The following is a 57,671-nucleotide window of genomic DNA, read 5'->3' on the forward strand; positions in this document are numbered from 1 at the left end:
ATGATTACAGTGGTTATAAAGCACGCTTTAAATCAGGCCAGGTCATTGAGGTGGGCTGCATGGCCCATGCACGTCGTAAATTCCATGAACTGCATGTAACTGGGAAAAGTCAGGTCGCTGAACAGGCCTTAGTGCTGATTCAGAAACTGTATGCGATAGAAGCAGAACTCAGGAAAAAGACCGATGGTACAGCAGAACATCGCCGCGAATACCGACAACAGCATAGTCAACCAGTGATGCAACAACTATATGAATGGCTCAACCAACATCATCTGACAGTGCCATCGAGTTCTCCCACCGCCAAGGCCATCAATTACACTCTGAAGCGTTGGCCAGCTTTAATCCGCTATTTGGATGATGGCAATCTACCGATTTGCAATAATTGGGTAGAGAATCAAATGCGACCTTGGGCCTTAGGGCGCAAGAACTGGCTGTTTGCTGGCTCGCTGCGCAGCGGCCAGCGAGCGGCGAATATCATGACTTTAATCCAGTCAGCAAAGCTGAATGGCTTGGATCCGTATGCCTATTTAAGTGATGTGCTGAAAAGGCTGCCGACGCATAAAGCGACCCAAATAGAAGAATTACGCCACATCGCTGGAAATCCAACTCAAATTAAAAAATAGGCATGGGGTTCAGCGGACGCTTACTGTACAACTCAGCCAATTAATGTTGCAACAGCCTCAAGTAGAGCAAGAAAAAGTACGTGCGAGCTTAAGGCAAGCAGAGCAGAGTATTTTGCGCTACGAAACGTTGTTGGAGCAGCTTTTATTACTGAGTCAAACTGAAAATCAGCAGCCGAATAAAACTGTTGTAGCAATCCCCGTTGCACCGACCTTAAAAACCGTTGTTGAGGAACTTTCACTAGGCTATCCAAACTTGGCGGTGCGGCTTGATATTGATTGGGCGCATTTGGGGCAGTTGGCTTTGCCACATGCGACTTTAGCCATTATTTTAAAAAATCTAATCGAAAATGCTTATGTTCATGCTCAAACTGAGCAACCGATACACATTTATTATCAGGATAATGCACTATGGATTTGTGATGAAGGGCAGGGGCTGGGTAATGATGACCTTGCTTTATTGACTCAGCGTTTTTGGCGTAAGTCGGCGCAGCAGCAAGGTCATGGTTTGGGCTTATCTTTGGTTAAGTTATTGCTCGAAAAGTATGGTTATCAATTAAGTTTTAGCCAGCGTTTGCCGCATGGATTACAAGTCAAAATTTACGCTTGATCTGTATCTTGCTCAACATCATCCATTAACAATAATGTAAAAGGACGCGTGCTTTCAAATTCAGCAAAAATAATCACAAATACCGAGGTTAAAGGTACAGCAAGAATAGCGCCTGAAATCCCCCATAGCGATGACCAAAGTGAGAGTGAAATCAACACCACAAAAGGAGAAAGGTTGATTTCTTTACCAATCATTTTGGGTTCGAGTACGTTGCCAACATACATTTGCGCCATGGTTAAAAGAACTGCAACGGCTAAAGTCATTTGAATCGAGCCAAATTGTACCAAGGTTAAAGTCACAGGAAAGACTACGCCTAACAAAGACCCGACATAAGGAATATAGTTAAGAATTCCAATGATCAGCGCCCAGAAGATGGCATGCTCGACTCCAAATAACCATAAAATAATGACAGAAATAGTTGCAAGAATAATATTAATGAGTGTCTTTACCGCAAGATAGTCACCAATCTTTTTATTAATATTCATAATTAAATATTTGGTGCGCTCTGCACCTTGGCTGGGGAATGCTAGACTGAGCCGAGATGAAAAGCGCCCTTTTTCTGCGATGAGAAACATTGCATAGACAATGATGAGTACTACAATACTGGTAAAGGAGCTCACTGCGCCAATCATATAACTAATAAAACTTTGCACGCTGATACGTTCAAAAATAAGCTCGCGAAGTACGCTTAAATCAAGACCTTGCGCCCAACTAAATCGCGAAGAAAAAGATTGCAGCATTTTTTCCAAATTGGCTTGATAATTGGGTGCAGAAATCAAAATTTGCTCGCCAGTAATAATTAAAATATGGCTAAATGCAAACATCGAGATAATGAATCCAATCAGCACCATTAAGCGGCGCATCCATTCAGGACTATGTTTGAGTACTGGAAGGTTCCCAAGCCAATCGGTTAAAGTTGCCAAGATATAAACCGAAATAATGGACATCAGTACAGGGAGCAAAAAACTTTGTGCAACTTTAAGTAGCCAACCAAAAAGAATAATAAATAACAGTAAATACACCGCAATGCGCAATGTGTTTTGCCAAGCCTGCTCTTGATTCATAATGGGAAGCTCCTATCAGTTTGGCAAAGAGTAAATAGTATCGAATAAAGTTTTAGTTCAATATGTGTTTAGACATTAAACAGTGACCCAATCCAGCTTGTCACGAGCATTGCTGCAATGCCCCAAAGCATAATTCGTAGGGTACTTTTATACATTGCAGCGCCAGATAAATAACCAGAAATTGCACCTAATACGCCCAAAGCTAAAACACCTACGACAACGATACCCCAATTCAGCGCATGTGTAGGAAGAAGCCAAATTGATAACATAGGCAACATCGCACCTAAAGAAAAGGCAACGGCAGATGCAAGGGCTGCTTGAATAGGTTGTGCGGCAGTTTGTTCATTAATGCCAATTTCATCGCGTGCATGTGCTTCGAGGGCATCGTGTGCGGTCAATTGTTCGGCGACCTGCGCTGCTAACTGAGGTTCTAAGCCACGATGTATATAAATGCGTGTGAGCTCTTTGAGTTCAAGTTCAGGGTTATGTTTTAATTCGTGTTTTTCCATGGCTAAGTCGGCGTGCTCAATGTCCTCTTGAGATTTGACCGATACATATTCACCTGCTGCCATTGAAATCGCACCAGAAATCCAACCCGCCAAACAAGTAATCCATAAGGTTTCGGTACTTGCACCACTTGCTGCCATTCCTGCGACCAAACTGGTCACAGAAATGATCCCATCGTTCGCACCCAATACTGCAGCACGTAACCATCCAGACCGTTCAATATAGTGTTTTTCGAGGTGGTAAGAATGTGGCATAGATCAAACTCTCTTGTTATTCAATTTTCGTTTATTGATGTGTGATATAGCATAAATCATTCTAAAAAATTTATCGTTTAAAAATGAGAGGTATTTCACAAAATAGATGAAGTCGTAATGTGGTTTTTGAGTTTGAGCTTGGAGTTTTTTATAAAATTTCCTTAAATTTCAACCTTTAAATGCCTTAAAAAATGATCAATAGCTTGTAAGATGATAAAAGAGATTGATTCAATCAGGCTTGCAAGTAAATAGGAAATATCGTGATGTCTTTTCAGAATATTGTCGTACCTGTAGTGAGCGAAGTCAGTCTAAAAACCATTCATCGGTTGGGTGCAGGGTAAAGTATGCCTAAATTATCTCGTGACTTAGTATCGCCAGACGTATTTGACTTAAAGTCATTTATTTCTCCTCGCATTAGGGGTAGATGTCGCACTTGCAGAAGTCATACGTGGACACGGTACAATTTATGATGCAGAAGTCTGTGATGCTGCGGTTCGTTTAATTAATGAAAAAGGGTATGAATTACCGCGTTAAAATATGCGTAATGAATAGTGCTAAAACTTGATTGTTGTGCAGTTTATTGGAGAGATTCTTAAAAAGTGTTAAATTTATCTCGTAAATTATATAGAATGCTCACTAATTCAAATTGTTTTTATATATAATACGCTCCCATAAAGTAACAGATATTCAAAGTTTCCCCCCACACTTCCCCAAAGTGTGATTTTTTTTATGCTATGTATTAAAAAAGATAGGGATGTAGATTTCCTAAGTCAAATTTAAGCTGACAGATACAACAATGGTTTCTAACAAGTGGATAACTGTCAGGTCTTGTTTGAATGGGGGGAGGCTTAATTCCAAATCACTTCCCCAACTCAATATCCTTCAAAATCACACAATCTGCCTGCTCATCCCCAGAGCAATGATCTGCAGAGCTTTGTAGCCAGTTCGCCATTTCCTGTAATTGCGCAATCTTCTGTTTTAAGGTTTCAATATGTTTAAGTGTGAGCTGCTTTACTTCTGCACTTTGTCGGTCAGCATTTTTCCATAAACCTAGCAATTCTTTCATTTGCTCAGAAGAGAAACCCAAATCCCGTGCATGCTTAATAAAAGACAAAGTTTTTAAATCTTGCTCAGAATAAATCCGATAACCCGAAGCAGAGCGTTTGGCGCTATCCAGCAAACCAATTTGCTCATAATAACGAATCATTTTGCTGGAAATACCCGATAGCTTAGAGGCTTGACCAATATTCATGTGACTTCTCTCATAAAAAGGGCGTAGAACAATCTTCTAAACCCTTTGTGTGTTGCATTTAAACCTGTGCTGCTTGGAAATATTTTAAGCGGAGCGCATTACCCAATACAAACACTGAAGATAATGCCATCGCGCCTGCAGCAAAAATAGGCGAGAGCAAAATACCTGCAAACGGGTATAGCACGCCTGCAGCAATTGGAATCAAGGCAATATTATAAATAAATGCCCAAAATAGATTTTGACGAATATTGCGGATGGTGGCTTTACTCAAAGCAATTGCATTGGGCACACCTTGTAAATTGCCCGACATCAATACAACTTCGGCTGCTTCAATCGCAACATCTGTACCTGTCCCAATCGCAATTCCAACATCGGCTTGTGCCAAAGCAGGGGCATCATTAATACCATCACCCACAAAAGCCACACGTCCAAATTGCTGTTGTAATTCACGTACAACATCGACCTTGCCTTCAGGTAAAACCTCGGCCACCACATGATCAATCTGTAAACGTGCAGCAATTGCCTGAGCCGTATGTCGGTTATCTCCCGTAATCATCGCCACTTTTAAACCCAGTTGATGCAACGCCGCAATAGCAGCAAAAGTCGTGTCTTTAATTGGGTCTGCAACGGCAACAATGGCTGCCAGTTGTTGATCAATCGCCATATAAATGGGTGTTTTGCCTTCTTGTCCTAAACGTGCAGCTTCTGCATTAAAAGCGCTAACATCTAGCCCAATTTGTTGCATATAACGGTCTGCACCAATCTGAATACGTTGACCATTCACCAGTGCTTCAATACCTGAACCTGTGATGCTGTCAAACTCGGTCACAGGCAGTAAACTGACTTGCTTTTCTGTTGCAGCTTGCACAATCGCCAGTGCAATGGGATGCTCAGATTTCGCTTCTACCGATGCCAAAAGTGCAAAGACCTGATCTGCATCAAAACCCGATTGCACATGAAAATCGGTTAATGTTGGTTTGCCTTCGGTGAGCGTTCCTGTTTTATCCACCGCGACCACTTTAACATCTTGCAAAAGCTGCAAAGCTTCGCCTTTACGAAACAGCACGCCCATTTCTGCGCCACGACCTGTTCCCACCATAATTGAAGTCGGTGTGGCTAAACCCATCGCACATGGGCAGGCAATAATTAGAACAGCGACTGCATTGACTAAACCAAAGGTTAGGGTAGGTTCTGGACCAAAAATAAACCACACAATAAAAGTAAGTGCAGCCAATAACATCACGGCAGGTACAAACCACATGGTCACTTTATCCACCAAGGCTTGAATAGGTAATTTAGAGCCTTGCGCTTGTTCGACCATACGAATAATTTGCGCCAACACCGAAGCTTCACCAATGGCAGTAGCACGAATATTTAGTGTGCCATTTTGGTTGATGGTACCGCCTACAACTTGATTGCCCACTTGTTTTGCCACAGGAACAGGTTCACCTGTAATCATCGATTCATCTATATAACTATGACCTTCGACTACTTCACCATCTACAGGAATACGTTCACCCGGGCGGATTTCGACAATGGTATTGGAACTGACTTCTGCCACAGGTACTTCAATGATTTGACCATCTCGATGAATACGCGCAGTTTTGGCTTGCATACCAATTAAATGCTGAATGGCTTGTGAAGTGCGACCTTTGGCTTTGGCTTCGAAATAGCGCCCTAGCAAAATTAAACTGACAATCACTGCCGCAGCTTCATAATAAACATGCACTGTGCCTTCTGGTAAAAGCTGTGGCATAAATGTCGCTACCAATGAAAAACTGTATGCAGCCAAAGTTCCCACAGCCACCAAAGAGTTCATATCAGGCGCAAAACGTAACAGCGCTGGAATCCCTTTTTGATAAAAACGACGTCCTGGTAACAGCAGCACCAATGTGGTTAAAGCAAATTGAATCAACCAACTTTGTTGTTGCCCAATATTGTGCATCACCCACATGTGAAAGGCGGGAATCATGTGTGAGCCCATTTCCAGAATAAATACAGGCAAGGCTAAAATCAGTGAAATTACTAAATCACGTTTCAGTTGTTGCTGTTCCAGATTCTTTTTATCGTGTTGTTCGTTAGAGTCGTGTTGCAGCAGTTTGGCGTCATAACCTGCTTTTTGAATCGCTCGAATCAGGTCTTGGCTAGAAACTGTGGCATTCGGTTGAATCCATGCGCGTTCAGTCGCCAAATTGACATTGGCTTGTTCTACACCAGACACTTTCTTTAAGGCTTTTTCGACACGTGCTACACACGAGGCACAGGTCATGCCATCAATAGACAGTTCTATTGGTTGAATGGCAGCTACATCAAAACCTGCACGTTGCACTGCCTTAATGAGCAGTGCACGGTCTAAAGGTTGCGATGCGTGAATCAGTGCTTTTTCTGTTGCAAGATTCACTTCAGCTTTTTCTACACCATCGACTTTTTTTAAGGCTTTTTCGACACGCCCGACACATGAGGCACAGGTCATGCCTTCTATAGACAAAGTTTCCTGATAGGGAGAGGCATTTGGGTGTTTTGCGTCCATGGTCGTCTCTATAATTTGGAGGATGTGTTTAGCATATAGATTGACACGATGGTAAGGTCAAGTAAATTTTAGCCCAAAATAGGCTTGACCTTGCCAGCATGGTAAGCTTTAAACTACAGTTCAACAAAGGCAGAAGTGTGGAGTTCGCAATGAAACTATTGATTGAAAATATGACTTGTGGCGGTTGTGCACGTGGTGTCACGGCAACCATTCAAGATGTTGATCCTGCTGCAAAAGTTGAAGTCGATTTAGCGACTAAAATTGTGACCGTGGAAAGCACTGCAACTGTAGATCAAATTACGGCTGCATTGGCAGAAGATGATTTTCCTGCACAAGTTCAATAAAACTGCATCATCTAAGAAGCTCCAATGTGTGAGCTTATCGTAAGGTCAATTGGTCAACTGACGAATTGACCTATTTTTTTGCCTGCCGATTTTTTCTCGTTGTTTTTTGATGTGACCAACTGAATACATTTTGATCACGAAGATGCTAAACCAAGCCAATCAGAAGCTGAGATTTTCTAACTTCAAGCTGAGTTTCATTCATTCAGGGCTGAAATCTACTGAATGAACTATGTGCTGTCCTCTAAAATATACTCTTCAATATTTATCGGAATAAAAATATTTTTTGGTTTTAACTTGTTGTTATTGAAATATTTATTTTAATTTTTAAATTTAAGGGATAACAGAAAAACCATCATTTTTAGATGTTTTGCTGCATATTTTAAATTAAGGTGAATAAAATTCACTTTGGACTGAGGTTAAATCATTTTTATTCACTTTGTCGTTCCAGTATAAATACCCTCATTCAGAAATTTTAACTTTTTAAATTTGGGTAGTAGATCATCATGACAAAGCCATTCACCTGTTCAATTAAACGTATTCGTTTTGACGAAAACTATGAACCTGCTAACAACACGCGTTTAACCACCAATTTTGCAAATTTGGCGCGTGGTGAAAGCCGTCAGGAAAATTTACGCAGAACTTTAGCGATGATCAATAATCGTTTTAACTCGCTGGCATCTTGCGATAACCCAAAAGGTGATCGTTATTCGCTTGAAATCGACATTATTTCTGCAGAAATTGATATTGAAGGAAATGGCAAAACTTTTCCATTCATTGAAATGCTAAAAAGTACGATCACAGATCATCAAACAAATGAACGTATTGAAGGCATGATTGGCAACAGTTTTTCATCGTATGTTCGTGATTATGATTTTAGTGTGGTCTTGCCAGCATTAGGCTGCAAAGTAAATGAAAAGCCTGAAAGTTTTGGTGATTTACATGGCAAGCTTTATCAGCATTTGGTCAGTTCAGCAGTGTTCCAAGCTGAGTTTCAAAAACAACCTGTGATTTGCCTGAGCGTATCAACCACAAAAACTTATTATCGTACGACCAATGTGCATCCTGTCTTAGGTACAGAATATAAAAATGATGAATATTCAAGAACCGATGACTATTTTGAAAAAATGGGTTTAACCGTGCGTTACTTCAAACCTGAAAATAGCAATGCACCGCTTGCGTTCTATTTTTCTGGCGATTTACTGCATGATTACACAGATTTTGAGTTGATCAGTGCCATCAGTACTATGGAAAGTTTCCAGAAAATTTATCGTCCTGAAATTTATAACACCAACTCACCTGCAGGCGAGGTCTATCAGCCAAGTTTGAATTATCAGGATTATTCATTAACCCAAGTTGTATATGACCGTGTTGAGCGAGGTCAGTTGGCAGTCAAGCAGGGCAAATGGACTGAAGAAAACTTTATCAAGCCTTATCAAGATATTCTTGAACAATGGGCTGCCAAGTTCGTGCCGCTACATGCTGCCAATCAAGAACGTGTTGCTTAACTTAAAATACAGATAGAAGATTCAAAATGGCTATTTTATTACCGACCTCAACGGCTGGCAGTTTACCTAAACCTTCGTGGCTCGCAGAACCTGAAAAGCTTTGGTCAGCTTGGAAATTAACAGGGCAAGAATTACTGGACGCAAAACAAGATGCGCTACGTCTATCACTGCATGAACAACAGCAAGCAGAGATTGATATTGTGAGTGATGGGGAGCAAACCCGTCAGCATTTTGTCACCACCTTTATTGAACACCTTGAAGGTGTCGATTTTGAAAAACGTGAAACAGTCAAAATTCGTGATCGTTATGATGCCAGTGTCCCTTCTGTGGTGGGTGCAGTTTCTAGGCAAAAACCAGTCTTTGTTGAAGATGCCAAATTCCTGCGTTCACTGACAGATCAACCCATCAAATGGGCGTTGCCTGGTCCTATGACCATGATTGATACTTTATACGATGCGCACTACAAGAGCCGTGAAAAACTGGCGTGGGAATTTGCCAAAATCCTGAATCAGGAAGCGCGTGAACTTGAAGCAGCAGGCGTGGATATCATCCAGTTTGATGAACCTGCGTTTAATGTGTTTTTTGATGAGGTGAATGACTGGGGCGTGGCAACATTAGAGCGCGCGTTAGAAGGTTTGAAATGTGAAACAGCCGTGCATATTTGCTATGGCTATGGCATTAAAGCCAATACCGATTGGAAAAAAACACTCGGCTCAGAATGGCGTCAATACGAAGCAGTTTTCCCAAAACTACAGCAGTCTAATTTGGATATTATCTCACTGGAATGTCACAACTCACGTGTTCCGATGGATTTGCTTGAACTTATCCGTGGTAAAAAGGTGATGGTGGGTGCGATTGATGTCGCAACGAATACGATTGAAACAGCCGATGAAGTTGCAGATACATTGCGCAAAGCATTGCAATTTGTCGATGCTAACAAGTTGTACCCATCGACTAACTGTGGAATGGCACCATTGAGTCGTCAGGTTGCACGAGGCAAGTTACAGGCTTTGGCTGCTGGTACGAAGATTATTCGCCAAGAATTATCTAGTTAAGCGTTCGATCAGGCGAAGTGAATTCAAGCCAAGTGAATTTAAGTTAAGTGAATCAGGGATGCTTTTTCAGGCAAAAAGCATCCTTTGAACTTTCTAAAAAAGTTGAGTGTTGGAATACGGTGATGGTTAAAGCAACAGACTTCAAAAATGCAATGTCTTTCTTATCAAGTGCAGTCAATGTAGTGACGACAATGGGAGATGCAGGACGTCATGGTTTTACTGCATCTGCGGTATGTAGCGTGACAGATACACCGCCAACATTATTGGTGTGTATGAACAAATCATCGCGTTCTCATCTCAGTTTTTTAGAGAATAAAGTGCTGTGTGTGAATGTGCTAAATGCAGAACAAGAACATCTTTCTAATGCATTTGCCTCATCAAAATTGAGTTCCGATGAGCGTTTTAAGCAGGCTGAATGGGCAGCTTTGGAAACAGGTGCTCCTATATTAAAAAATGCATTGGTCAGTTTTGATTGTGAAATTTCACAAATTCAAGAAGTGGGGACGCATACTATTTTTATTTGCCCAATTGTTGCTATTCAAAAAAATCAACAAGATCAGGCGTTGGTTTATTTTAATCGTCACTATCATCAAGTTGGTGAAACTGAGTTTGTTTAATTCGCTATAAAATATTGCAATATGCGATAATCAGTTTATACTTGATTTATAGCAAAATGCGATAAAATATTATGCATGTGATCACCCACGCTAGAATTATAGAGGCAATGCACAAGTGGCCACAGGCTGAAACAGCACTCGATGGTTGGTATCGAATTATTAAGGCAAATGATCCGAAAGACTTTGCCGAAATGAAGCAGTTATTTCCAGCAGTTGATAAAGTTGGAAAGTTTCATGTATTCGATATTGGTGGGAATAAGATTCGACTTATTGCTGTTGTGATGTATCAGGCAAAGCGTGTGTATATTCGTCATGTGTTATCCCATAAAGAATATGACAAAGGTCATTGGAAGGAGGATTAGTATGAACGCAATGATTAAACAGGCTGTAGATCACTGGCACTACGTTGCTCCTTTGCTGAGTAAACCAGAAAATGAAAAAGATTTTCATGCACTTGTCGAGGCTTTAGATGAGCTTTTAGATATTGTTGGTGATGATGAAACGCATCCTTTAATGGGGCTGATTCATCAACTCGGTGACTTGGTTTCTGTTTATGAAAATGAACACCTGCCTATTCCTCATGGAGATGGTCGTGCTGCTTTAGCTTTTTTGATGGCGCAACATGGATTAGGTCAATCTGACTTGGCAGAGGTTGCAACTCAATCTGTGATTTCGGAGATTTTAAGCGGCAAACGCCAGTTGAATATTCGTCATATTAAAGCGCTGTCTGAGCGGTTTAAGGTTTCTGCTGATACATTTTTCTAAACGATTTTATATTTTTTAGACATTTTATTTTTAGATATTTAAAAATAAATAGCTCCGAAGATGCCGCTGCATGTCGTTACCCTGAACCCGAAAAAGTTCAAGGCGGACGCGACGCATACTTGCTGGGTTTCCCATACGAGATGGGCATACGCTCTAAATATGCAGAACACAATCCTAAGATTAAAGTATCGGCAGGGATATAGACTCGCTGGCGAACACCTCAGAGTTAGAATTAGTATAACCCATCTCAGTTGCTTGGCAACTCATGTTCACGAATTAACTATAAAGATAGAGCTTGTTTGCATAGCCTTTATGCAAACTTAAGTCAAAAAAACACCACTTAAGTAAGGGCTTCAACTTCTTGCAAAATGGTGCTGAGTAAACGCTCACAATGCTCATAATGCTGCAAAGATTTATTCATAGAAAGAACCTCTTGCATCAACTCTAAAGCCACCACAATAATCAGTTTGCTCGGTTCCATATTGGGCGCTTTACGACGAAACTCATCATAGCGTTCATTCAATAATTGTGCCGCACGCTCTAAATCTTCTCTTTTTTCTTCAGTTGTGGCTAAACGGAAACTATGTCCTAAAACACGTAAATCAATTGGAATTTGAACTGACATATTAACCTTCCTCACTCACTTCGGCAGGGTGGGCAAGTTGTTGAATTTCTTGCGCATGATGATCTTGAGCTGTACCTAAAATTGCAAGACGCTGAATAATGGCTTCCACTTTGGCTTTTGCATGCTCATTTTTTTGTAACAATCTTTCACGTTCTTGTTTGAGTGTCTGAATTTCGTGCTGATTTAAACGCTGATCATTCAGCATTTTTTCTTTTAAAATGCGTAATTCATTGCGCTCAGCCAAAATTTCCTGAAAGCGGTTTTTCAAATCAGTACAGCTTTTTTCCAAACGACTGTAACGGTCTGCCAGTGCTGTCGCATCTTGATTTAACTGCTGTAATTGCGCTTGCGTGCTGCTTAATTGCTCAGTCAGATTCTCAATTTCATCTTGCTTGGCAGTAATGATGCCGTTTCTTTGAACAATTTGAGCATGATGCTGTTCCTCAGCAGTTTGCTTGGCTGTGCTGAGGGCGGCATTTTCACTTTCATAATGATTAATTCGTGTTTTTAAAACACCAATATACGCTTGTAGACGCTGTAATTCTTCTAACATATCGTGGTCGCACAGTATTGCAAACAAAGGTAATATATACGAAGTATAGAGATTGGATAAACGAATGCAAGACGATATTTCAGGTTGGTCGGAATGGTTCCGCAATTTTTCTAACATTGAAGAAATTTCAAGCCCAAGTGAGTTACATGGCTTGCTGACAGGTATAGTTTGTGTGACAAATGCACCAACCGAAACCGAATGGCAGCAGATTTTAGAAACTTTAAATGTGCCAGAATTAGAGCCAGCCGCACTCTCACTTTTAACCGATGAATCAGAAGATGTCGCACATGCCTTGTCTGAAGATGAGTTGGATCATTTGCCGTTGTTGCCAGATGATGAACATCTTTTACAAGAACGTGTGCAAGCTTTGGCGGATTGGTGTGCAGGCGTCGTGCTTGGGTTTGGTTTAGCTTCTGGGCATATTCGTTCAGATGAAATCGAACTGATTGAGCATTTACAAGATGTCGCTGCGGTTGAATTTGAAGATTCAGACAATGATGAAGAAGGCGAAGAAAGCTATCAGGAATTGTATGAATTTGTACGTTTGATTCCTGTGAGTTTATCTGTAGGACGTAAAAAAGTGCCTGTAGAAGAAAGCTCTTTATTGCAAAACTTACATGCTAAGTCGCGTCAACAAACCGTACAAACAACACAAAACGCAAGTGCTGTTGTTGAAATGTTTACGCCACACCGTCCGAGTTAATCGGGCGTTGTGTGCCTAAGTTAAGTCGGTGTAAGGTGCTTTAAGTCATTACAACAATCATATTTTCATCATTTTATATATGTAGACCGTATTTATGAAAAAACTGACTCAAGTCGAATTTAAAGAACGTCGTGATCAACTTGCAGAACTGATGGGACCCAATAGTGTCGCAATTATTGCAACCAGTCCTGTGGCAATGCGTAATCGTGATGCAGATTATAAATATCGTGCCGACAGCAGTTTTTTCTATTTAACAGGTTTTGCTGAACCTGAAGCAGTTGCGGTGATTGAAACCTATGAATCAATTGATGAAGGTTATACCTACACGTTGTTCTGCCGTGAACGTAACCGTGAAATGGAAATCTGGAATGGTTATCGCGCAGGTTTAGAAGGTGCAATTGAGCTGTTTGAGGCAGATGAGTCTTTTGCAATTGCGCAATTAGATGCAGAAATCATCGCCAAAATTGTCAATAAAGACACGTTGTACTATCGCTTGGGGCATCAGACTGAATTTGATGTACGTGTTGCGGCATGGAACCAACAAGCTGATGCACAACATCGTCAAGGCAATACTGCACCTGCCAAAATTGTTCAGTTAGATCGTTTGCTGGATGAAATGCGTTTGCATAAAACTGAGTCTGAATTGGAACTGATGCAAATTGCTTCAAATATTAGTGCAGAAGCACATACTCGTGCCATGCAAACAGTAAAAGCAGGCATGATGGAATATGAGCTAGAAGCTGAACTGAATTATATTTTTGGTAAAAATGGCTGCGTACCTGCCTATAACAGTATTGTCGGTGGTGGTGAAAATGCCTGCATTTTGCATTATGTCGAAAATGACAAAGTGCTTAAAGATGGCGATTTAGTCCTGATTGATGCAGCCTGTGAATATCAGTGCTATGCCTCAGATATTACCCGTACTTTTCCCGTGAATGGTCAATTCAGTCCAGAACAAAAAGCACTGTATAACATTGTATTGGATGCGCAAATTGCAGCAATTGAAGCTGTACAAATTGGTAACTCCTATAAAGAACCACACCATGTTGCGGTGCGTATTTTGGTGCAAGGTTTGCTTGATCTAGGCATTATGCAGGGCAATTTAGAAGAAATTATTGCTTCGGAAAGTTATCGCCAGTTTTATATGCACGGTACAGGGCATTGGTTGGGCATGGATGTGCATGATGTCGGCAGCTATAAACACGGTGAAGACTGGCGTGTTTATGAAGAAGGTATGGTGGTGACCGTTGAACCGGGTCTATACATTGCACCCGATGATGAAACGGTAGATGCTAAATGGCGTGGTATAGGTATCCGTATTGAAGATGATATTGTTGCGACTGCGAACGGGCCATTGAATCTGACTTCAAAAGTGGTGAAAACCGTAGAAGAGATTGAAGCATTGATGGCAAAAGCTAAATCTGCTTAATTGGGTCTAATCAAAGCTGGTCAAGTGATCAGCTTTTTTATTAGAAAGCGCGTGTAAATTTTGAGTATGTAAATAATTTTTAGTCTTTGATCCGCTTTTTTGCTTCATCATAAACAATGTTATCAGCACGCTTTCCAACGGTAATGAGCAAAATAACGACCTGATCATCTTTGACCTGATAAATAAGTCGGACACCCGCTTTTAATAATTTGATTTTATAGCAGCCAGCAAGATCACCTTTAAGCATGTTCTTTGGAATATGTGGCTGCTCAATGACTTTGGCTAATTTTTTCTTGAATTGGTCGCGGATAGCACTCGGAAGCTTTTCCCATTCTGCAGTGAAGTCCTTATGACGTAAAAGATTATAAGTCATCTAATGTGACTTCCTCGAACATCTCTTTAGGATCATTCATGCGTTTACGGACAAGTGCCAATAGTTCAGCATCTTCTTCTGAAAGCAACGCTTTCTGTACTGGAAGCTTTCCAGTCGTTGCCACATATTCAAGAATATTGGTAAAGAAATCGGTAGGTGAGATACCTTGTTCTTTAAGGATTGAATAAGATTTTTCTTTAAGGGCTTCATCGACCCTGAAATTAACAGTAGCCATCACTTCTCTCAGTTATTGAATGTATGGAAATATTGTAATGCAATATGCATTACAAAGATAGTTTGTATAATAACCATTATGTGAGATCATTTTTATCGTTGAGCTTATTCTAAAATCAATCATCAGCCATCAATAATACTAAGTATTGAATTTATCTTCTCTTGTGTCATACATGGCTCGGAGCAAGAAGATGAGGGACTAATAATTATAGTTTGAATTGGACATTTGCAAGAAGTCTAATCATCTTCCATAGCTTCAACACTAATTCATTATAAAAATAAATGACTTTGCGGTAAGATAAAATCCATTACAGATTATACGTATTTCGATTGAATCTTTTGAAGTCGAATACCTCATAAAAAGGATCAAGGCATGCAACAAGAAGTGATCATTGTAGGCGGTGGTATGGTCGGGCTAAGCTTAGCCTTGATGTTGGCTAAGTCAAACATTGCAGTGAAGTTGCTAGAAGCGATTCAATACCCCAATTATGACGATGCCAGCCTTGCGCCGTATCATTCCAGTTTTGATGCACGTAACAGTGCCTTGTCGCGTCGCAGCGTACAAATTTACCAAGAGCTAGGTTTATGGGATGCCTTGCAAGAACATGCTACGCCTATTTTAGAAGTTCAAATTACCGAACAAGATAGTTTTGGCAAGGCACGTTTATTGGCCGAACAAGAAAAAGTCGAAAGCTTTGGTCAGGTGATTGAAAATGCATGGTTAGGTCGAGTGTTGTTGACCGAAGTACGTAAACAACCTTTGATTGAATTGATTGATGGTGTGCAGGTCACCAGTCTTAAACAAGATGCAGATTTTGCCTATATTGAAGCGGTACGTGGTCAGGAACAATTACAGCTTGCTGCCAAACTACTGATTGCTGCCGATGGTCGTGATTCTTTCTGCCGTAAAGCCTTGGGCATTGGTGCATCGGAACATGATTATGACCAAGTAGCGATTGTGACCACAGTGCAAACCTCCAAGCCGCATGCGCATGTGGGTTTTGAGCGTTTTAGTCACTTAGGGCCTTTGGCGTTGCTGCCCCTGCCAGGTGAATATCGCCGTTCTGTGGTGTGGCCTGTGCCAAAAGGTACAGAACATGAATGGATTGGCGATGAAAATGATCAACACTTTTTAAATGCCTTGCAACAAGCCTATGGTGATCGTGCAGGGAAGTTTGAAAAAACAGGACGTCGTTTTAGTTTTCCATTGTCACAAGTTCTGGCAGAAAAACAGGCGGTTGGTCGCGTTGTACTGATGGGTAATGCAGCGCATACCATTCACCCAGTCGCAGGGCAGGGCTTTAACTTGTGTATGCGAGATGCTTACGTATTATTGCGTTATCTCACCGAACAGGCGGCACAGTCAGCAGATTTAGGCGATGCTGCAATGCTGCGTGACTATGAACAATCGCGTTTGAAAGATCAACAGCGAGTCATTAAATTCTGTGACAGCGTGGTACGTGGATTTAGCAATCAAAACCCAATCCTGAAATTTATGCGTAATACAGGCTTAGTCGCGTTTGATACCATTCCAGGCATTAAACCTTTGGTCGCCAATTATGCCATGGGGTTAAAAGCATGATCACAGCAAATCAACAAACGCAAGTGTTAGATGTCGTCATTATTGGTGGCGGCTTGGTGGGAGGCTTAACTGCACTTTTATTGGCACAAGGGGGTGTGCAGGCTACAGTTTTAGATGCCGCACCTATTTTAGATGCAGAGAAAACCCTTGCAGTTGCCAATCCGCGTGTATTGGCTTTAAGTCAGGCCACCATCCACCTGTTAAAAACAGTCAATGTCTGGTCTAAACTGGCGCGACATATGCCGTATAGCGGCATGCAGGTTTGGAATAAAAATGGCTATGGCGAAATTAACTTTGGGGCAAGTAACGAACGTACACCCGCTATTGAGCAGGCTCTGGGTTCAATGGTCGAGCCAAGCATTTTAAATCTAGCGATTCAGCAGCAAATGTTGCAACAAGTGCAAGATTATCGAACGCAAGTCAAAGTGACCCGTTTAGAGCGTGGTGTTGGCGTTTGGCACATTTATTTGGCCGATGGTACACAATTACAGACTAAGCTAGTCATTGGCGCAGATGGTGCTAACTCCTTTGTGCGCGAACAAGCCTTTATTGATTTTGATGTGTTGGATTATCGTCAGGCAGGTCTAACCTGTGCAATTCGTACTGCGCAGCCGCATCAGCATGTTGCACGTCAAATTTTCTTAGAAACTGGTCCTTTGGCCTATTTACCGATGGCAAGTTTACACGCCGAGCAGGAAGGGCATTGGCAGTCGATTGTTTGGACTTTGCCTGATGACTATGCCGAAGAATATGCCAAACTGAATGATGACGACTTTACCCAACTTTTGACTCGTGAAAGTCATCACATGCTTGGGGAAGTCTTAGAGGCAACCCCACGTGCTATTTTCCCACTGAAAGCACGTGCAGCGCAGCGTTATGTGCAAGATGGTTTGGCACTTATTGGTGATGCCGCGCATGTAATTCATCCGCTTGCAGGGCAGGGCGTGAATATTGGTTGTCTGGATGCAGCCGTACTGTGCGATGTGTTGTTGCATGATTTCAAACGTGGTGTTTGGGCGCATGAGCAAACTTTAAAGCGTTACGAGCATCGTCGTAAAGGACAAAATGATGCCATGATGCATAGTATGTCTGCGATTGGCTGGATGGAAACCACCACTTTATTCCCTGTGGTGTGGGCACGTAACTTTGGTTTAAAACAGGTGGAGCAGCTGCCTGCGTTAAAAGATGCCTTTATGTCACAAGCCAGTGGATTAAGCCTGCTTAAAGACACACGCTACGCGGTTTAAAGCAAAACAGTCGTTTTTTGTACGGTCATACATACCTGATTACGAATTTGGTTAAAAAAGATACGTTTTTTTTAATCTAGACTCTATGCGAAAGGCCAAGAGATTGCTAAATTTCATCGTAATTCATAACCAGTTTTCACTTGGACTAAATTGAAGTCATTTGTGGGGAGATTAAGATGACGGACATGAACGATTACGATGATGTAGAAGATTCAACTGTAGACGAAGATGAAGCGAAAGCGGCTGAAAAAGGTGCAGCAGAATCAGAAGAAGGTGCTGTAGATGGTGATCTTGCAGAAGCAGAAACTCTCACTGTAACTGCCAAACTAAAACAGCGTCAGGCATTGGAAGATGAAGTGGCTGCATTCTTGGCGCGTGGCGGAAAAATTACCGAAGTGCCACCAGATGAGTCTGCGCGCGACTAATCTGTTGAACGTGCTTGCTGAACTTGTTGATTGAATTTATTCGTTGAACTGTTGAGTGAGTTAGGGCGGGATGCTTACTATGCAGGCTGCTCTAATGCTTATACCTTCAACATAAAAAAGCATCACCTTGTATAAAGGGTGATGCTTTTTTTTATGCGCGATGATCGTCATCACTGTTATTGCTCAATCGGCTTATTCAGCTGCTTGGCTTAATTCCAACGCACGTTGATAGGCAATTTTCTTTTTAATCCCTGTTAGATCAGCCGCCAATTGTGATGCTGCTTTTACCGATAAATCTTGCAACAAACGCTGCAATAATTGATCTAATTTTTCTTGTTCCATGTCTTTTTCTTCGCTCGCTCCCCCCACCACCAATACAATTTCACCTTTTTGTTGATGATGATCTGCTGCGATAAATTCAGCCAATTCACCTAAAGTCATTTTTTTAATGGTTTCAAAGGTTTTGGTGATTTCACGGGCAAAGCCAACAGGGCGATCTGCACCAAACACGGCAGCCATATCTTTGACTGAATCTAAAATTCGATGTGGTGCTTCATAAAAAATCAGGGTTTGGGTTTCATCTTTTAGCTTTTCAAGTTGTTGTAATCGCTGTGACTGTTTAGAAGCGAGAAATCCCTGAAAACTAAAGCGATCACTTGGTAAGCCAACCGCACTGAGCGCTGCAATGGCTGCACATGCACCCGGCACAGGAATCACACGAATACCATTGGCTTGTGCTGCACGAACCAGTTTAAAACCTGGGTCGCTAATCAGTGGTGTACCTGCATCGCTAATGAGCGCAATATCTTCGCCATTGAGTAATTTTTGGACTAAAATATCAATCTTGTTGCTTTCGTTGTGTTCATGGCAGGCTGTAAGCGGAGTTGAAATATTAAAATGTTTCATTAATTGTGCAGAGGTGCGGGTATCTTCAGCGGCAATTAGGCTGACCGATTTGAGCACATCAATTGAACGGTAGCTCATATCATCTAAGTGACCAATTGGGGTAGCAACAACAAATAACTGGGCACTCATTGAGTTTTCTCCGTGGGAAATAGCAAACTAAAATAAAAATGATGGAACACGAAACAACAGCAGTATTGGCTTGCGTCTGATACAAGTTACAGACCAAGCGCTTATTCTACCTGAATTGCAGTCTGGCGTGTGAAACTCGCGTCATCGCACTTCAGCGAATACTACGATTGCGCACCATAACAAAATAAAAAAAATCGGATATAGCATGAATCAAAAAACACTGCAGCAAAGCATTGGCACATGGGCAGAGCAGACGGCTTGGCAATATTTACATCAACACGGTTGGCGTATGCTGGAGCAGAATTATCACAGTGTTTTTGGTGAAATAGATGGTATTTTTATTCAAGCAGAACAACTGATTTTTGTAGAAGTTAAAGCGCGTTCGCAAACTGGCTATGGCAAAGCCTACGAAGTGGTGTCTGCATCTAAGCAGCGTAAAATTATGAAAACCGCCATGCAGTTTTTAACAGAATATCCACACTATTCAGAATATTATTGTCGTTTTGATGTGATTTGCTTTGATTTTTCTCAGCAATTTGCAAAAACAGTACAGCAAGACTTTTCCAAATTCCCGTATGATTTGCAATGGATTGAAAATGCTTTTACTTTTGATGCAGACTTGATTAATCTTTGAGTGAAATTTAAAGCAAAAGCATCAGTCGGTGTATTGTTGATCGTGCAAATCTAAGGATGAAATGCACAGCACAAGCCAGAATTGAAAGAAAATAATAGGAGTCTTGCTGAGTGTTCAAGCGTATTGCAGTGACCTTGCTGTGTGTAGCAAGTTTATCGGGTTGTGCAAGTTTTATTTCAAGTGGCACAGGCACTGCGCCAGTGGGTACAGAAAGTGGTGCACGCTCACTTGGGCAAGTGTTTATAGATAACTCTATTGAACGTACTGCAAAAATTAATTTATATAAACTGGATTCACGTTTTAAACAATCACGTGTCAATATAGAAAGTTTTCATGGCAATGTGTTGTTGACAGGGCAAGTGCCTGACGCGCATTTAAAACAGTTGGCAGAAGACAATGTGCGTGCCATGAGTGATGTAAAAACCATCCACAATTATATTACAGTGGGTAATCAAATCAGCTATAGCACCATTATGCAGGACACCACGGTTACTGCAAATACCCGTGGTTTGATTATGAAAGCACCTGTGGTGTCAGACAGCAAAGTGCGTATTCATACCGAAGATGGTGTGTTGTATGTGATGGGACGTTTAAACAATGCAGAATTGCAGGATTTAAACCAAGTGCTACAACAAGTGGGCAATGTCACTAAAATTATTACCCTGATTGATAATATTGAGCTACAACCGAGCAACAATGCGAACTTTGTCAGCCCAATGGTTGCTCCAGAAACACAAACGCCAGTCGCGATTGACCCAGATCAGGTTGAACCGACACATGTTCAATAATGTGGAACACTGGTTTAAACAACTGAATAAAACTTTAGAACAGGCGAAACGTATTTATGAAGAATTTCGCCTGTATGATTTGGGCAGCTATGCGCTGAACCGTTTAACGCCACGTCAGGGTTATACCGTTCAAAGCAATATTGCTTATGGTTTACGCGCACGGCATCGTTTGGATTTGTACCGCACCATAACACCACGCCCGCAGCGTCCACTCATGGTGTTTGTGCATGGTGGGGCATGGTCACGTGGCGATAAGCAGGATTATCGTTTTGTGGGCGAAGCTTTTGCAAAAGAAGGCTTTGATGTTGCGGTGATGAACTATCAACTCGCGCCACAGCATATTTTTCCCACCTATATTGATGATTTAACCCTTGCACTGAATTACTTGACTCAGCAGCAACACAAACTGGGTATTTCTACGGCACAGGTGGTGTTGATGGGGCATTCAGCAGGGGCGTTTAATGTGATGTCCTTGTTGTACCATCCGCAGCCGTATGCTTTAAGCTGTAAAGATCACATCCGTGCCATTATTGGCTTAGCAGGGCCTTATCATTTTGATTATAAGGATGATCCGCTATGTGCCGATGCCTTTGATCAAGAGGTGCCGTATCAGGATGTGATGCCGTATTATTTTGTGGAGCCGAATTCAGTCAAACACTATTTATTGGTGGCAGAAAAAGATCAAATTGTGGGGGCAAGTAATGCCACAGACTTCGACCACGTATTAAAGAAATATGGCAATCATAGTGAAATTATTGTCATTCCAAAAACAGGGCATGTCAGTGTTATGGCATCGGTGTCGAGTTTGTTTAGTCGTTTCTTTGCGACCAAACGCCAAATTATGCGTGCTTTAGATCAGGCACTTAAAGATGCGTGATGTTGATTGATCTTCTGTGGAAAATGGTAATTAAAAAAACCGTTGCAGCTTATGGGGTGCAACGGTTTTTTAAATGCAAGATTGCGAATTAGACTTATAGCCAAGCTTTGGTGTCATCTGCCACAGGCGTGCCTTGGGTCACATGCATAATCATGGCATGGGCGATACTGCCTTTAAATGGAATATCAGGCAGTTGATCAAACTTAAAGAACTGTGCATCACGAATTTCTTCTTCCTGTAACTGAATTTCACCGCCTGCATATTCAGCTTTAAAGGCGATCATTAAGTTACTTGGAAAAGGCCACGGCTGGCTGGCAAGATACTGAATATTTTTAAGTTGTACGCCAACTTCTTCAAAAGTTTCACGACGTACTGCTTCTTCGAGTGTTTCACCCACTTCAACAAAGCCTGCGATTAAACCGTAAATGGGCAGTTTATTGCGTGCATTACGCGCCAATAAGACTTCATCTTCACCACGAGTAATCACGGTAATGACACATGGATTTACGCGCGGATATTGGTGATAGCCACAAGCAGGGCAGACCATGGCATATTGAGTCGCATGGACTTCGGTTTTATGACCGCAATGGCTGCAGAATTTATGATTGCGACGCCATTCGAGTAACTGAATGGCACGGCTAGCTTGTTCAAACTGTTGGGTGTTCCAGACTTGTAAAAGTTGTCGGATTGGAACCAGTTGAAAGCCTTCAGGGATAGATTCATCTTCAAGTAGATCTCGGGCAATCACATGATCACCCGAGCTAAAACTTAAATCACTTGCCAACTTTTCCACACGTGGTAATTGGAAGTTTTCATCGACCAAAAGTTGTTGTTGCTGAAAAATATATGCAAGTGAGAGTTCAGTCATTAGGCTACAGTTTTCAATTTTTCACTACTGTCCAATGCTACCTTAAACATGCTTTGCAGAACAGGTTGTTTGTTCTTTAAATTGTCAATCAGCATATCTGCACTGGCAAGCGTATCTAAGATATTGTTGACCTGTTCAGCTGTTAAGTTTTGCCCTGCTTCAACTTGTGCATGCACAAAATCTGCAGATACTTTCAGTGCTTTTTGACCACTTTCAGCATTCAAGAACAACATTGCCCCTGCAACTTCACGAATTTGCGCTGAAGTATGCTCTAAATCTGCAACACTTTGAGTTTGTAGGTGCTGTGTCAGTGTTTGCGTGATTAAGTCAATCAGTAACTTGGTTTCAGTCAGCAAGGCTTCGTGTGCTTCATCTAAACGATCTAGCGAAATGTTCATGTTATTCACACGTAACTGCAAACGGCTAGAGGTGTGGTGACGTTCAAGCACACCGATTGAGTTCATGGCCGATAAAATCACGTTCATTAATTGCTGGGCAAAGTTTTCATCTTTGAGTAATTCAGGACGGCTTAATGATTCAGCTTGGCGTTGTAAGTCCAAATGCGCTTCATTTAAGTTCAAGACTTTAAACAAGTTTGCTAACTCTGTTAATTTGCCTTGTAATTCCAGCGTTTTTTCAGGACTCATGTTTTGATAGTTGTATTCAATATCATTGCGAATTTGTGTCATTTCTGTGGTGACCAAATCGCTAATGGTATGCATGGTGTCAAAATCTGGACCATATAAATGACGGCTGAATACTTGGAGCTGCATGTCGGTGAGTAAGTCTTCACCAATATTCATTTGACTGCGAATATGTTGAGAAATTTCATCTTCTTGACTAATACACAGGCTCAACACATTCGCAAGATCAGACAAGCTGGCGGTAAAGCTTTCTGGCGTAGCAAAGTATTGACGCATATTGTGCTCAATACTAATAAAAGTACGCAAACGTGGCTCATTCAACAACAAGTTATCAATATGGTTAAAGGCAACGTGTACTAAGCCCCAATATTGCTGACTCGGATGTTGTTCTGCCAAACCTGCCAAATACGTTCCTACCAGTTTAATCGCTTGAAGATCCATGGCAGATTCTTCTTGCTTGAGCAGCTTATGTAATGACAGTTTATATAAGCGATGCACATAAGCCGACTTTTCTAAAGAAGGCACTTGCGGCAATTGGAAACTTGGAGTGATGCAGTCCAATAAAGTTTCAATATGCTGACCTTCCTGAGTCAATGGTTTACCCAATGCCAATTCTAAACGGTTTAAAGTGTCGAGTAGGAATTGTGGAATTTTAACTTCACGTAGGCAAATAAACTCAATATAACGCTTGAGCATGGTGGTGCCTTCGCTAAGTGCAATGACTTCCAGCGTGTTGATATTGCTTGGATTCCCCATAATTTTACGCATCAGCTCTGCTGAGTATTGCGCAATTTTTGCCAAGCTTTCCATATCAATCAAGGCTAAAACCTGAGCACACTGTTCAAACTGATTCAGTGCATCATCAATCCCAAAAGGCAAAGTTTGATCTTCTGCTAAGGTGCTTACTGCGGATTCAACCAGTTTGATAGAATTATCAACCTCATTTTTTATTATCAGTAAGGCAGTTGGATCAAAATGTATAGAGGTTTGGTAAGACATGGATCTGCACCTTTCCTAGTGTTTTATCTGTTTGTTGGTTCTTTGCAAAATACACAAAGTCCTATTTGCTTTAACTATAACTGAACTGGCAAATCTTTAAATACATAAAATTACAAAACTCGTAGATTTTATTTGGCAAAAAAGCAAGGTTTACCGTGTTTTTCTTCAAATTGTTTGACCCAATTCTCATGTGCAGCCAATTCTTCTTCTGATGGCAGAATCACAGCAAGATCAATATCAATGCTTAAACGATCACTTTGACGTTGCTGTTCTTCGCTTGCAGACAGAGCATCCATATCAAAGGCGACTTGTCCGCCAGTCATTGCCAAGTAAACATCGGCTAGAATTTCAGCATCTAGTAATGCGCCGTGGAACGTACGGTCACGCGCAGGAATTTCATAGCGTCTGACGAGCGCATCGAGTGAGTTTTTTTGCCCAGGATGCTTACTTTTTGCCATGAGCAGTGAGTCGGTCACTTCGCATACTTCGGACAAATTGCCCAACCCCGCACGACTGAACTCCATATCTAAGAAGTTCATATCGAAGGTGGCGTTGTGCGCAATAATTTCTGCACCTTTAAGATATTGATACAGCACATCGGCAATTTCGGCAAACTTGGGTTTGTCTTTTAAGAACTCATCTGAAATACCGTGAATGTTTTCTGATTCACCGACCAGTTTCTCAGGCTGAATATAAATGTGGATGGAACTGCCCGTGAGTTTACGGTTAATCATTTCCAGCGCACCGACTTCAATAATTCGGTCACCATCTTGATAGTAAAAACCTGTGGTTTCGGTATCCAGAATCAGTTGGCGCGGGCCGTGTAGCTCCATTGTGGCAGGGGTGACCACAATATGCGGATGCAATTGAGTTGTGTTCACTGCGTCAACGCGAGCTGATGGATTGGTTTTTTCTGTTTCAGTTTCATCTGTAATGGTTGATTCAGTTGCAGGCACGTTGGTTTCTGCTTCAATGACATGAACAGATGCGCTGATTTCGAGTTCCGTGTCGGTTGCCTGATGAGCTTCCTGAAGCGTATTTTGCATATCTTCTGTTTCAACCTCGGCATCATCGCCCATTAAATCAAAACCAAACGGGTCATCGAGCAACCAGTCAGATTCCGCTTTTTTTTTATCATGTTCTGCTATGTCTACTGCCGATGTGATTAAGGTTGCATTGAGGGTTGGGTTTGAGTCTGCGGTTTTTAACATTTTGCTGACTTGATCTGCACCCACATTGGCGAGTTGATCTGCCATTTCATTGCCTACATGTCCTGCGTGACCTTTAATCCAGTGCCATTCAATTTCACGACCTTGACAGGTGGCATCTAATTTTTGCCAAAGGTCAGGGTTTTTTACATCTTTCCAGTTTTTCTTTTTCCAGCCGTGAATCCACTCGGTAATGCCTTGTTTGACGTAATTGGAGTCAGTCCAAATAATCAGCTTGGCATCCATTGGGCAAAATAAAATGCCTTCAATCGCTGCAGTCAATTCCATACGGTTATTGGTGGTTTGAGCTTCGCCACCATATAATTTATGTTCTTCTTGTTCAGTAACAATATACGCACCCCAGCCACCCAAGCCAGGATTACCACGACAAGCACCATCAACATATAAAGTGATTGTTTGAGACATAAATCAGATCCGCAGGTTGTGCAAAATAAATCAAAATGAAAAGCTATTGTATATCGCAAATTCGGTTTAGACGTGTAAATCCTGTCTATTTTTTAATTTCTTGTAACATTTATAGACGAAACGCGCTAAATTAATGCCTTGTGTCGTTGTCTAGCTCTACTACAATGGCAAGTCTAAAAAATAATTTATATACGAGTTGTTTGGATTTTTTTATGTATAAACCAACCACGCGCATGTGGCAGCCGACTTTACCTTCATTTTTAAAAATTACAGTTTTAGGTTCAGCATTGGCTGCCCTTGGCTTGATGACGGGCTGTAGCTCGACGCAGGGTGCGAGCAAGCCACTCACTTCAAGTCAGGTCGGTTCGGGTTATTTAGATGCCAGTACTTTAGATGGTCTGGAAGATTTACTCTCTGCAACCGATATGCGCGCGGTAGAAGGTGACCGTTTATTAATTTTAAAACACGGTGATGTCTGGAAGCGTATGACCGTTGGTTTCAAAATGGATTTAAACCATTGGAACCCACGTATTGAAGCGCAGCGAGGCTGGTTTATTTCACGTCAACCGTATTTGGATCGTTTAAGTGCGCGTGCGTCACGTTATTTGTATCACACGGTTAAAGAAGCTGAACGTCGTGGTATGCCAACTGAATTGGCGTTGTTACCTGTGATTGAAAGTTCCTATGACCCTGCAGCAACCAGTAGCGCAGCTGCCGCAGGTTTATGGCAGTTCATTCCAAGTACAGGGCGTATTTACGGCTTAAAACAAACTTCGATGTACGATGGTCGCCGAGATGTCGTGGAGTCGACTCGTGCTGCCTATGAGTTTTTGGGCAGTTTGTATAATCAGTTTGGTTCTTGGGAATTGGCATTGGCGGCTTATAACGCAGGCCCGGGTCGTATTCAACAAGCCATTAACCGCAATAAAGCTGCAGGTTTACCAACCGATTATTGGTCTTTAAAACTGCCGCAAGAAACCATGAACTATGTGCCGCGTTTCTTGGCGGTAGCACAAATTATTAAAAGCCCGCATGCTTATGGCGTGTCTTTACCCCCAATTGCCAACCGTCCACACTTCCGTGAAATTAATGTGGGCGCGGTGAATTTAAATGATGTGGCCAATATTACCGGTCTCAGCCGTGCCGAACTGTATTCGCTTAACCCTGGACATCGTGGGGATCGGATTGACACCCAAAGTCCAATGCGTATTTTGATTCCTGCAGATTTAAGCCCAACAGTCGATGCACGATTGAAAAAACTACAAGGTGGTGGCGGTTTATGGGCAAGCAATAGCAGCAACACACCATCGTTTTCATCTTCTGGTGTGACCATTACACCATCTAAATCTGAGCCACCTGCGTTAACGACCAGTACAACAACCAGAACGACTACAGGCAAGCCTGCTGCCTCTACGGCAGTCACAACTACCACTACACCAAGCACAGCATCGACTACAGCCAGTGTTTCAAAACCAGCAACGACTACGCCTACACGTTTGTCACGTACGCCACAAGGTTCGGACGCTTTGGCAGCATTTGCTGCGGGTAGCGATATTCCAAGTGCGCCGCGTATTCCTGTTGCTGTTACACCTGCTGCCAATATTCAGCCTGTGCGGATTGAACCACCAATTTCCAATACTGAGCGTGAGCAAATTCTTGCAGCAGTGCAGGCAGAAGGTAGCAATAAAACTGTAGAAGAAGTGTTGCAGCCTGTGGCTTCTAAAGCAGAACAAGAACAACTTGTGGCTGAGTTAAAACAAATTGCGCCTCAAGGCACTGAAATTGTTGATCCATACGATGGAAAAATTAAGCTGACCGCTATTCAGACCAGTCTGTCTGTTGCAGAGCAGCAAGGTAAAGAATTAACCAAAGGTTTTGCTTACCCGAAAAGTGTGGCAGAAAATACGCGCCTAGATTCAGAAGAAGCAAAGCGTAACCAAGGTAAGAATTATGTGCGTACGGAGTCTGAAGTGGTGGTCGTACCACCAAAAGGCAAACGTACCACGTACACCGTGTTAGCGGGGGACACCTTGGCCAGTATTGCCATGAAAAATGGCTTGAACTGGCGTGATATTGCCAAGTGGAACCAAATTGCTCCAGATGCAACTTTGTATGTGGGCACCAGTATTTATTTATACGACGCCAAGCCACAAGTACAGGCAGAGCCTGCTAAGCCAAAAACCATGCCTGAGCAATACGTGGTGCAAGCCAATGATACCTTAACAGGTGTCGCCAGTCAGTTTGGTTTAACTGTAAAACAACTGGCAGATTTTAATAACTTAAGCACCACCAGTGGCTTATTTGTAGGGCAGCGTCTAAGTTTAAAAGAAACGGCTGCATCTAAAGCCAAAGCAGAAGCCGACAAAAAAGCCGCAGAACAGGCTGCAAAAATCGCAACCAAAACTTACGTAGTGAAGCGTGGCGAATACTTAAAACTGATTGCAGACCGTTATGCCTTGTCAAATCAGGAATTGGCTGATTTAACTCCAGGTTTAAACGCGAACAGTAGCTTATTGGTTGGGCAACGCATTAATGTGCCTGTAAATGAAGTGACTGCACAAAAAACGGAAGCGAGCAAAGCTGAAGCCAGTAAGTCAGAAACAAAAGCAGCAGAGCCAAACTATCCGACTGAAAACTACCAAGTACAGCGTGGTGATACTTTATCGAGCATTGCCAACCAAGCCAAAATTTCTTTGGCAGAGCTCGCCAGTTTAAATAATATAAGCACGCAAAGCGGTGTGCGCATTGGTCAAACCCTCAAAGTGCCTGCAGGTGTCAATGTGCCTGAGCGTTATACGGTACAACGTGGCGATACCTTATCGGCGATTTCGACAAAATATAATCTCAGCCAAGACTATATTGCAGACTTAAACAATCTAAGCCGTAACAGTGGTTTAAGAGCAGGACAAATTCTTAAACTCACGGGTGATGTTCCTGAGAAAAAAGCCCAAGTTGAAGCGGTGGCTGAAACCACCAATGATATTCACGTGGTCAAAGCAGGGGAAACTTTAAGCAGTATTGCGCGCCAATATAAATTGCAATTGAATTATTTGGCAGAGCTGAATGACCTTTCACGTACTGCCAATGTCCGCATTGGACAACGCTTAAAAGTCGATGCCAGCGCTGCAAAAAATGAAGTAAAAACAGAGGTCGTAAGTGCTGCGAAAAGCAGCAGTAGTAAAGCCACCGAAACTTATACGGTTAAAAGTGGTGAGTCTTTAAATTCGATTGCCAGCCGTGTGGGTGTGTCGGTTGCAGAATTGGCGAGTTTAAATAACTTAACGCCACGTTCAGGTTTACGCATTGGACAAAATATTCAAGTTCCCAAAACCGTAACTGAATATAAAGTGAAACGTGGGGATACGCTGATTGGCTTATCCAGTCGTTATGGCATCGACACCAAAGCATTGGCAGATTTAAATGATATGCAGCCAAATACTCAATTGCGTATTGGCGATGTGATTAAAGTCCCGAATCTGTAAAGTTTAATCCTGAGGATGTCATGTTTTGACGGCATCCTCAGGAATACTGCACAAGGAGCTGTGTGCATGTCATTTGCCATAAAAAAGACACATCAATATCTGGGCTGTATTTTAGGTTGTGTGGTCTTGCCGCAGTTTGGATGGGCTGCGTTACAAACCACGCCCTATATTGCCGTACATAGCCAGCCTCAGTATGTGGGGCGCTCGGCTATGCCTTATGCCAACCCGCAAGCGCCCAAAGGTGGCGATTTAATTCGTGCCAGTAATGGCACTTTTGATAATTTAAATGACATGAATGGCAAGGGCAGCTCAACCGATGGGGTGAGTTTTATATTCGATTCACTCATGAGCAGTTCTTTAGATGAGCCGGGGGTGATGTATCCCTTATTGGCAGAAAAAGTCAGCTATGACCCCAAGCAAACTGCATTTGTCATTTTTCATTTAAATCCTAAAGCTAAATTTAGTGATGGCAGCCCAGTTACAGCAGATGATGTGAAATTCAGTTTTGATGCTTTTCAGACCAAGTCTAATCCAGGTTTGCAAATGTATTTATCCGATTTAGATAAAACCACGGTCTTGTCTAAGCATCAGGTTAAAGTCAGTTTTAAATCCACTAACAATGCAGAAATGCCGCTGATTTTGTCGCAAATGCCAATCTATTCTAAAAAAGACTGGCAAAAGCGTGACTTTACCCGCATCACACTAGAACCGATTTTAGGTTCAGGGCCGTATCTTATTGAGCGGATTGATGCAGGGCGCAGCATTACTTATAAGCGTAATCCAAATTATTGGGGCAAAGATTTACCCGTAAATAAAGGGCGCTATAATTTTGACCGCCTGAAGTATGTTTATTATCGCAATCTGGATATTGCCTTCGAAGGGTTTAAGTCGGGGCAATACACGTTGCATGAAGAATATACCGCACGAAAATGGGTCACTGAATATCGTTTTCCTGCTGTGAATGCGGGCATGGTGGTCAAGCATAAATTTCAGCACCAAAACCCAATTCCGACCCAAAGTTTTGTTTTTAATACCCGCAGACATGCGTTTCAGGATATTCGTTTTAGGCAGGCTTTAACCTACGCTTATGATTTTGAATGGCAAAACAAAGCCTTGTTTTATGGGCAATATCGCCGTTTGCAAAGTTATTTTTCTAACAGTGAATTAGAAGCCAAAGGCACACCTTCAGCCGCAGAATTGTCTGTTTTAAAACCCTATTTGGCCAAGCTGCATCCTATTCAACGCCAAGGCGTATTGCAAAATTGGCAGTATCCTGTGACTGATGCCAGTGGCTTTAACCGTAACGGCTTGCTTAAAGCCCGTGAATTGCTTTTGAAAGCGGGTTATCGTTTTCAGCAAGGTAAATTGGTCGATGCCAAAGGCAAAGCCATTCAAATTGAATTTTTAATTCATCAGGATGGTTTGCAACGCACATTAGTGCCTTTTGTGCGCAATATGAAACGTCTGGGCGTTACGGTAAATATTCGGCATGTCGATGTGCCGCAATATATTGAACGCATGCGCCGTGCCGATTTTGATATGACCACCAGTGTCATGCCGCAATCTTTAAGTCCAGGCAATGAGCAAGCACAGCTTTGGAGTAGTGCTGCCGCAGATCAACCAGGAAACTATAATTACGCAGGCATTAAAAACCCAGTAATTGATGAAGTGGTACAACAGTTGATTCGTGCGCCTAATCGTGAACAATTGATTGTGCGTACCAAAGTTTTGGATCGTTTATTGCGTGCGGGGTATTATCAAATTCCAACCTATGGCAAAGGTGAAAACTGGTATGCCTATTGGAATATGTATCGTCAGCCCGCCATCAAACCTAAACTATCGGCAGGAATTGATTATTGGTGGAGTGATGCTGCCCAAGCCAAGAAAGTTGCACATTATTTACGTCAACAATAACGATTTTAAAACTCAAGCATGACAGTGTTTGCGATAAACCAGAACATTGCCAAAAGGTAAGTACATGGGCACATACATACTCAAAAGATTGCTCCTGATTATTCCAACCTTGTTTTTCATTTTATTGATTAACTTTGTGGTGATTCAAATTGCACCGGGCGGTCCAGTCGAACAGGCGATTCAGCAAGCCGAAGCCTTTCAGGGCATGGGGGCGACAGGCGGTGAAACTGCTGCAACCTCCAATAGCAGCAATTATCAAGGTGCTAAAGGTTTAAGTGATGAAATGGTTGCAAAAATCGAAGCGCAATATGGATTCGATAAACCTGCACATGAACGCTTTTGGCAAATGCTCACCAGCTATGTGCAGTTCGATTTTGGCACCAGCTTTTTTAAAGATAAACCTGTGACCCAATTGTTATGGGAAAAATTACCTGTATCGCTATCTTTAGGTTTATGGAGCACCTTGCTGATTTATTTAATTTCTATTCCTTTAGGCATTAAAAAAGCCCGTCAGCATGGCTTGTTGTTTGATAAAGCCACTTCTATTTTGTTGGCAGTCGGTTATGCCATTCCTGCGTTTGCCTTTGCTATTTTGCTGATTGTATTTTTTGCGGGTGGTTCATATTTTCAGTGGTTCCCCTTACAGGGTTTGGTGTCTGAGAACTTTGCACAATTAAGTCTGTGGGGAAAAATTACCGATTATTTTTGGCACATAACTTTGCCTTTATTGGCGATGGTGATTGGTGGTTTTGCAGGGCTGACTTATCTCACCAAATACTCGTTTATGGAAGAATTAAACAAGCAGTATGTGTTGGCGGCACGTTCTAAAGGTCTAACCGAATCGCGTGTGTTATATGGGCATGTGTTTCGTAATGCCATGCTAATTGTAATTGCAGGTTTGCCCGAAGCGTTGGTGGGTATTTTCTTTGTCGGGAACTTGTTCATCGAAATTATTTTTAATTTGGATGGATTAGGCCTGCTTGGTTTTGAGGCGATTGTACAGCGTGATTATCCTGTAATTTTTGGCACTTTGTTTATTTTTACCTTATTGGGCTTAATTCTACGCTTAATCAGCGATGTGTTATATCAGGTGATTGACCCACGTATTAGTTTTGAATCGCGAGGGGCAAAATAATGTCACCGATCATGCAGGCGCGTGTGCAGCGTTTTAAACAGAATAAATTGGGTTTGGGTTGTTTCATTGTCTTTATCATTATTTTTGTGTTGTCTTTGGCGGCAGAACTGATTGCCAATGATAAACCGTTATTGGTCAAATATGAGCAATCTTTATATCTGCCAGTGTTCAAGGCTTATCCTGAAACGACCTTTGGCGGTGTATTTGAAACCGAAGCAGATTATAAAGACCCAGTGGTGCAACAACTGATTGCAGACCGAGGATGGGCAGTTTGGCCGCTCATTGAGTTTTCTTACCAGACCCCGAATTTAGATTTGGCCGTTCCTGTACCTTCTGCACCAACTGCACAAAATTGGCTAGGTACAGATGACCAAGGGCGCGATGTGTTGGCGCGAATTTTATATGGCTTGCGTGTATCGTTGTTATTTGGCTTTGCATTGACTTTTGCATCGGCAGCTTTGGGCATTTTGGTCGGGGCAATTCAGGGCTACTATGGCGGCTGGGTCGATTTAATTGGTCAGCGCGTTTTAGAGGTGTGGGGCGGTTTACCGATGCTGTTCATGGTGATGATTTTGGTCAGCATGTTTACCCCAAGTGTGTATTGGCTATTTGTGATTATGCTGTTATTTGGCTGGACGACACTGGTCGGCTTGGTTCGAGCAGAATTTTTACGCGCCCGAAATTTTGACTATGTCCGTGCAGCGCGAAGTTTAGGCGTAACCGATCGTACCATTATGTTTCGGCATATTTTACCCAATGCCATGAGTTCGAGTTTGTCGCAGTTGCCATTTATGCTAACCGCCAATATTACAGCTTTAACCGCACTGGATTTTTTAGGTTACGGCTTATCGCCCGATGCAGCATCTTTAGGGGAGTTGTTGTTACAAGGTAAAAATAATTTAAATGCACCGTGGTTGGCATTGTCAGGCTTTTTTACCTTAGCAATTGTGCTGTCCTTGTTAATTTATATTGGGGAGGCGACCCGTGATGCATTCGATCCAAGACGTTAATTCTTCAACTGCATCACAGCCTGCAGTATTGCTAACAGTCAGTCATCTGCGTATTCAGCAGCAACAGGTTTTATTGCACGATTTAAACTTTGAGCTGCATGCAGGCGAAACCATTGCTTTGGTTGGTGAAAGTGGTTCTGGAAAATCTATTAGTAGTTTGGCATTGCTGGGTTTATTGCCCGAACATTTACAGGTGCAAGGTCAGGCAGTCTTTGCAGAACAAGATTTACTTCGCCTTAAACCGCAACAATTGCGACAAGTTCGTGGTCAAAAAATTGCCATGATTTTTCAGGAACCAATGACGGCTTTAAATCCGTTGCATCGAGTGGAAAAAATTATTGGTGAAAGTTTATTACTCCAAGGTTGGAGCAAAGAAAAAACGCGTGCCCGGGTGCTGCAATTACTTGCAGATGTCGGCATTCCACAGCCTGAAGAAAAACTAAAGCGTTATCCACATGAATTATCTGGGGGGCAACGTCAGCGAGTGATGATCGCAATGGCGTTGGCACTCGATCCCGATATTTTAATTGCTGATGAACCAACTACGGCTTTAGATGTGACTTTGCAGGCGCAGATTTTGGATTTATTAAAAAGCCTGCAAGTGCGTCGTAATATGGCCATGATTTTGATCAGCCACGATTTGAATTTAGTCAAACACTATGCAGATCGGGTAATTGTAATGAATCAGGGGCGGGTCGAAGAACAGGGCAGTGTGGCAGATATTTTTAATAGACCGCAGCAAGCCTATACCCAAAACTTGTTGAATCATGATTTTGGTGAAGCTTTGCAGGTTGATGAGTTGCCGACCATTTTGGAGTTGGAGCAGGTTGCTGTGAAATTCCCGATTAAACAAGGCTTGCTGAATCGGGTTAAAGATTATGTGGTTGCGGTTGAGCCGTTAAGCTTGCAACTTCCGCAAGGTCAATCTATTGGTATTGTCGGTGAAAGTGGTTCGGGTAAAAGTTCATTGGCACTTGCAATTGCACGATTGATTGAAAGTGAGGGAAAAATTGAACTACTTGGGCAAGATCTGAATCAACTGAATGAACGCCAATTGCGTCCCTTACGTCAGCAGTTTCAAATTGTATTTCAAGACCCGTTTAGCAGCTTAAATCCACGTTTAAATGTGGAGCAAACCATTGGTGAGGGTTTGGCATTGCAACAATTGTCCAAGCCTGAAATCATCCAGCGCATTGATGAAGCTCTAAGCAAAGTGGAATTGCCTGTGAGTTTTAAACAACGCTATCCGCATGAATTGTCGGGTGGGCAACGTCAACGGATTGCATTAGCACGCGCGTTGGTGCTGCGTCCTAAACTGTTAATTATGGATGAGCCGACTTCTGCCTTAGACCGTACCACGCAACGTGCTGTCGTGCAGCTGTTACGCCGTTTGCAGCAGCAAGAACAGATGAGCTATTTGTTTATTAGCCACGATTTGCAAGTGGTGAAAGCACTGTGTCAAAAAGTGTTGGTGCTGCATCAAGCGAAAGTCATGGAATTTCAAGATACTGTACAGTTATTTAGCCATCCGCAAACAGAATATACCCGTCAATTGATTGCTGCCAGTGAGTATTAAACCTTCAATATTTTTAAACAGCTATTTCGGCTGGCTGACTTGTTTTACCATTTTGACAATAAGATTTGTCAAAATGGCATTGACCTGTTCCGAAAAATCTTTAGAGTAAAAAAGACCAATAAAACACAATACGGAACAGTGTATGAGCCATCTTGCCGAAACAATTCAGATTCGTAATACCATGTTTAAAAATCGCATCATTAAAGGCGCGATGAGTGAGGCGCTTGCCAACACGGCAGGGCAGCCGAATAGCCTGCATTTAGGTCTATATGAAGCATGGGCAAAAGGTGGTTTGGGCTGTGCCATCACTGGCAACGTAATGGTCGATTTACGTGCCAAAAATGAACCGGGTGTTGTGGGAATTGAATCAGACCGAGATATAGAAAAGCTCAAACAGTGGGCAGAAGTTGGTAAACGTTATGGCATGGTGCAATTGGTACAGTTGTCACATCCTGGGCGGCAATGTCCGAAAGGTTTGAATAAAGAAACGGTTGCACCTTCGGCTGTGCCTTTTAGTCCAAGTTTAGCTTTGAGTTTTGGTACACCACGTGAACTACATGAAGATGAAATCCTCGATATTATTCAGCGTTTTGCCAAAGCTGCACAGATTTGTGAGCAAGCGGGCTTTGAAGGGATTCAACTGCATGGTGCGCATGGCTATTTGATCAGCCAGTTTTTATCGCCACTGACCAATAAACGCCAAGACCAATGGGGCGGCAATATTGAAAACCGTATGCGCTTTTTGATGCAAATTTATCAAGCGGTACGTGCAGCGACCTCAGACAATTTTATTGTATCAGTCAAACTAAACTCTGCAGATTTTCAACGTGGCGGCATCACTGAAGAAGAAGTGATTAGCGTGTTTAAAGCCATGGATGAAGCAGGTATAGATATGATTGAAATTTCAGGTGGTACTTATGAAGCACCCGCGATGGCAGGCTCTAAAGCTGATAAACGTAAACCAAGTACCATTGCCCGTGAAGCCTATTTTTTATCTTTTGCGGAATTGATTCGCAGTCAGGTGAAATGCCACTTAATGGTGACAGGTGGTTTTAGAACGGTAGTTGCCATGAATGCTGCTTTGGACAGTGGTGCATGTGACTTTATTGGGATCGCCCGACCATTTGCGGTAGAAACCGATTTAGCCAACCGTTTGTTGGCGGGTCAAGATGTACGTTACGGGGTCGATAAAATTAAAACTGGTATCCCGATGATTGATAAAATGGCAATTATGGAAATTATTTGGTATGCCGCGCAGTTCAAAGCAATTGCACAAGGCAAGCGTCCAAACCCGAAACTCTCGCCTTTAAAAGTCTTTTTCAAATATTTAAAAGGCAATTTAACTGCGGTGATTAAAGGACAGGTCAACTCACGTAAATCAGCTTGATTCGTATTTTTCAAACCTCAGTGGACGGATTCAAAGCTTAAACTATGGTTTTTGAATCAGTCCGCACAGATTGAAATATAAAACTAATGCGTTAGATAGCAAAAAGCCCAAGTCATATTGATTGGGCTTTTTGTTGAGATGTAAACATCTCGAATATGGCGTCCCTACGGGGATTCGAACCCCGGTTACCGCCGTGAAAGGGCGATGTCCTAGGCCTCTAGACGATAGGGACAAATAGAAGTTTATATTTTTAAACCATGTAACAACCAATGCAGTTGTTGAGAATATTGGCGTCCCTACGGGGATTCGAACCCCGGTTACCGCCGTGAAAGGGCGATGTCCTAGGCCTCTAGACGATAGGGACTTAAAAAAATATCTACTTCTGAAATTGGCGTCCCTACGGGGATTCGAACCCCGGTTACCGCCGTGAAAGGGCGATGTCCTAGGCCTCTAGACGATAGGGACGTTTCAGAGGTGGGCGTATAATAGGGCGTATAAGGGGGGGTGTCAAACGCTTTTCTGCAATAATTCTGAAAAAAATGTTCAACTGAATAAAATTAAAACTATTCTGCTGTCGTGATACGTTTGAAGCGGTAAAAATCATGCTTTTCAAGTTATTTTTAAATGGACACATTTATTAGAGCAGCATGATTTTCTTTGTATTTTGCAGTATTCATTGCTAATCAACACAACTCAAAAAACAAGGCAATCCGAAGATCGCCCCTATTGTTTTACATCATCGCTAAAAAAGCATTATGATTTTTTGTGATAAATCATGTAATAACTGAGATAGCACAACACAATAAAAATCATACAGCCAATAAAACCTGCCAGCATTTCAGGGTCAAACACCATACTTAAGCAAGTAATAAAACAGAACACAAAACCTAAAATAGGCACTATTGGAAATAGCGGTGCAGCAAAACCTAAGTCCTGCACGGTTTTACCTTGTTTATACCATTGGCGACGGAAGTTAAACTGGCTTAAACAAATGCTCATCCAGACCACGACCATGGTAAATGCAGCCACACCCAAGAGGTTTTTAAAGATGGTTTCAGGCGCAAATTGTTCAGACAATAAACCTGGCATTGCACCGAGCATGGTGACCATGACTGCAATATAAGGAATACCACGCGCATTCACCTTAGAAAAAATCTGTGGTAATTGCTTTTGGTGTGAGAGCGACCACATCATTCGTGAAGCTGCAAATAAACCTGAGTTCGCTGCAGAGAGTAACGCTGTGATAATCACAAAACGAATAATATCTTCCGCATAAGGAATACCAATCTGATTAAACACCGTTACAAAAGGACTGCTGCTTACACCTTCTGCAGCCAAACCTGCAGCCTGATGTGGTAGCAAGGCACTAATCACCACAATGGTACCTACAAAGAAAATCAACAGACGGAAAATTGCGGTATTGATTGCTTTAGGCACGTTTTTGGCAGGGTCTTTGGTTTCACCTGCGGCAACACCAATCAACTCTGTACCTGAAAAGGCGAAATTAACAATTAACATGGTTGCAAAAATAGGGAATAGCCCTTCAGGAAACCAACCTTGTGCGGTTAAATTGCTAAATAAAGGTGCAGAGGTATAACCTTGATAAGACACAGCACCTAAAATTGCCATTAAACCCAAAACGATAAAGGCAATGACAGTCACGACTTTGACCAAAGATAGCCAAAACTCAGATTCTGCAAACAAGCGCGTGGAAATCATATTCAAACCAAATACAACGCCACCAAAAATCAGTGTCCAAATCCACATGGAAATATGCGGGAACCATTCCTGCATTAGCAACGCAGCGGCGGTAAATTCTGTGCCTAAAGTGACCGACCACGTGAGCCAATATAACCAAGTGATGGTATAGCCCGTGCCAGGTCCAATATATTGTTTGGCGTATGCCCCAAATGAACCTGAAACAGGCATGTGTACGGCAAGCTCGCCCAAACACAGCATCACCATATAGGCAATTAAACCACCAAAAATATAAGCGATGATGGCGCCAACGGGGCCTGTTTGTGCAATGACTTCACCTGAGCCTAAAAATAGACCTGTGCCAATAGCACCGCCCAGTGAAATCATAACCAAATGTCGAGTGCTCATCGCACGTTTTAAAGGCATAGTATTGCCTTGATGCACAGCATCATTTTGATGATTCGATGACGGCATAAGTGATAGGAGAAAAAATGAAATGAAGCGAAGTATTGTAGAGAAAAACTACAAATCTGCAATCTTGAAATAATAAATTTGGATTAGAAATGATCGTATAGCACGATAAATGGCGTCCCTACGGGGATTCGAACCCCGGTTACCGCCGTGAAAGGGCGATGTCCTAGGCCTCTAGACGATAGGGACGTTGCGAGGTGATGCGTATATTATGAATTTTTAGCGACAGTGTCAAACCTGAATCTAAAAAAACTGCCGCACTATTTGTTATTTGCTTAAAAAATAATACATCTTTAAAAATAAATCAGTGCATGTAAATTTGAATACGGTGCATCATTTTAATGATCAGGGGTTTGATATTGCTTTTCAGTGGTTGTTGTTTGTGTGGCTGCGGGTTGAGTGCTTGGTTTAGGTTGAGCAGGCTCACGATTCACAATATAAAGATACAACGCAGAAGGCGCGAGAATGACCAAAACCAAGACAATTTTTTTCAACATGGCAGAATCAATAACACAAATTGGAATATTGCCATTATAACCAAAGCCAGCTCAAAAGACTGCATGCATAAAAGCTGATTCGCAGTAAAAATCATTTTGATGCTCAGTCTTGTGGTTGAAAAGCACGAATCAAAACCACAACACTAAAAAGAAAACAGGACGACAAACGCAGTCTGTCATCCTGTAAACATCTCAATGTTCGAGTACAAATCGTATTATTGATCTGTGTTGAGTAAGTTCTCTACCATGTGCGGCGCAAGTTTATTTAGAATAAAACAAAACAGCTCTGCAGTTTTTTGCGTATCGTATAAAGCTGAATGAGCTTCTTTGCCATCAAACTCAATACCTGCCTGAATGCATGATTTTGCCAGCACCGTTTGACCAAACATCACCGCACTTAAAGTCACTGTATCAAACACTGAAAAGCTGTGGAATGGGTTTTGGTTTTTCGTGCCTGTGCGGGCAATGGCTGCTTGTACAAAGCCTAAATCGAAATGCGCATTGTGACCGACCAAAATGGCATGGGTACAATTCTGTTGGCGACGCACTTCATTGACTGATTTGAAAATCCGTTTTAATGCGGTTTTTTCATCTTCAGCCATAGCCATACGCATAGGGTTGAAAGGATCAATCCCAATAAAGTCCAACGAACGACGGTCTAAATTTGCCCCTTCAAACGGGTTGATATGCGCATGATACGCTTCACCTGGTACAAATTTGCCATCCGCATCATAAATAATTGGAATGGCAGCAATTTCCAACAAAGCATCGGTTTGGGCATTAAAGCCTGCGGTTTCCACATCGACCACCACAGGCAAAAAACCACGAAAACGTTGCCCCATCACGGGCAAAGTTGTATCTGTCACACTTTTCTCCATTGAATGGTTTTACCCGCATATAACGGAATAATTTGTTCACCATCCAAGTAGTCTAAACTGGTTGGAATGATTTGCTCTTCTTTCACCAAAGTAATGGTGTTGGTATTACGCGGCAAACCATAAAAATCTGCACCAAAGAAGCTTGCAAAGCCTTCTAAGCGGTCAATACGTCCAACTTGATCAAAAGCTTGTGCATAAAGCTCAATTGCCGTAGGCGCACTATAGCAGCCTGCACAGCCACATGCATTTTCTTTGGCATTTTTTGAGTGCGGTGCGCTATCTGTCCCTAAGAAAAATTTAGGATTTCCGCTAGTTGCGACTTCTAATAAGGTTTGTTGATGGGTTTGACGCTTTAAAATAGGCAAACAATAGAAATGCGGTTTTACGCCACCTACTAACATATCATTACGGTTAAATAATAAATGTTGTGGGGTAATGGTTGCTGCGACATTACGGCCTTGTTCTAAAACAAATTGCGCTGCTTCAGAGGTCGTAATGTGTTCAAGCACCAATTTTAAGTTTGGAAATTGTTGTAATAATGGTGAAAGCACTTCATCTAAGAAACGTTTTTCACGGTCAAAAATATCGACATGATTGTGCGTGACTTCGCCGTGCAGTAATAATGGCACTTGTTGTTCTTCAAGTTGCTCAATCACCGCATATACTTTACGAATGTCGCTCACCCCATTGTCTGAATTGGTGGTCGCGCCAGCAGGGTAAAGTTTAATGGCATTCACATGCGCAGAGGCTTTAATTTTCTTGACTTCTTCGGGAGAGGTTTGATCGGTAAAATACAACACCATACGCGGATCAAAATTTACACCTTCAGGGACGTGTGCCATGATGCGTTCACGATACGCTTCCGCTTCTTCTACCGTTTTTACTGGTGGAACAAGGTTAGGCATACAAATTGCGCGTGAAAATTGCTTGGCAAGATCGGGAACAGTACGTTGTAGTGCTAAACCATCACGTAAATGAGCATGCCAGTCATCTGGCTGGATAAGAGTAATCGTATTCAAGGCGCTGCCAGTCTGAAAAATAAAACAGATGATAATCTATAAATGTTAAAATGGTAACGTCGAAAGCCATAAAAAATAGAAATGCCTGAATTAATTGTTTCGACATTGTGTTATTTTTAAACCACTAAAAAAATTATATTCAGGTTGTTACAGTTTTGCTGTGCAACAATCGTGATTAAATGGAATTTAAAGCATCCATGGAATACAAATATAAGTTAGCCAAGCTACAGTACGACAAAGAAAAAAATGAAGAGTTGATTAAACGTCAACGTAAACGTGCGGGGCAGGTTTTTCCGAAACAACTGGAAGTTGAGTTTTGGCAACAGCATCTTGAACAAGCTCGGCACAACATTAACCAATATTTTTGGTCGGGCGTACTCATCTACTTTATTATCACCGTGCTGATGATTACTGGGGATTATTGGATTATTGATCGTAATTTTTTTAAACACGATTTTATCCACTCTTTACTAGGCTTGGTCAATGGCGCGTTTTGCTTACTGACCCTGTTCTTTTTTGCCCATTATAAAATTTTGCGCCCGTATTATGCCTATGCCGCCATGGCTATGATTTTTTGGGCCATTGTGTCGATGACCTGGCTGACCATGACGGTGCATACCGAAGTGTTTAGACACCAAGCCATGATGATCATCAGCATGATTTATATTATGGGTTTTGTACTGACGGGGGTGAAGCCGTTTCACATGCTGCTGACTGGGTTAATGGCGGCTGTGGTTGCCATGATTATGCTATTAACCTTGTATATTCCAATTGATGTGATGGTGATGGGGCGGGTGTTGGTTGGCAGTACGGTAGTGGGTTTTTTAATCAGTAAAATGCTGTGTACCCGTGAGCGGATGATTTTTTTGGTCATGCACCAAGCCCGACTTAGTGAAAAAATTAACCGTATTCATGCTGAAGAATTGTTGCATTTAAGTCAGCATGACGCGCTGACTAAAGTATCCAACAGACGTACTTTTGATGAAATGCTGGACAGCTATTTCGAACAGGCACGGCATGATGAAGTGCCATTGTCTTTACTCTTTATCGATGTCGATTTTTTTAAAAAATATAACGATCATTATGGGCATCAAAAGGGAGATGAAGTCATTTCAGCGATTGCCAAATCCATTAAAGACTCAATTCGTCACATGGATTTTGTTGCGCGTTATGGTGGTGAAGAATTTGTGGTGTTATTGCCAGAAACCGATGCGCATGGTGCGTATGCTGTGGCTTCCAATATTTTTAAAGCGGTTGAGCGTTTAGCGATTCCACATAGTCAATCTTTGGTTGACAGTAATGTCACCATCAGTTTGGGCTTTACCGTCTATAAAGGTGAGGCGGACATTTTTAAAAGCGATTTCTTACAACGTGCAGACCAAGCCTTGTACCGTGCGAAACAGTTGGGACGTAATCAAATTTATTACCACACTTTGCAGGTGGAAGAAGTGCTGTAAATTTTTCTATTGCAGCTTTCATTTAGTATGAATTGTTTAGTCCTCATGTTTAAACAAACATAAAAAAGCCGCTCAATTTGAGCGGCTTTCGATTTCACAAAATCATCACCAAGTGATTATTTGTTTTTGTCTTTCAATTGTGGCACTGCAGAACCTGAACCAATCGACAATAAGCCAGAATTGGTATAAAGACCCAATTTAGCGCGTGTATCGGTAATGTCTAGGTTACGCATAGTTAACTGACCAATACGATCCATTGGCGTAAACATTGAATCACCTTTCTCCATAGTTAAACGCTCAGCTTCATAAGTGAGGTTCGGAGATTCAGTGTTCATAATGGTATAGTCATTACCACGACGTAATTCTAAAGTCACTGTACCAGTAATTGCTTTAGCCACCCAACGCTGCGCAGTTTCACGTAACATTAACGCTTGAGAATCGAACCAACGACCTTGATACAATAAACGACCTAAACGTAAACCGTTAATGCGGTATTGTTCAATAGTATCTTCGTTGTGAATACCCGTAACCAAACGCTCATAAGCAATGTGCAATAACGCCATGCCTGGTGCTTCATAAATACCGCGAGATTTTGCTTCAATAATACGGTTTTCGATTTGGTCAGACATCCCCAAACCATGACGACCACCAATACGGTTCGCTTCAAGAATCAACTCAACAGGGTTTTCAAAACGCTGACCGTTTAATGCAACTGGCATACCTTCTTCAAAGGTAACCGACACTTCTTCGGCTTTAACTTCAACGTCATCTTTCCAGAACGCCACGCCCATGATTGGATCAACGATTTTGATGCCAGCATCTAGGTACTCAAGGTCTTTCGCTTCGTGTGTTGCACCTAGCATGTTTGAGTCAGTTGAATAAGCTTTTTCTTTTGACATTTTATAGTCAAAACCATTGTCGATAAGGAATTGTGACATTTCCGCACGACCGCCTAATTCATCAATAAAGGTTTGGTCTAACCACGGCTTATAAATTTTAAGCGCAGGATTAGTCAATAAACCATAACGATAGAAACGCTCAATATCGTTACCTTTATAGGTTGAACCATCACCCCAGATGTTTACGTCATCTTCTTTCATGGCAGTCACTAGCATTGTACCTGTTACTGCACGACCAAGCGGGGTGGTGTTAAAGTAAGGTATACCGCCTGTGCTGATATGGAATGCACCACATTGGATGGCAGCAATACCTTCCAAAGCCAACTGCATACGGCAGTCAACCAAGACTGCTTTTACCGCACCGTATTCTTCGGCTTTCTTTGGAATGGCATCATAGTCATCTTCATCTGGCTGACCCAAGTTTGCGGTATACGCATATGGTTCAGCGCCTTTTTGCTTCATCCACAATAAAGCAGCTGAAGTATCTAGACCACCAGAAAAGGCGATACCGACTTTTTTGCCTACTGGTACATTCTGCAAGATAGTTGCATTATCAGTCATTGCTAGTCCTAACTTTTTTAAAATAGGCACCACATTTGGTGGCCAAGGAGAATTCTAAACTGCAAATTATAGCACTCTTTAAAATGCTTGTTTTCGTTAAAAAAGCGCATTTGATAAAAAAATCAGGTTCAGGCTTAAATTTTCATTTAGAAATGGCAAACTTGGTATAGATGTTGAAGATCAAAACCTGCAATTGGGATGGTGCAGAATAAAATCACTTTTACTTTTGGGCGGTTTTATATCAAGTTTATATCAAGAATAGTTAGGGTCTATTGCCAAGTTTCATAACGCAATCTGAGAAAGTTTTAGCCACATGAGCAAGAACAAAGCACTGCTTTGTTTGCTGCGCAAGGGGACAAGCATATTTTTTGCTGCTATTGCGTTATGAGTCAGTCATTTAGAATGATTAAATTTCCTGCCTCATGCCTTATATCAGCTAAAAAACCTTGCGAGATATATCTCTCACGTCGCAAACATAGAAGAAGTGTCAACAGACCCTATAAATTGACGTTTGCGCCACACAGTCGAACTTTAGAGTCATAAACAGTTTATAAAAATCGGTTAAAGTATTCATGCAACAAGTTGCAAAGCTCATTATATAAGGACTCATCATGACAACTCGCTATGCAAATATTCTAAAACCATTACATTTAGGATTTACCACCATTAAAAACCGTGTCGTGATGGGTTCAATGCACACGGGTTTGGAAGATCGTTTTTATAATTATCCAAAACTGGCTGCTTATTTTGGCGAACGTGCCAAAGGTGGCGTGGGTTTAATTATTACAGGTGGTATTTCACCTAACCGTCAAGGCTGGTTATTGCCTGCGGGCGGTACTATGAATACATTGGGCGATGTTGCACCACATCGATTAGTGACACATGCCGTACATAAGCATGGTGCGAAAATTTTAATGCAAATTCTGCATTCAGGACGCTATGGTTATCAACCATTTGTGGTGTCTGCAAGTCCGATTAAATCTCCAATTTCACCATTTAAACCACGTAAAATGAGTGAAAGACAAATTTTAAATACCATTGAAGATTATGCGAAAACAGCTAGTTTAGCCAAAATGGCAGGCTACGATGGTGTCGAAATTATGGGTTCGGAAGGCTATTTACTGAATCAGTTTTTAAGCCGTCATGTGAATCAGCGTGAAGACCAATGGGGCGGTACGATTGAAAACCGTATGCGTTTTGCTTTAGAAGTAGTCAAAGCCATTCGCGCCGAAGTGGGTGAAAAATTTATTATCTGCTTCCGCTTGTCGATGCTGGATTTAGTCCACGATGGCAATACCATGCACGAAGTGATTACCGTTGCCAAAGCCTTAGAGCATGCGGGTGTGAACTTGCTCAATACAGGGATTGGCTGGCATGAAGCGCGCATTCCAACCATCGTGACTTCTGTGCCACGCGCAGCTTTTGTTGATTACACCGCAGAAGTGAAAAAACACGTTGAGATTCCTGTAATTGCATCCAACCGTATTAATATGCCTGATACTGCAGAAGAAATATTGGCAGCGGGTAAAGCTGATATGATTCAAATGGCACGACCATTGTTGGCAGATGCGTTTTGGGTCAATAAAACTGCGACCAATCGTGTCAATGAAATTAACACCTGTATTGCCTGTAACCAAGCGTGTTTAGATCATACCTTTAAAAATCAGCGTGCGACTTGTTTGGTCAATCCGCGTGCAGCCTATGAAACTGAATTGGTCTATGAAAAAACCAAGCAACCGAAGCGTATTGCAGTTGTCGGTGGTGGTGTTGCGGGAATGTCTGCTGCTACAGTTGCTGCTAGTCGTGGGCACCATGTGACTTTATTTGAAGCCAGCAACGAAGTGGGCGGTCAATTCAACTTGGCAAAAGTCGTGCCGGGCAAAGAAGAATTTCACGAAACCATTCGCTACTTTAAAGTGCAAATTGAAAAAACTGGGGTCGATTTGCGTTTAAATACCAAAGTCAACCGCGAGCAACTCGAACGTGAAGGTTTTGATGAAGTGGTCATTGCAACAGGTGTAGTACCACGTGCTTTAAAAATTGAAGGCAGCGATGCACCGCAAGTATTGTCTTATGCAGAAGTATTACGTGGTGCACCTGTTGGACAAAAAGTCGCTGTGATTGGTGCAGGCGGTATCGGTTTTGATGTGTCGGAGTTTTTACTGAAACCTGAACATCAGCCACAACCGCAGCCTTTGGCAGATTGGCAGCGTGAGTGGGGAGTCGATCCGAATCCTAACTATGTGACTGAAGGTGGTATGCTTGCTCCAGAAGTTCATCCCCCAGTCCGTGAAATTTATTTATTGCAACGTAAGACGACAGCTTTAGGTGCAGGTTTGGGTAAAACTTCAGGATGGGTACATCGTGCACAGTTGAAAAAACATGCGGTGCGTATGCTACGTGGTGTGCAATATAAAGCCATCAGCAATGAAGGCTTGTGGATTGAAATGGCAGGTCAAGACCAATTGTTACGTGTAGATAGCATTGTAGTCTGTGCAGGGCAGGAGTCGGTTAAAGATTTAATGCCTGCGGCAGATGAAAATACTTTGGCTAACTATCATATTATTGGTGGTGCAAAGCTTGCTGCAGAGTTAGATGCAAAACGTGCGATTCGTGAAGGGGCTGAATTGGCTGCTAAACTTTAAAAAGTGAGGTGGCTATGCTGTTGTTTTGATGAACTTTAGCGCTGATTTGGTGAAACAATATTCACTTGAGTGCTTGAGTGGTATTTTTTACTTGTCATCAAATCAAAAGCTTCGTATCATGGCCCACATGGAAGCGTGGCAGAGCGGTTTAATGCACCGGTCTTGAAAACCGACGAGGGCGCGAGTCCTCCGTGAGTTCGAATCTCACCGCTTCCGCCAAATATCAATGACTTAGCCCTGACATATTCAGGGCTTTGTTGTTTCTAGGGTTATGCAACGTAAGCCTGTAGTAAGCAAAAAATATTTAATTTTGAAATACTAATTATCAAATTGCTTGAATTGTTTCTAATATATAAGATGTGCTTATCTTCAGAACAACAATTTAGAAGTTAAGTTATGGACATTTTTGAGTTTGTTAGTAGTTACAAGAATCACCCAGTTTTATTTGTGGGTACTGGTCTAAGTCTTCGATATTTAAATAACTCTTTTAATTGGGAAGGGCTTTTGAAGTATGTAGCTATTGATCTCTATGGCACCGATGAAAAATTTTATGATATGAAGAACAAGGTGCATAAGACCCATGATGGCATACGCGCCAACTTAAGGCTTAAATTGTTGAAATATATTATAATTATCGCTTGAAAAATAAAAAAGGTGGTTGTATTTATTAATGCGCTAACACAAAACACAACTACCGTGGCGTATCATGATTCATTTTCAACAGTTATTACAAGTACTTCCTTCAAATATTGAACAAATGGCGATCAATTGTAATGCTTTTCAACGGGCTAGAAAAATTAAATGTAAGCGTCCGCTGAACCCCATGCCTATTTTTTAATTTGAGTTGGATTTCCAGCGATGTGGCAGTAATTCTTCTATTTGGGTCGCTTTATGCGTCGGCAGCCTTTTCAGTACAGTAAGCATCCGCTGAACCCCATAGCTTTTTTTAATTCGATTCAGGTTTCCAGCGGTGCGGCAGCAATTCTTCAATTTGGGTCACTTTATGTGTCGGCAGCCTTTTCAGCACATCACTTAAATAGGCATACGGATCCAAGCCATTCAGCTTTGCTGACTGGATTAAAGTCATGATATTCGCCGCTCGCTGACCACTGCGCAGCGAACCTGCAAACAGCCAGTTCTTGCGCCCCAACGCCCAGGGACGCATCTGATTCTCTACCCAATTGTTGCATATCGGTAGATTGCCATCATCCAGATAACGGCTTAAGGCTGGCCAACGCTTCAGAGTGTAATTGATGGCCTTGGCGGTGGGAGAACTCGATGGCACCGTCAGATGATGTTGGTTGAGCCATTCATATAGTTGTTGCATCACCGGTTGGCTATGCTGTTGTCGGTATTCGCGGCGGTCTTCCGCTGTACCATCCGTCTTTTTCCTGAGTTCTGCTTCTATGGCATACAGTTTCTGAATCAGCACTAATGCCTGTTCAGCGACCTGACTTTTCCCGGTCACATGCAGTTCATGGAATTTACGACGTGCATGGGCCATGCAGCCCACCTCAATGACCTGGCCTGATTTGAAGCGTGCTTTATAACCACTGTAATCATCACAGACTAGATAGCCCTGCCAGCCTTTCAAGAACTCTGTCAACGGCAATTTAAAACTGACCCCTTTGATCTCGTATTAAGTTTCAACCTGTGGCTGAATCCCTATTCTTTTTTTATCCTTCAAACGATAACTCTCACCCGATGGAATTTAAAACCTTAAAGCCAGCATTAAAAAGTTTTATTGGTACTTTATTTGAAGATAATCCGTATCAATTCCAACCTGTTTTTCGAGGTTTTTATTTTACCAGTGCTTTACAGGAATGCAGCATCGAAAGCCCGATGACAGAAAGTATTGCACAAGAATTTCAACTGCAGCAGCTTGCAAGCCCTTTTCAGGACGAAGAAAAAAGTTCGATTGCCCCAAATCATGGTTATTTTTTACAAGGTTTGTTTTCCAATGTGATTTTGCGTGATCAACATTTGGTGAAACAACATATTAATCCTGCGAAAAAACGTCAGCGATATATGGCGTTTACTGCTGCATTACTTGGTGTTGGATTGTTGCTCAGTGTTTGGGTGTGGTCATATCGTCATAACCAACAACTCATTGCCGATGTTCAGGCAGACTTAGATCAAGTTATACGACTGGAAAAAACTTTTGGACAGGTTTTATCCACACAACTCGAAAGCTTATTAATTTTACAAGCACGTCTGCAACAGTTGGATGGGTTTTCCGAACAACGTCCACTTAAGTTCAGTTTTGGCTTATATCAGGGCAAGAAGTTACGCGAACAGCTCAAAGTTGAATATCTAAAAGGCGTTCAGCAGATTGTATTGTTGCCAACCCAGCAAAATATCGCGCAATACTTACAGCGTGTCCAACAAGATGCGGCAACACTCAAAGCGCATCATATACATGCAAAAACGCAGCAAGTTGCGAAAACTCAACCATATTTAGAGCCTTCCGTGCAAAATCCGCAAGATGCTTATAATGCGTTAAAGGCTTATTTAATGCTGACGAATCCTGAATATCGGGAGAGCAGTCATTTAAGTGATCAGATTTCACGTTTTTGGCGCACTTGGTTGGATGCCCATCGTGGAGAAATGCCACGTACGGACATGATTCAGCAGGCAGAAAAAATCCTGTCTTATGCCATGACACTCGCTCATCAGGACGATTTTCCTGTACTGGAAAGCGATGCACAAATGGTCGATCAAACTCGTCAAGTGCTGTTGTCGGTCATTCAGGGAATGCCTGCACGAGATCGGGTATATAACGAAATAAAAATGCGTGCAGCAGTACGTTTTCCTGCACTTACGGTCAGTCAAATTGTGGGGGAGCAACACAGTCGCATTGTTTTAGGCAGTCATGCTTTGCCTGGTATTTTTACGCAGCAGGCGTGGAATGAATATGTCGAACAAGCCATTGATCAGGTAGCCAATCAGCCAACGGACAGCAAAGATTGGGTGCTCAATAGTCATCAGTCGGATGATCTAACTTTTTCAGGAAGTCCTGAACAAATCCGTAAACAATTGCTGAGCTTGTATCAGCAAGAATATGTGAGTGAATGGAAGAAATTTCTAAATGGCATCCATTATGCAAAAACAGATCAGTTCAATCAGCAAGTGAAACAGCTTGATCTGTTGGGAGAGCCGCAAAACTCGCCAATTCGCAAGTTATTGCAACGTATTGCAGTGGAAACCAATTGGGATAATCCAATTGTGCAAGCTGAACTTGCTGTGCCTGAACAAGGATTTATGGCGTGGTTTAAAGACAAAGTGCTGCGTCAATCTAATGACAAAGCTGCAGCGCAGGCAGCTCTAAAAGCACAAGGTGCGATTTCTCAAGAATACCAAATGTTTTATCAACTGCTGCGTAAACGTGACGATTTACAGGATCAATCTCTGTTTGATGTGTATATGAACAACCTTGCACAGGTGCGCAGCAAGTTAAATGATCTTCAAACGGCAGGGGAAATTGGACCAAGTGCAATGGCATTGTTCAAACAAACCATCCATGATCAAAACTCGGTCTTTAATACAACGCAAAAATATGTCGATGAAAAAATGATGGTGGGTTTAAAAGAGGCTGACCAACAATTATTACAAAAACTGTTGATGACACCGCTAACTCAATCTTTTGCAAGTTTAATTGTACCGACACAAGATGAAATTAATAAATTATGGCGTATTCAAGCCTATCAACCGTTTGCAACACATTTAGGTCAGAAATATCCATTTCATTCAGGGGGGACTTTACAGGCAACCAGTCAGGAAATGGGACAAATTTTTGGTGAAACAGGAAGTATTGCTGGCTTTGTCAAAGACACTTTAGATCCGTTGTTGATTCGTCGTGGTTATGTCTTAACTTCAAAAACATGGAAAGATTTAGGCTTAAATTTAAATCCTCAGTTTGTGATGGCATTTCCGCAATATGTTGCGCCAATTCATGGTATGGCAACAGGACGTTTAGATCAGCCTGCAACATCTGCTGTTTCAAATCAATCCAATTTCCAATTTTATCCATTACAGCACCCACAATTTTTATCGTATAGCATCGATATTGATGGTCAGCGAATGCAGTTTGAAAATGGAATTCAACAATGGGTCAACTTTGTGTGGCCCAATCCAGGCGCAATTCCCGGCGTGCGTATTAGTGCAGTCGATTTAAACGGTCAGTCGCATACTATTTTTGAAGCACCGGGCGAATATGGCATTAACCGTTTAATTGATGCTGCACAGCGCAAAGAGCAAAACGGTCACTTTGAAATGACTTGGGTCAGTAAAACGGAACCATCTTTATCTTTAAAAGTGAATTTCCGACTCATTAGCGGACATAGCTCGGGCAATATTGGTTCAAGTCGTGGTTATGTGGGGTTGCAGTTGGTCGATCAAGTCACCACGACCAAAGCACTTCTTGTGGTTGCTGCACAAACGACAGCAATGAGTCCCGCACAAACAGCGGCTACGCAGTCTAAAACTACAATGTCTGCACAAGTGGGAGGCGTTCCGCAATGATCAAGAGAAATAACACTTGGCAAAAGGCGTGGTGGGTATGCAAGCAGTAAAAACCGTACCTTTATATTATGGAAAAATACCTGCCCGTGGTGATTTTATAAAGTCTAAAGGGCAATCGGAACTCATTCAGCAGCTCGATCAGTGGATTAGTAATGCACTGGAACATGCCATGCAGAGCGCAGATTTTAAACAGCGTTATGCAACTTTGCCTGCTTTAGATTTTTTGATTGCCCATCCAGCAGAACCAATGTTTTTAGCTGTTAATTTAAAGGCGAGCCAAGATAGCTCGGGGCGGGCATTTCCAATGCTACTGGGTCAGTTGTTTGAGGTCGGAAATCCCAGTCAAAATTTGTTATTTGCGCCATTTTCTTACAAAGCTATTTGGACTGATTTATTGCAACGCAATCAGGTCTTAAGCAATATCCGTGATCCCAATATGTCATTTGAACTGTTGAATCAATTGCCGAATAGGGTTCAACTTTTGAGTGCAGAAGAATACCAAGACTTTTATGAAAAACACAGCACGCATTCATTGGCACAATTAATGAAAATCAGTGTCAATGACTTGGCTCAGAGTATGATTGGGTTGGGACTTTTACTGCAACCCGTCCTCAAAAATGGCACTCGTCGTTTAAACAAAGTGATGATTTTACCGCTGAATCATCCGCGATATTGCTTTGAAATCGCAGCATTTTGGATGGGCATGATCGGGCGGTTTTTAGGCGCGCATCATACTGAAATTTTGCTGGGGATACTACATTTTGAGGCACCCATTTTGATCATTGATTTTCAGGGGGCTGATGTCATGACGCTGCGCGATCTATTTATTCAAAATATGCAGGGTGAACATTGGGTTTCTTTAATTCAAGCCACTTGGATTGATGCTTATTTAGAACAAAATGCAGGTCTTGCAACATTGGAACAATTACTTTGTCAGCGGCAGTTAAATCTTAACCAAGCATTAAAGCTGTTTAGACAAACTTTTTTAGATGAATAAATATGAAAAATAATCAAAAACGTATTCGCGTAAGTCTACTTATTGGCTTGTGTTTTTTAGTCCAAAGTCATTTGACTTATGCAGCGCCCATTGTTATAGAAGGTGTGGTGCCAAACGAAGCAAGTAAACAAGCCATTTTGGCGAAAATGCAAGCTGTGTATGGTGAATCGCAGGTGTTAGATAAAATTCAAGTCCGTGCAGTTGTTGCACCGAATGGTTGGGATGACTCAGTTTCGCGTATGATTACAGCAGAGTTAAAAAAGATTTCGCAAGGGCAGTTACGTGTGAAAGGGACTCAAGTTGATTTGAAAGGAAAAGTGAATGCTGCTCATCAAATTCAAGCCACGACAGCAAATTTTCAGGCTTTGGTACAGCAGCCTTATCGTTTGAACACACAGCTTTCGGGGAGTCAGTATGAACAAAAAATGCTGGATGCTGCGCTCAAAAACAGGATTGTTGAGTTTGAATCGGGCAGTGCAATTTTGACTGACGTAGGGCAAAAAATTCTGGATGAAATGGCTGTGGCATTGAAGCAAGTTGGCACCAAAAAAGTGAAAATTGTTGGACATACAGACAGTTCGGGCGATGCGCATAAAAATATAGTGTTAAGCCAATCACGTGCAGGCGCGGTAAAAAATTATTTGATCGATAAAGGTATTGCGATAACGCATTTAAGCACCGAAGGTCAAGGTTCTAATCAGCCTGTCGCAGACAATACAACGCCACAAGGACGTAAGAAAAATCGACGTATTGAATTTGAGGTGCTTTGATTAGTTGATATTGAGCAAGGCGGAAGTTGAGCGTCATGTCCTGATCTTTAGAGCATCTGTGTGTAAACAGATGGCATAGAAAATAAAAACAGCATCAATCATTCAGTAATTTCCACAGTGAGAGTGCTTTGTGCAATTTAAAGCACGAATCTTGAATACATTGATCTGAAATAGAGGCTTTAAATCAACATTCGGAAGTTTTACTGCCGAAACGCGCCAAGAAAACCATTTTCCATCTAGCTGATTATGGCATTTCACAGTAGAATATGCGCTCTCTTCAAGTCACATTGTGGCATGGTCCAAAAGATCAGCCCGTGGAGCCAAAATCAGCATGTTTATCGTTGCCGGTGCACCTGCACATTCATCTTTTAAGAAAACTCAACTCTTAAACCGTTTAGCGTCAATGAGTTCTGTTCAATCTTTCGATAGCCAATGGGTTTATTTATTTGACCAAGCGCTCGACGAGCAACAACAGCAATCTGCTTTACAGCTTTTAAACGATGGTGCATCTTTTGAATTACGCCAAGCTGCAAGTGATGAAGTTCAAATTTTAGTGACACCACGTGTGGGCACAATTTCTCCTTGGTCATCAAAAGCAACCGATATTTTTGCCAACTGTAATACGCCTGTACACCGCCTAGAACGCGGTGTTTTGTTTACCTTAAAAGGTATTACAGACGTTTCAAACGAAGTAAAACAAGTATTGCATGACCGCATGACCGAAAGTGTGTTTAACCACATTAACGATGCTGCAGCGTTATTTGTTGAAACTGAACCAAAACCTTTAAATAGCATTGATATTTTGGGTGAAGGCAAAGCGGCATTGGTAAAAGCCAACAGTGAGTTTGGTTTTGCCTTGTCTGATGAAGAAATTGATTATTTAACCGAAGCATTTATCAAGTTAGGCCGTAATCCGCATGACATTGAATTGATGATGTTTGCACAAGCCAACTCTGAGCACTGCCGTCACAAAATCTTTGGTTCTGAATGGACAATTGATGGCGAAGTACAGCCATTGTCATTGTTCCAAATGATCAAAAATACTTATAAAGAATCACCAACAGACGTATTGTCGGCTTACAAAGACAACGCTTCGGTGATTGTTGGTTTTGATACGCAGCGTTTCTATCCGAAAAAAGATGCTGCAACAGGTCACTACGTTTATAAATATAAGAGCCAAGCTGCCCACATTCTTATGAAAGTGGAAACACACAACCACCCAACTGCAATTGCACCATTTGCAGGTGCTGCGACAGGTTCGGGTGGTGAAATCCGTGATGAAGGCGCGACAGGTCGTGGTGGTAAACCAAAAGCAGGTTTAACAGGCTTTACAGTATCGAATTTAAATATTCCTGGTTTTGAACAGCCTTGGGAAGAAAACTATGGCAAGCCTTCACGTATGGCATCGCCATTACAAATTATGATTGAAGGCCCATTGGGCGGTGCAGCGTTTAACAACGAATTTGGTCGTCCTGCGTTAAATGGTTACTTCCGTACTTTCGAGCAAAACGTGAATGGTGAAGTAAAAGGCTTCCATAAACCAATCATGATTGCAGGTGGTTACGGCAACATTCGTCCAGACCATGTCGAAAAAGACCCAATTCAGCCAGGCGATTTATTAATCGTTTTAGGCGGCCCTGCGATGTTGATCGGTTTAGGCGGTGGCGCTGCATCTTCTGTAGATAGCGGAACCATGGGTGAAAACCTTGACTTTGCTTCAGTACAACGTGAAAACCCAGAAATGGAACGTCGTTGCCAAGAAGTAATTGATACGTGCTGGCGTTTGGAAGATGCTAACCCAATCGTATCAGTGCATGACGTGGGTGCAGGTGGTATTTCAAACGCAATGCCTGAGTTGGTGAATGATCACGAACTAGGTGCTGTACTTGATTTGCGTAAGATTCCATCTTTAGAACCAGGCATGTCACCAATGGAAATTTGGTCAAACGAAGCGCAAGAGCGTTATGTATTGGCCATCCGTCCAAGTTCTTTAGAATTATTTGAATCAATCTGTGCGCGTGAGCGTTGTCCGTTTGCAGTATTGGGTGAAGCGACAGAAGCGCGTCATTTAACGGTTGAAGATCCACTGTTCAATAACAAAGCTGTAGATATGCCAATGCAGGTCTTGTTAGGTGGTACGCCACGCATGAGCCGTTCTTATGAAAGCATTGAGCGTCAAGGTGATGATTTTGATGCAGCTCAAGTTACTGATCTGAAAGATGCGATTTACCGTGTCATCAAGAATCCAACTGTTGCTTCTAAATCATTCCTAATCACGATTGGTGACCGTTCAATTACAGGTATGGTTGCACGTGATCAGTTGGTTGGCCCATGGCAGGTGCCTGTTGCAGATGCAGCAGTAACCACTACCAGCTTGCAAGGCTTTACAGGTGAAGCAATGGCGATGGGTGAACGTCCACCTGTAGCTTTATTAAACCCTGCAGCATCTGCGCGTTTGGCAGTGGCAGAATCTATTTCCAATATCATGTCAGCCAAAATTGACCAGATCAGCGACATTAAATTATCTGCAAACTGGATGGCAGCAGCAGGTCAAAAAGGCGAAGACCAAGCTTTGTTTGAAGGTGTAAAAGCCATTGGTATGGAAATGTGTCCTGCGCTAGGAATTGCAATTCCAGTAGGTAAAGACTCATTGTCTATGCGTACCACTTGGAATGACGAAGGTGTTGATAAATCTGTAACTTCACCAATGTCAGGTGTAATTACTGCATTTGCACCAGTGACCGATGTACGTAAAACACTAACCCCTGAATTGAAAAATACCGATTCAGTATTGGTACGTATTGACTTGTCTAAAGGTCAGTTCCGTTTAGGCGGTTCAATTTTAGCGCAAGTTTATAAAGCTATTGGTTCAGTAACACCAGATGTCGATAACTTTGACGAATTCAAAGCATTCTTTGCTTTGGTACAAGACTGGAATAACCGCGGCTTGATTCAAGCTTACCATGACATCGGTGATGGTGGTTTATTGGCAACTGTGACAGAAATGATGTTCGCTTCGCGTTTAGGCGTAGCGCTTGAAGATCAATCTGTTGCGGCATTGTTTGCTGAAGAAATTGGTGCAGTACTACAAATTTCTAAAGCGGATTGGGCTGACTTAGTTACTGAAGTTGCTGCATCTACTCTGAAAGATGCAATTTCGGTAGTCGGTACAGTTAATAACACCGACCAACTTGCTGTAAATGGCTTAGTGCTTGAGCGTGCTGATTTGCAAACGGCTTGGAGTGAAGTATCACACCAAATCCAGCGTTTACGTGACAACTCAGAAACTGCTGATCAAGAATTTGCCTTGATTACAGATAAGAACCACAAAGGCTTAATTGCTCAACCGACATTTGACTTAAATGAGCCAGTTGAAGCGCCATACATCAACACACGTCGTCCTAACATGGTGATTTTACGTGAACAAGGCGTAAACGGTCATGTAGAAATGGCGGCAGCATTTGACAAAGTCGGCTTTAACACCGTTGACGTACACATGAGTGACTTGCTTGCAGGGCGTGTCGATTTAGACGACTTTGAAGGCTTGGTTGCGTGTGGTGGTTTCTCTTACGGTGACGTCTTAGGTGCGGGCGGTGGCTGGGCAAAGTCAGTCTTGTTTAACCCGAAATTACGTGACCAGTTTGAGAAATTCTTTAAACGTCAAGAAACATTCTCACTGGGTATCTGTAACGGTTGTCAAATGTTGTCACAATTAGCACCACTCATTCCAGGTGCAGAAGCGTGGCCACGTTTCCATCGTAATACTTCAGAAGTGTTTGAAGCGCGTAGCGTTAACGTCCGTGTGGAAAAATCAAACTCTGTATTATTGCAAGATATGGAAGGCTCGATTTTACCAATCGCAGTGGCACATGGTGAAGGTCGCGTCGTTGCACCAGAAGCTAATTTGGCAGCCTTGAACGCAGGCAACCAAGTGATTTTACGTTATGTCGATAGCCACGGAAATGCGACTCAACATTATCCAATGAACCCGAATGGTTCGCCAGAAGGTATTTCAGGCGTAACTTCAAAAGATGGTCGTGCAACAATTATGATGCCGCACCCTGAACGTAATTTCCGTGCGCTTCAACATTCTTGGAAACCTGAAGAATGGACTGAAGATGGTGCATGGTTACGTATGTTCCGCAATGCGCGTAAATTTATTGGTTAAGATTTAACTCGCTTAATCTATAGCAGTCAGCCACCTTCGGGTGGCTGATTTTTTTGCTGTGAATATGCAACTTTTATATAGACGTGCATGTTTCCACCTAAATGAATCGTCGGCTTGCTGTTCAACAATTCTGCATTAATCTCAACAATCATAGTCATCCTAGACAACTCAAGCTATCATAAACAAGCAAACACACATGGGATGGCGTTATGAAAATCATTGCAGATGAAAATCTGGCATATACCGATTATTTCTTTGCAGATTTGGCAGAAATAGAGCACAAGGCTGGACGCCGTCTAACGCATCAAGATGTGCAAGATGCTGATGCGCTGCTAGTTCGTTCCGTCACCCAAGTGAATGCAGCATTGATTCAACAGACCGCGCTTCAATTTATTGGCAGCGCGACCATTGGCACAGACCACCTTGATATCCCAGCCATCGAGCAGCAGGGCATTGCATGGTCAAATGCGGCAGGTTGTAATGCGCAGGCGGTGAGTGAGTATGTGATTACCGCATTGCTTCATCTCGAGCCTGAATTACTACATGCCAATCAAAACTTTAAACTTGGCATTATTGGACTGGGCAATGTCGGCTCGCGCTTGGTCAAAATGGCACAATTATTAGGTTGGGATGTCATCGCATACGATCCATTTGTGCAGTTGCCCAATGTGCAGCAATGTGACTTAGATGCACTATTACAACAGGCAGATGCAATTTCCATTCATGTGCCATTAACAGAAACTGGTGAACATCCTACTCATCATTTAATTAATGCAGCGCGTTTGGCATGTATGAAGCCTCAAGCCATTCTGA

The 57,671-nt window shown here is 42.1% G+C and carries 45 protein-coding genes, 5 tRNA genes, 1 other RNA gene and 3 pseudogenes (1 of these 54 running past the window's edge); 30 read left to right on the plus strand and 24 right to left on the minus strand.

The window, feature by feature from the left end:
• A pseudogene (locus tag FTU09_RS07605) lies at nucleotides 1–616 on the plus strand (IS66 family transposase); the annotation flags it as partial.
• Nucleotides 617–666: 50 nt separating this feature from the next.
• Nucleotides 667–1,230, plus strand: coding sequence for an ATP-binding protein (locus FTU09_RS07610; RefSeq protein WP_180008684.1), 564 nt, complete (start codon nucleotides 667–669; stop codon nucleotides 1,228–1,230).
• Here the strand turns inward: FTU09_RS07610 and FTU09_RS07615 are convergent.
• The 4 genes from FTU09_RS07615 to FTU09_RS07630 form a co-directional block, all read right to left on the minus strand.
• Nucleotides 1,221–2,294, minus strand: coding sequence for an AI-2E family transporter (locus FTU09_RS07615; RefSeq protein WP_180079949.1), 1,074 nt, complete (start codon nucleotides 2,292–2,294; stop codon nucleotides 1,221–1,223). The two genes, FTU09_RS07610 and FTU09_RS07615, sit on opposite strands and share 10 nt — an antisense overlap.
• 68 nt (nucleotides 2,295–2,362) lie before the next feature.
• On the minus strand, nucleotides 2,363–3,055 hold the full coding sequence (locus FTU09_RS07620; RefSeq protein WP_180008687.1) for a VIT family protein: 693 nt from the start codon (nucleotides 3,053–3,055) through the stop codon (nucleotides 2,363–2,365).
• A gap of 859 nt (nucleotides 3,056–3,914) precedes the next feature.
• The gene (cueR, locus tag FTU09_RS07625; RefSeq protein ID WP_179991269.1) at nucleotides 3,915–4,307 is read right to left on the minus strand and encodes a Cu(I)-responsive transcriptional regulator; all 393 of its coding nucleotides are present in this window, start codon (nucleotides 4,305–4,307) and stop codon (nucleotides 3,915–3,917) included.
• Between the two features lie 58 nt (nucleotides 4,308–4,365).
• The gene (locus tag FTU09_RS07630) at nucleotides 4,366–6,837 is read right to left on the minus strand and encodes a heavy metal translocating P-type ATPase (RefSeq protein ID WP_180060438.1); all 2,472 of its coding nucleotides are present in this window, start codon (nucleotides 6,835–6,837) and stop codon (nucleotides 4,366–4,368) included.
• 149 nt (nucleotides 6,838–6,986) lie between these two features.
• Between FTU09_RS07630 and FTU09_RS07635 the strand changes: the two genes are divergently transcribed.
• From FTU09_RS07635 to FTU09_RS07660, 6 genes are all read left to right on the plus strand, one after another.
• A complete protein-coding gene (locus FTU09_RS07635; RefSeq protein ID WP_004970528.1) occupies nucleotides 6,987–7,181 on the plus strand; it encodes a heavy-metal-associated domain-containing protein in 195 nt (64 codons plus the stop codon).
• 503 nt (nucleotides 7,182–7,684) lie between these two features.
• Nucleotides 7,685–8,686, plus strand: coding sequence for a putative oxygenase MesX (locus FTU09_RS07640; RefSeq protein ID WP_154320486.1), 1,002 nt, complete (start codon nucleotides 7,685–7,687; stop codon nucleotides 8,684–8,686).
• 26 nt (nucleotides 8,687–8,712) lie between these two features.
• Nucleotides 8,713–9,741 (plus strand): methionine synthase, encoded by a 1,029-nt coding sequence (locus FTU09_RS07645; protein WP_179988915.1) that lies wholly within the window; start codon nucleotides 8,713–8,715, stop codon nucleotides 9,739–9,741.
• A 122-nt stretch (nucleotides 9,742–9,863) separates the two neighbouring features.
• Nucleotides 9,864–10,358, plus strand: coding sequence for a flavin reductase (locus tag FTU09_RS07650; RefSeq protein ID WP_004970523.1), 495 nt, complete (start codon nucleotides 9,864–9,866; stop codon nucleotides 10,356–10,358).
• Between the two features lie 71 nt (nucleotides 10,359–10,429).
• The gene (locus tag FTU09_RS07655; protein WP_019836372.1) at nucleotides 10,430–10,720 is read left to right on the plus strand and encodes a type II toxin-antitoxin system HigB family toxin; all 291 of its coding nucleotides are present in this window, start codon (nucleotides 10,430–10,432) and stop codon (nucleotides 10,718–10,720) included.
• A gap of 1 nt (nucleotide 10,721) precedes the next feature.
• Nucleotides 10,722–11,123 carry a type II toxin-antitoxin system HigA family antitoxin gene (locus FTU09_RS07660; protein WP_004970519.1) on the plus strand — a complete coding sequence of 134 codons (402 nt, stop codon included), beginning with the start codon at nucleotides 10,722–10,724 and terminating at the stop codon, nucleotides 11,121–11,123.
• A 47-nt stretch (nucleotides 11,124–11,170) separates the two neighbouring features.
• Here FTU09_RS07660 and ssrS read toward each other — a convergent pair.
• From ssrS to FTU09_RS07675, 3 genes are all read right to left on the minus strand, one after another.
• Nucleotides 11,171–11,353: non-coding RNA, 6S RNA (gene ssrS / locus FTU09_RS07665), on the minus strand.
• Nucleotides 11,354–11,463: 110 nt separating this feature from the next.
• On the minus strand, nucleotides 11,464–11,748 hold the full coding sequence (locus tag FTU09_RS07670) for a cell division protein ZapA (RefSeq protein ID WP_004970518.1): 285 nt from the start codon (nucleotides 11,746–11,748) through the stop codon (nucleotides 11,464–11,466).
• 1 nt (nucleotide 11,749) lies between these two features.
• Nucleotides 11,750–12,301 (minus strand): hypothetical protein, encoded by a 552-nt coding sequence (locus FTU09_RS07675; RefSeq protein ID WP_154320487.1) that lies wholly within the window; start codon nucleotides 12,299–12,301, stop codon nucleotides 11,750–11,752.
• Between the two features lie 64 nt (nucleotides 12,302–12,365).
• On the opposite strand from FTU09_RS07675, the gene FTU09_RS07680 reads away from it, so the two are divergent.
• Together FTU09_RS07680 and pepP are read left to right on the plus strand one after the other, a co-directional pair.
• Nucleotides 12,366–13,004, plus strand: coding sequence for a UPF0149 family protein (locus tag FTU09_RS07680; RefSeq protein ID WP_179990344.1), 639 nt, complete (start codon nucleotides 12,366–12,368; stop codon nucleotides 13,002–13,004).
• A gap of 94 nt (nucleotides 13,005–13,098) precedes the next feature.
• The gene (pepP, locus tag FTU09_RS07685) at nucleotides 13,099–14,433 is read left to right on the plus strand and encodes a Xaa-Pro aminopeptidase (RefSeq protein ID WP_154320488.1); all 1,335 of its coding nucleotides are present in this window, start codon (nucleotides 13,099–13,101) and stop codon (nucleotides 14,431–14,433) included.
• Between the two features lie 79 nt (nucleotides 14,434–14,512).
• On the opposite strand, the gene FTU09_RS07690 is transcribed toward pepP, so the two are convergent.
• Entirely contained in the window at nucleotides 14,513–14,806 is a 294-nt protein-coding gene (locus tag FTU09_RS07690) for a type II toxin-antitoxin system RelE/ParE family toxin (protein ID WP_004970510.1), read from the minus strand.
• Nucleotides 14,796–15,041 (minus strand): type II toxin-antitoxin system RelB/DinJ family antitoxin, encoded by a 246-nt coding sequence (locus FTU09_RS07695; protein ID WP_004970507.1) that lies wholly within the window; start codon nucleotides 15,039–15,041, stop codon nucleotides 14,796–14,798. Before FTU09_RS07695 ends, FTU09_RS07690 begins: the two co-directional genes overlap by 11 nt.
• 372 nt (nucleotides 15,042–15,413) lie before the next feature.
• On the opposite strand from FTU09_RS07695, the gene ubiH reads away from it, so the two are divergent.
• From ubiH to FTU09_RS07710, 3 genes are all read left to right on the plus strand, one after another.
• Nucleotides 15,414–16,622, plus strand: a complete 1,209-nt coding sequence (gene ubiH, locus FTU09_RS07700) for a 2-octaprenyl-6-methoxyphenyl hydroxylase (protein WP_179991267.1) — start codon at nucleotides 15,414–15,416, stop codon at nucleotides 16,620–16,622.
• Nucleotides 16,619–17,869 (plus strand): FAD-dependent monooxygenase, encoded by a 1,251-nt coding sequence (locus tag FTU09_RS07705; protein WP_154320491.1) that lies wholly within the window; start codon nucleotides 16,619–16,621, stop codon nucleotides 17,867–17,869. The genes ubiH and FTU09_RS07705 overlap by 4 nt, the downstream gene beginning before the upstream one ends.
• A gap of 176 nt (nucleotides 17,870–18,045) precedes the next feature.
• Nucleotides 18,046–18,294: a hypothetical protein gene (locus FTU09_RS07710; protein ID WP_004972644.1), complete on the plus strand. Its 249-nt coding sequence runs from the start codon at nucleotides 18,046–18,048 to the stop codon at nucleotides 18,292–18,294.
• Between the two features lie 192 nt (nucleotides 18,295–18,486).
• Here the strand turns inward: FTU09_RS07710 and rsmI are convergent, their stop codons facing one another.
• Nucleotides 18,487–19,329: a 16S rRNA (cytidine(1402)-2'-O)-methyltransferase gene (gene rsmI, locus FTU09_RS07715; RefSeq protein WP_179991266.1), complete on the minus strand. Its 843-nt coding sequence runs from the start codon at nucleotides 19,327–19,329 to the stop codon at nucleotides 18,487–18,489.
• A 205-nt stretch (nucleotides 19,330–19,534) separates the two neighbouring features.
• On the opposite strand from rsmI, the gene FTU09_RS07720 reads away from it, so the two are divergent.
• The 3 genes from FTU09_RS07720 to FTU09_RS07730 all read left to right on the plus strand — a co-directional run bounded on the left by FTU09_RS07720 (nucleotide 19,535) and on the right by FTU09_RS07730 (nucleotide 21,628).
• Entirely contained in the window at nucleotides 19,535–19,963 is a 429-nt protein-coding gene (locus FTU09_RS07720; protein ID WP_004972647.1) for a YraN family protein, read from the plus strand.
• Between the two features lie 110 nt (nucleotides 19,964–20,073).
• On the plus strand, nucleotides 20,074–20,751 hold the full coding sequence (locus tag FTU09_RS07725) for a BON domain-containing protein (RefSeq protein WP_004972649.1): 678 nt from the start codon (nucleotides 20,074–20,076) through the stop codon (nucleotides 20,749–20,751).
• The gene (locus tag FTU09_RS07730; protein WP_096902167.1) at nucleotides 20,741–21,628 is read left to right on the plus strand and encodes an alpha/beta hydrolase; all 888 of its coding nucleotides are present in this window, start codon (nucleotides 20,741–20,743) and stop codon (nucleotides 21,626–21,628) included. The genes FTU09_RS07725 and FTU09_RS07730 overlap by 11 nt, the downstream gene beginning before the upstream one ends.
• A 94-nt stretch (nucleotides 21,629–21,722) precedes the next feature.
• Here the strand turns inward: FTU09_RS07730 and nudC are convergent, their stop codons facing one another.
• The 3 genes from nudC to dnaQ all read right to left on the minus strand — a co-directional run bounded on the left by nudC (nucleotide 21,723) and on the right by dnaQ (nucleotide 25,773).
• Entirely contained in the window at nucleotides 21,723–22,496 is a 774-nt protein-coding gene (gene nudC, locus FTU09_RS07735) for an NAD(+) diphosphatase (protein WP_180079951.1), read from the minus strand.
• Nucleotides 22,496–24,139, minus strand: a complete 1,644-nt coding sequence (locus FTU09_RS07740) for a chemotaxis protein (RefSeq protein WP_096902171.1) — start codon at nucleotides 24,137–24,139, stop codon at nucleotides 22,496–22,498. The genes nudC and FTU09_RS07740 overlap by 1 nt, the downstream gene beginning before the upstream one ends.
• Nucleotides 24,140–24,267: 128 nt before the next feature.
• Nucleotides 24,268–25,773, minus strand: a complete 1,506-nt coding sequence (gene dnaQ, locus FTU09_RS07745; protein ID WP_179990338.1) for a DNA polymerase III subunit epsilon — start codon at nucleotides 25,771–25,773, stop codon at nucleotides 24,268–24,270.
• 212 nt (nucleotides 25,774–25,985) lie between these two features.
• On the opposite strand from dnaQ, the gene FTU09_RS07750 reads away from it, so the two are divergent.
• The 6 genes from FTU09_RS07750 (at nucleotide 25,986) to FTU09_RS07775 (ending at nucleotide 36,277) form a co-directional block, all read left to right on the plus strand.
• Complete coding sequence (locus tag FTU09_RS07750; RefSeq protein ID WP_004972658.1) at nucleotides 25,986–29,255, plus strand: LysM peptidoglycan-binding domain-containing protein; 3,270 nt, start codon at nucleotides 25,986–25,988, stop codon at nucleotides 29,253–29,255.
• A gap of 66 nt (nucleotides 29,256–29,321) precedes the next feature.
• On the plus strand, nucleotides 29,322–31,169 hold the full coding sequence (locus FTU09_RS07755) for an extracellular solute-binding protein (protein WP_004972660.1): 1,848 nt from the start codon (nucleotides 29,322–29,324) through the stop codon (nucleotides 31,167–31,169).
• 64 nt (nucleotides 31,170–31,233) lie between these two features.
• Nucleotides 31,234–32,304 carry a microcin C ABC transporter permease YejB gene (locus FTU09_RS07760; RefSeq protein ID WP_096902176.1) on the plus strand — a complete coding sequence of 357 codons (1,071 nt, stop codon included), beginning with the start codon at nucleotides 31,234–31,236 and terminating at the stop codon, nucleotides 32,302–32,304.
• Nucleotides 32,304–33,314, plus strand: coding sequence for an ABC transporter permease (locus FTU09_RS07765; protein WP_179988923.1), 1,011 nt, complete (start codon nucleotides 32,304–32,306; stop codon nucleotides 33,312–33,314). The genes FTU09_RS07760 and FTU09_RS07765 overlap by 1 nt, the downstream gene beginning before the upstream one ends.
• Nucleotides 33,292–34,890 carry an ABC transporter ATP-binding protein gene (locus FTU09_RS07770; RefSeq protein WP_179996132.1) on the plus strand — a complete coding sequence of 533 codons (1,599 nt, stop codon included), beginning with the start codon at nucleotides 33,292–33,294 and terminating at the stop codon, nucleotides 34,888–34,890. The genes FTU09_RS07765 and FTU09_RS07770 overlap by 23 nt, the downstream gene beginning before the upstream one ends.
• 142 nt (nucleotides 34,891–35,032) lie before the next feature.
• A complete protein-coding gene (locus FTU09_RS07775) occupies nucleotides 35,033–36,277 on the plus strand; it encodes an NADH:flavin oxidoreductase/NADH oxidase family protein (protein ID WP_004972669.1) in 1,245 nt (414 codons plus the stop codon).
• Between the two features lie 156 nt (nucleotides 36,278–36,433).
• On the opposite strand, the gene FTU09_RS07780 is transcribed toward FTU09_RS07775, so the two are convergent.
• The 8 genes from FTU09_RS07780 to pyrC all read right to left on the minus strand — a co-directional run bounded on the left by FTU09_RS07780 (nucleotide 36,434) and on the right by pyrC (nucleotide 40,840).
• A tRNA-Glu gene (locus FTU09_RS07780) sits at nucleotides 36,434–36,509 on the minus strand.
• Nucleotides 36,510–36,565: 56 nt separating this feature from the next.
• Nucleotides 36,566–36,641: transfer RNA gene (locus tag FTU09_RS07785), tRNA-Glu, on the minus strand.
• A gap of 25 nt (nucleotides 36,642–36,666) precedes the next feature.
• A tRNA-Glu gene (locus tag FTU09_RS07790) sits at nucleotides 36,667–36,742 on the minus strand.
• A gap of 288 nt (nucleotides 36,743–37,030) precedes the next feature.
• Complete coding sequence (locus FTU09_RS07795) at nucleotides 37,031–38,449, minus strand: amino acid permease (protein WP_026438458.1); 1,419 nt, start codon at nucleotides 38,447–38,449, stop codon at nucleotides 37,031–37,033.
• Nucleotides 38,450–38,559: 110 nt separating this feature from the next.
• Nucleotides 38,560–38,635, minus strand: a tRNA-Glu gene (locus FTU09_RS07800).
• 149 nt (nucleotides 38,636–38,784) lie between these two features.
• On the minus strand, nucleotides 38,785–38,943 hold the full coding sequence (locus tag FTU09_RS07805) for a hypothetical protein (RefSeq protein ID WP_004972674.1): 159 nt from the start codon (nucleotides 38,941–38,943) through the stop codon (nucleotides 38,785–38,787).
• A 215-nt stretch (nucleotides 38,944–39,158) separates the two neighbouring features.
• Nucleotides 39,159–39,821, minus strand: coding sequence for a ribonuclease T (gene rnt, locus FTU09_RS07810; RefSeq protein ID WP_096902181.1), 663 nt, complete (start codon nucleotides 39,819–39,821; stop codon nucleotides 39,159–39,161).
• Nucleotides 39,806–40,840, minus strand: coding sequence for a dihydroorotase (pyrC, locus tag FTU09_RS07815; RefSeq protein ID WP_004972678.1), 1,035 nt, complete (start codon nucleotides 40,838–40,840; stop codon nucleotides 39,806–39,808). The genes rnt and pyrC overlap by 16 nt, the downstream gene beginning before the upstream one ends.
• 197 nt (nucleotides 40,841–41,037) lie before the next feature.
• On the opposite strand from pyrC, the gene FTU09_RS07820 reads away from it, so the two are divergent.
• Nucleotides 41,038–42,297, plus strand: coding sequence for a GGDEF domain-containing protein (locus FTU09_RS07820; RefSeq protein ID WP_096902183.1), 1,260 nt, complete (start codon nucleotides 41,038–41,040; stop codon nucleotides 42,295–42,297).
• A gap of 116 nt (nucleotides 42,298–42,413) precedes the next feature.
• Here FTU09_RS07820 and argG read toward each other — a convergent pair whose 3' ends face one another.
• Nucleotides 42,414–43,757, minus strand: coding sequence for an argininosuccinate synthase (argG, locus tag FTU09_RS07825; RefSeq protein ID WP_004972682.1), 1,344 nt, complete (start codon nucleotides 43,755–43,757; stop codon nucleotides 42,414–42,416).
• Between the two features lie 611 nt (nucleotides 43,758–44,368).
• On the opposite strand from argG, the gene FTU09_RS07830 reads away from it, so the two are divergent.
• Together FTU09_RS07830 and FTU09_RS07835 are read left to right on the plus strand one after the other, a co-directional pair.
• A complete protein-coding gene (locus tag FTU09_RS07830) occupies nucleotides 44,369–46,402 on the plus strand; it encodes an NADPH-dependent 2,4-dienoyl-CoA reductase (protein WP_004972684.1) in 2,034 nt (677 codons plus the stop codon).
• A 129-nt stretch (nucleotides 46,403–46,531) separates the two neighbouring features.
• A tRNA-Ser gene (locus tag FTU09_RS07835) sits at nucleotides 46,532–46,621 on the plus strand.
• 727 nt (nucleotides 46,622–47,348) lie between these two features.
• On the opposite strand, the pseudogene FTU09_RS07840 reads toward FTU09_RS07835, so the two are convergent.
• Nucleotides 47,349–48,002: pseudogene (locus FTU09_RS07840) on the minus strand (IS66-like element ISAba25 family transposase); the annotation flags it as partial.
• Between the two features lie 101 nt (nucleotides 48,003–48,103).
• On the opposite strand from FTU09_RS07840, the pseudogene FTU09_RS07850 reads away from it, so the two are divergent.
• The 4 genes and pseudogenes from FTU09_RS07850 to purL form a co-directional block, all read left to right on the plus strand.
• Nucleotides 48,104–50,923: pseudogene (locus tag FTU09_RS07850) on the plus strand (ImcF-related family protein); the annotation flags it as partial.
• Between the two features lie 37 nt (nucleotides 50,924–50,960).
• A complete protein-coding gene (tagF, locus tag FTU09_RS07855) occupies nucleotides 50,961–51,920 on the plus strand; it encodes a type VI secretion system-associated protein TagF (RefSeq protein ID WP_180079961.1) in 960 nt (319 codons plus the stop codon).
• Between the two features lie 2 nt (nucleotides 51,921–51,922).
• Complete coding sequence (locus FTU09_RS07860; protein WP_179988930.1) at nucleotides 51,923–52,690, plus strand: OmpA family protein; 768 nt, start codon at nucleotides 51,923–51,925, stop codon at nucleotides 52,688–52,690.
• Between the two features lie 331 nt (nucleotides 52,691–53,021).
• Nucleotides 53,022–56,858, plus strand: coding sequence for a phosphoribosylformylglycinamidine synthase (purL, locus tag FTU09_RS07865; RefSeq protein WP_180079953.1), 3,837 nt, complete (start codon nucleotides 53,022–53,024; stop codon nucleotides 56,856–56,858).
• Nucleotides 56,859–56,884: 26 nt separating this feature from the next.
• Here purL and FTU09_RS13850 read toward each other — a convergent pair whose 3' ends face one another.
• Complete coding sequence (locus FTU09_RS13850) at nucleotides 56,885–57,016, minus strand: hypothetical protein (protein ID WP_256732322.1); 132 nt, start codon at nucleotides 57,014–57,016, stop codon at nucleotides 56,885–56,887.
• Between the two features lie 51 nt (nucleotides 57,017–57,067).
• Between FTU09_RS13850 and FTU09_RS07870 the strand changes: the two genes are divergently transcribed.
• Nucleotides 57,068–57,671, plus strand: the 5' portion of a protein-coding gene (locus FTU09_RS07870; RefSeq protein ID WP_004972744.1) for a 4-phosphoerythronate dehydrogenase. The gene runs 464 nt beyond the window's last position; the window shows 604 of its 1,068 coding nt (coding positions 1–604); it begins with the start codon at nucleotides 57,068–57,070; its stop codon lies beyond the right edge, outside the window.

Origin of the sequence: Acinetobacter sp. YH12058 (assembly GCF_013419805.1) — a bacterium.
Classification (GTDB): domain Bacteria; phylum Pseudomonadota; class Gammaproteobacteria; order Pseudomonadales; family Moraxellaceae; genus Acinetobacter; species Acinetobacter towneri.

Bases quoted from the DNA above. Each gene is read 5' to 3' on its own strand.
- cueR (WP_179991269.1), bottom strand. From the start codon at position 4,307: ATGAATATTGGTCAAGCCTCTAAGCTATCGGGTATTTCCAGCAAAATG.
- FTU09_RS07860 (WP_179988930.1), top strand. From the start codon at position 51,923: ATGAAAAATAATCAAAAACGTATTCGCGTAAGTCTACTTATTGGCTTG.
- rsmI (WP_179991266.1), bottom strand. From the start codon at position 19,329: ATGAGTGCCCAGTTATTTGTTGTTGCTACCCCAATTGGTCACTTAGAT.
- ubiH (WP_179991267.1), top strand. From the start codon at position 15,414: ATGCAACAAGAAGTGATCATTGTAGGCGGTGGTATGGTCGGGCTAAGC.
- FTU09_RS07750 (WP_004972658.1), top strand. From the start codon at position 25,986: ATGTATAAACCAACCACGCGCATGTGGCAGCCGACTTTACCTTCATTT.
- FTU09_RS07690 (WP_004970510.1), bottom strand. From the start codon at position 14,806: ATGACTTATAATCTTTTACGTCATAAGGACTTCACTGCAGAATGGGAA.
- FTU09_RS07650 (WP_004970523.1), top strand. From the start codon at position 9,864: ATGGTTAAAGCAACAGACTTCAAAAATGCAATGTCTTTCTTATCAAGT.
- FTU09_RS13850 (WP_256732322.1), bottom strand. From the start codon at position 57,016: ATGACTATGATTGTTGAGATTAATGCAGAATTGTTGAACAGCAAGCCG.
- FTU09_RS07795 (WP_026438458.1), bottom strand. From the start codon at position 38,449: ATGCCGTCATCGAATCATCAAAATGATGCTGTGCATCAAGGCAATACT.
- FTU09_RS07720 (WP_004972647.1), top strand. From the start codon at position 19,535: ATGAATCAAAAAACACTGCAGCAAAGCATTGGCACATGGGCAGAGCAG.
- FTU09_RS07705 (WP_154320491.1), top strand. From the start codon at position 16,619: ATGATCACAGCAAATCAACAAACGCAAGTGTTAGATGTCGTCATTATT.
- argG (WP_004972682.1), bottom strand. From the start codon at position 43,757: ATGACTGATAATGCAACTATCTTGCAGAATGTACCAGTAGGCAAAAAA.
- FTU09_RS07775 (WP_004972669.1), top strand. From the start codon at position 35,033: ATGAGCCATCTTGCCGAAACAATTCAGATTCGTAATACCATGTTTAAA.
- FTU09_RS07640 (WP_154320486.1), top strand. From the start codon at position 7,685: ATGACAAAGCCATTCACCTGTTCAATTAAACGTATTCGTTTTGACGAA.
- FTU09_RS07610 (WP_180008684.1), top strand. From the start codon at position 667: ATGTTGCAACAGCCTCAAGTAGAGCAAGAAAAAGTACGTGCGAGCTTA.
- FTU09_RS07760 (WP_096902176.1), top strand. From the start codon at position 31,234: ATGGGCACATACATACTCAAAAGATTGCTCCTGATTATTCCAACCTTG.
- FTU09_RS07755 (WP_004972660.1), top strand. From the start codon at position 29,322: ATGTCATTTGCCATAAAAAAGACACATCAATATCTGGGCTGTATTTTA.
- rnt (WP_096902181.1), bottom strand. From the start codon at position 39,821: ATGGAGAAAAGTGTGACAGATACAACTTTGCCCGTGATGGGGCAACGT.
- FTU09_RS07645 (WP_179988915.1), top strand. From the start codon at position 8,713: ATGGCTATTTTATTACCGACCTCAACGGCTGGCAGTTTACCTAAACCT.
- FTU09_RS07765 (WP_179988923.1), top strand. From the start codon at position 32,304: ATGTCACCGATCATGCAGGCGCGTGTGCAGCGTTTTAAACAGAATAAA.
- FTU09_RS07805 (WP_004972674.1), bottom strand. From the start codon at position 38,943: ATGTTGAAAAAAATTGTCTTGGTTTTGGTCATTCTCGCGCCTTCTGCG.
- FTU09_RS07770 (WP_179996132.1), top strand. From the start codon at position 33,292: ATGCATTCGATCCAAGACGTTAATTCTTCAACTGCATCACAGCCTGCA.
- FTU09_RS07655 (WP_019836372.1), top strand. From the start codon at position 10,430: ATGCATGTGATCACCCACGCTAGAATTATAGAGGCAATGCACAAGTGG.
- pepP (WP_154320488.1), top strand. From the start codon at position 13,099: ATGAAAAAACTGACTCAAGTCGAATTTAAAGAACGTCGTGATCAACTT.
- dnaQ (WP_179990338.1), bottom strand. From the start codon at position 25,773: ATGTCTCAAACAATCACTTTATATGTTGATGGTGCTTGTCGTGGTAAT.
- FTU09_RS07830 (WP_004972684.1), top strand. From the start codon at position 44,369: ATGACAACTCGCTATGCAAATATTCTAAAACCATTACATTTAGGATTT.
- FTU09_RS07675 (WP_154320487.1), bottom strand. From the start codon at position 12,301: ATGTTAGAAGAATTACAGCGTCTACAAGCGTATATTGGTGTTTTAAAA.
- FTU09_RS07670 (WP_004970518.1), bottom strand. From the start codon at position 11,748: ATGTCAGTTCAAATTCCAATTGATTTACGTGTTTTAGGACATAGTTTC.
- FTU09_RS07820 (WP_096902183.1), top strand. From the start codon at position 41,038: ATGGAATACAAATATAAGTTAGCCAAGCTACAGTACGACAAAGAAAAA.
- FTU09_RS07740 (WP_096902171.1), bottom strand. From the start codon at position 24,139: ATGTCTTACCAAACCTCTATACATTTTGATCCAACTGCCTTACTGATA.
- FTU09_RS07620 (WP_180008687.1), bottom strand. From the start codon at position 3,055: ATGCCACATTCTTACCACCTCGAAAAACACTATATTGAACGGTCTGGA.
- FTU09_RS07710 (WP_004972644.1), top strand. From the start codon at position 18,046: ATGACGGACATGAACGATTACGATGATGTAGAAGATTCAACTGTAGAC.
- FTU09_RS07630 (WP_180060438.1), bottom strand. From the start codon at position 6,837: ATGGACGCAAAACACCCAAATGCCTCTCCCTATCAGGAAACTTTGTCT.
- FTU09_RS07730 (WP_096902167.1), top strand. From the start codon at position 20,741: ATGTTCAATAATGTGGAACACTGGTTTAAACAACTGAATAAAACTTTA.
- tagF (WP_180079961.1), top strand. From the start codon at position 50,961: ATGCAAGCAGTAAAAACCGTACCTTTATATTATGGAAAAATACCTGCC.
- FTU09_RS07680 (WP_179990344.1), top strand. From the start codon at position 12,366: ATGCAAGACGATATTTCAGGTTGGTCGGAATGGTTCCGCAATTTTTCT.
- purL (WP_180079953.1), top strand. From the start codon at position 53,022: ATGTTTATCGTTGCCGGTGCACCTGCACATTCATCTTTTAAGAAAACT.
- FTU09_RS07660 (WP_004970519.1), top strand. From the start codon at position 10,722: ATGAACGCAATGATTAAACAGGCTGTAGATCACTGGCACTACGTTGCT.
- FTU09_RS07695 (WP_004970507.1), bottom strand. From the start codon at position 15,041: ATGGCTACTGTTAATTTCAGGGTCGATGAAGCCCTTAAAGAAAAATCT.
- FTU09_RS07635 (WP_004970528.1), top strand. From the start codon at position 6,987: ATGAAACTATTGATTGAAAATATGACTTGTGGCGGTTGTGCACGTGGT.
- nudC (WP_180079951.1), bottom strand. From the start codon at position 22,496: ATGACTGAACTCTCACTTGCATATATTTTTCAGCAACAACAACTTTTG.
- FTU09_RS07615 (WP_180079949.1), bottom strand. From the start codon at position 2,294: ATGAATCAAGAGCAGGCTTGGCAAAACACATTGCGCATTGCGGTGTAT.